Origin of the sequence: Barrientosiimonas humi, from assembly GCF_006716095.1 — a bacterium.
GTDB lineage: Bacteria > Actinomycetota > Actinomycetes > Actinomycetales > Dermatophilaceae > Barrientosiimonas > Barrientosiimonas humi.
Map to the genome: position 1 here is coordinate 2,889,759 of NZ_VFOK01000001.1, position 55,697 is coordinate 2,945,455.

General features: G+C 73.2%; 52 protein-coding genes (2 of these 52 cut by a window edge). 26 read left to right on the forward strand and 26 right to left on the reverse strand.

All coding sequences use genetic code 11. From position 1 onward, the window contains the following. Positions 1-672: the 3' portion of an aldehyde dehydrogenase family protein gene (locus FB554_RS13510; RefSeq protein ID WP_142006882.1), read on the forward strand. Its footprint begins 762 nt before the window's first position; 672 of the gene's 1,434 nt are visible here — the last part of the coding sequence; its start codon lies off the left edge, out of view; it ends in the stop codon at positions 670-672. 3 nt (positions 673-675) lie between these two features. On the opposite strand, the gene FB554_RS13515 is transcribed toward FB554_RS13510, so the two are convergent. Next, positions 676-993, reverse strand: coding sequence for an EthD family reductase (locus tag FB554_RS13515; protein WP_142006884.1), 318 nt, complete (start codon positions 991-993; stop codon positions 676-678). 180 nt (positions 994-1,173) lie between these two features. Here FB554_RS13515 and FB554_RS13520 point away from each other — a divergent pair, with 180 nt between their 5' ends. Beyond that, the gene (locus FB554_RS13520; protein WP_142006886.1) at positions 1,174-2,013 is read left to right on the forward strand and encodes a thioesterase family protein; all 840 of its coding nucleotides are present in this window, start codon (positions 1,174-1,176) and stop codon (positions 2,011-2,013) included. A 66-nt stretch (positions 2,014-2,079) separates the two neighbouring features. Here FB554_RS13520 and FB554_RS13525 read toward each other — a convergent pair whose 3' ends face one another. Further along, a complete protein-coding gene (locus tag FB554_RS13525; RefSeq protein WP_236022404.1) occupies positions 2,080-4,233 on the reverse strand; it encodes a bifunctional metallophosphatase/5'-nucleotidase in 2,154 nt (717 codons plus the stop codon). A 207-nt stretch (positions 4,234-4,440) separates the two neighbouring features. Here FB554_RS13525 and FB554_RS13530 point away from each other — a divergent pair, with 207 nt between their 5' ends. The 3 genes from FB554_RS13530 (at position 4,441) to FB554_RS13540 (ending at position 9,427) form a co-directional block, all read left to right on the forward strand. Further along, positions 4,441-5,220, forward strand: coding sequence for a glycerophosphodiester phosphodiesterase family protein (locus tag FB554_RS13530; RefSeq protein ID WP_170206886.1), 780 nt, complete (start codon positions 4,441-4,443; stop codon positions 5,218-5,220). A gap of 208 nt (positions 5,221-5,428) precedes the next feature. Next, complete coding sequence (locus tag FB554_RS13535; protein WP_142006893.1) at positions 5,429-7,090, forward strand: substrate-binding domain-containing protein; 1,662 nt, start codon at positions 5,429-5,431, stop codon at positions 7,088-7,090. A gap of 288 nt (positions 7,091-7,378) precedes the next feature. Next, positions 7,379-9,427, forward strand: coding sequence for an acyltransferase family protein (locus FB554_RS13540; protein ID WP_142006895.1), 2,049 nt, complete (start codon positions 7,379-7,381; stop codon positions 9,425-9,427). A gap of 6 nt (positions 9,428-9,433) precedes the next feature. Here the strand turns inward: FB554_RS13540 and FB554_RS13545 are convergent, their stop codons facing one another. The 3 genes from FB554_RS13545 to FB554_RS13555 are packed head-to-tail and all read right to left on the reverse strand — an operon-like array spanning position 9,434 to position 13,249. Further along, the gene (locus FB554_RS13545) at positions 9,434-10,450 is read right to left on the reverse strand and encodes an ABC transporter ATP-binding protein (RefSeq protein ID WP_142006897.1); all 1,017 of its coding nucleotides are present in this window, start codon (positions 10,448-10,450) and stop codon (positions 9,434-9,436) included. After that, positions 10,450-12,102, reverse strand: coding sequence for an ABC transporter permease (locus FB554_RS13550; RefSeq protein WP_236022405.1), 1,653 nt, complete (start codon positions 12,100-12,102; stop codon positions 10,450-10,452). Before FB554_RS13550 ends, FB554_RS13545 begins: the two co-directional genes overlap by 1 nt. Positions 12,103-12,121: 19 nt before the next feature. Beyond that, positions 12,122-13,249, reverse strand: coding sequence for a thiamine ABC transporter substrate-binding protein (locus FB554_RS13555; protein ID WP_142006899.1), 1,128 nt, complete (start codon positions 13,247-13,249; stop codon positions 12,122-12,124). 238 nt (positions 13,250-13,487) lie between these two features. On the opposite strand from FB554_RS13555, the gene FB554_RS13560 reads away from it, so the two are divergent. Then, on the forward strand, positions 13,488-13,787 hold the full coding sequence (locus tag FB554_RS13560; RefSeq protein WP_142006901.1) for a DUF4235 domain-containing protein: 300 nt from the start codon (positions 13,488-13,490) through the stop codon (positions 13,785-13,787). A 78-nt stretch (positions 13,788-13,865) separates the two neighbouring features. Here the strand turns inward: FB554_RS13560 and FB554_RS13565 are convergent, their stop codons facing one another. Both FB554_RS13565 and FB554_RS13570 read right to left on the reverse strand, forming a co-directional pair. Beyond that, positions 13,866-14,252: an ankyrin repeat domain-containing protein gene (locus tag FB554_RS13565; RefSeq protein WP_142006903.1), complete on the reverse strand. Its 387-nt coding sequence runs from the start codon at positions 14,250-14,252 to the stop codon at positions 13,866-13,868. A 25-nt stretch (positions 14,253-14,277) separates the two neighbouring features. Then, positions 14,278-14,820, reverse strand: coding sequence for an Lrp/AsnC family transcriptional regulator (locus FB554_RS13570; protein ID WP_142006905.1), 543 nt, complete (start codon positions 14,818-14,820; stop codon positions 14,278-14,280). Positions 14,821-14,889: 69 nt separating this feature from the next. Here FB554_RS13570 and pdhA point away from each other — a divergent pair, with 69 nt between their 5' ends. The 4 genes from pdhA to FB554_RS13590 are packed head-to-tail and all read left to right on the forward strand — an operon-like array spanning position 14,890 to position 18,999. Next, positions 14,890-16,026, forward strand: a complete 1,137-nt coding sequence (gene pdhA / locus FB554_RS13575) for a pyruvate dehydrogenase (acetyl-transferring) E1 component subunit alpha (RefSeq protein ID WP_142006907.1) — start codon at positions 14,890-14,892, stop codon at positions 16,024-16,026. Continuing rightward, positions 16,026-17,039, forward strand: coding sequence for an alpha-ketoacid dehydrogenase subunit beta (locus tag FB554_RS13580; RefSeq protein ID WP_142006909.1), 1,014 nt, complete (start codon positions 16,026-16,028; stop codon positions 17,037-17,039). The genes pdhA and FB554_RS13580 overlap by 1 nt, the downstream gene beginning before the upstream one ends. Beyond that, positions 17,036-18,652, forward strand: coding sequence for a dihydrolipoamide acetyltransferase family protein (locus FB554_RS13585; protein WP_142006911.1), 1,617 nt, complete (start codon positions 17,036-17,038; stop codon positions 18,650-18,652). Before FB554_RS13580 ends, FB554_RS13585 begins: the two co-directional genes overlap by 4 nt. Positions 18,653-18,699: 47 nt before the next feature. After that, positions 18,700-18,999, forward strand: a complete 300-nt coding sequence (locus tag FB554_RS13590; RefSeq protein ID WP_170206887.1) for a DUF4333 domain-containing protein — start codon at positions 18,700-18,702, stop codon at positions 18,997-18,999. A gap of 191 nt (positions 19,000-19,190) precedes the next feature. Here the strand turns inward: FB554_RS13590 and hutI are convergent, their stop codons facing one another. Genes hutI through FB554_RS13610 form a run of 4 tightly spaced genes read right to left on the reverse strand, consistent with a single transcriptional unit; the run spans position 19,191 to position 23,347 of the window. Beyond that, the gene (hutI, locus tag FB554_RS13595; RefSeq protein WP_142006915.1) at positions 19,191-20,378 is read right to left on the reverse strand and encodes an imidazolonepropionase; all 1,188 of its coding nucleotides are present in this window, start codon (positions 20,376-20,378) and stop codon (positions 19,191-19,193) included. Further along, positions 20,375-21,694: a formimidoylglutamate deiminase gene (locus FB554_RS13600; RefSeq protein WP_142006917.1), complete on the reverse strand. Its 1,320-nt coding sequence runs from the start codon at positions 21,692-21,694 to the stop codon at positions 20,375-20,377. Before FB554_RS13600 ends, hutI begins: the two co-directional genes overlap by 4 nt. Beyond that, positions 21,691-22,119, reverse strand: a complete 429-nt coding sequence (locus FB554_RS13605) for a pyrimidine dimer DNA glycosylase/endonuclease V (protein ID WP_142006920.1) — start codon at positions 22,117-22,119, stop codon at positions 21,691-21,693. Before FB554_RS13605 ends, FB554_RS13600 begins: the two co-directional genes overlap by 4 nt. A gap of 1 nt (position 22,120) precedes the next feature. Further along, on the reverse strand, positions 22,121-23,347 hold the full coding sequence (locus FB554_RS13610; protein WP_142006923.1) for an allantoate amidohydrolase: 1,227 nt from the start codon (positions 23,345-23,347) through the stop codon (positions 22,121-22,123). A 49-nt stretch (positions 23,348-23,396) separates the two neighbouring features. Here FB554_RS13610 and FB554_RS13615 point away from each other — a divergent pair, with 49 nt between their 5' ends. After that, positions 23,397-23,855, forward strand: a complete 459-nt coding sequence (locus tag FB554_RS13615) for a VOC family protein (protein ID WP_142006926.1) — start codon at positions 23,397-23,399, stop codon at positions 23,853-23,855. A gap of 43 nt (positions 23,856-23,898) precedes the next feature. Here the strand turns inward: FB554_RS13615 and hutU are convergent, their stop codons facing one another. Next, positions 23,899-25,554 carry a urocanate hydratase gene (gene hutU, locus FB554_RS13620; RefSeq protein ID WP_142007616.1) on the reverse strand — a complete coding sequence of 552 codons (1,656 nt, stop codon included), beginning with the start codon at positions 25,552-25,554 and terminating at the stop codon, positions 23,899-23,901. 118 nt (positions 25,555-25,672) lie between these two features. Next, positions 25,673-27,232 (reverse strand): histidine ammonia-lyase, encoded by a 1,560-nt coding sequence (gene hutH / locus FB554_RS13625; protein WP_142006928.1) that lies wholly within the window; start codon positions 27,230-27,232, stop codon positions 25,673-25,675. A gap of 83 nt (positions 27,233-27,315) precedes the next feature. Here hutH and FB554_RS13630 point away from each other — a divergent pair, with 83 nt between their 5' ends. Then, on the forward strand, positions 27,316-28,086 hold the full coding sequence (locus FB554_RS13630; protein ID WP_142006930.1) for an IclR family transcriptional regulator: 771 nt from the start codon (positions 27,316-27,318) through the stop codon (positions 28,084-28,086). Positions 28,087-28,092: 6 nt separating this feature from the next. On the opposite strand, the gene FB554_RS13635 is transcribed toward FB554_RS13630, so the two are convergent. Continuing rightward, positions 28,093-29,070 (reverse strand): NAD(P)H-quinone oxidoreductase, encoded by a 978-nt coding sequence (locus FB554_RS13635; protein ID WP_142006932.1) that lies wholly within the window; start codon positions 29,068-29,070, stop codon positions 28,093-28,095. A gap of 198 nt (positions 29,071-29,268) precedes the next feature. Here FB554_RS13635 and FB554_RS13640 point away from each other — a divergent pair, with 198 nt between their 5' ends. The 10 genes from FB554_RS13640 to FB554_RS13685 all read left to right on the forward strand — a co-directional run bounded on the left by FB554_RS13640 (position 29,269) and on the right by FB554_RS13685 (position 40,931). Then, complete coding sequence (locus FB554_RS13640) at positions 29,269-29,856, forward strand: PadR family transcriptional regulator (RefSeq protein ID WP_142006934.1); 588 nt, start codon at positions 29,269-29,271, stop codon at positions 29,854-29,856. Further along, on the forward strand, positions 29,853-30,575 hold the full coding sequence (locus FB554_RS13645; protein ID WP_142006936.1) for an ABC transporter ATP-binding protein: 723 nt from the start codon (positions 29,853-29,855) through the stop codon (positions 30,573-30,575). Before FB554_RS13640 ends, FB554_RS13645 begins: the two co-directional genes overlap by 4 nt. A gap of 1 nt (position 30,576) precedes the next feature. Beyond that, on the forward strand, positions 30,577-33,297 hold the full coding sequence (locus FB554_RS13650) for an ABC transporter permease (RefSeq protein ID WP_142006938.1): 2,721 nt from the start codon (positions 30,577-30,579) through the stop codon (positions 33,295-33,297). A gap of 94 nt (positions 33,298-33,391) precedes the next feature. Beyond that, positions 33,392-35,086, forward strand: coding sequence for a nitrite/sulfite reductase (locus FB554_RS13655; RefSeq protein WP_142006940.1), 1,695 nt, complete (start codon positions 33,392-33,394; stop codon positions 35,084-35,086). Continuing rightward, complete coding sequence (locus FB554_RS13660) at positions 35,083-35,799, forward strand: phosphoadenylyl-sulfate reductase (protein WP_142006944.1); 717 nt, start codon at positions 35,083-35,085, stop codon at positions 35,797-35,799. The genes FB554_RS13655 and FB554_RS13660 overlap by 4 nt, the downstream gene beginning before the upstream one ends. Then, positions 35,796-36,722, forward strand: a complete 927-nt coding sequence (gene cysD, locus FB554_RS13665) for a sulfate adenylyltransferase subunit CysD (RefSeq protein WP_142006946.1) — start codon at positions 35,796-35,798, stop codon at positions 36,720-36,722. Before FB554_RS13660 ends, cysD begins: the two co-directional genes overlap by 4 nt. Beyond that, complete coding sequence (locus FB554_RS13670; RefSeq protein ID WP_142006948.1) at positions 36,722-38,077, forward strand: sulfate adenylyltransferase subunit 1; 1,356 nt, start codon at positions 36,722-36,724, stop codon at positions 38,075-38,077. Before cysD ends, FB554_RS13670 begins: the two co-directional genes overlap by 1 nt. Next, positions 38,074-39,282: a uroporphyrinogen-III C-methyltransferase gene (gene cobA / locus FB554_RS13675; RefSeq protein WP_142006950.1), complete on the forward strand. Its 1,209-nt coding sequence runs from the start codon at positions 38,074-38,076 to the stop codon at positions 39,280-39,282. The genes FB554_RS13670 and cobA overlap by 4 nt, the downstream gene beginning before the upstream one ends. 69 nt (positions 39,283-39,351) lie before the next feature. Continuing rightward, positions 39,352-40,269 (forward strand): sulfite exporter TauE/SafE family protein, encoded by a 918-nt coding sequence (locus FB554_RS13680; protein ID WP_142006951.1) that lies wholly within the window; start codon positions 39,352-39,354, stop codon positions 40,267-40,269. Between the two features lie 74 nt (positions 40,270-40,343). Further along, the gene (locus FB554_RS13685) at positions 40,344-40,931 is read left to right on the forward strand and encodes a bacterial proteasome activator family protein (RefSeq protein WP_142006952.1); all 588 of its coding nucleotides are present in this window, start codon (positions 40,344-40,346) and stop codon (positions 40,929-40,931) included. A 150-nt stretch (positions 40,932-41,081) separates the two neighbouring features. On the opposite strand, the gene FB554_RS13690 is transcribed toward FB554_RS13685, so the two are convergent. The 5 genes from FB554_RS13690 to FB554_RS13710 all read right to left on the reverse strand — a co-directional run bounded on the left by FB554_RS13690 (position 41,082) and on the right by FB554_RS13710 (position 46,531). After that, positions 41,082-41,873: a S1 family peptidase gene (locus FB554_RS13690; protein ID WP_142006953.1), complete on the reverse strand. Its 792-nt coding sequence runs from the start codon at positions 41,871-41,873 to the stop codon at positions 41,082-41,084. A gap of 185 nt (positions 41,874-42,058) precedes the next feature. Continuing rightward, positions 42,059-42,982 (reverse strand): hypothetical protein, encoded by a 924-nt coding sequence (locus FB554_RS13695; protein WP_211344609.1) that lies wholly within the window; start codon positions 42,980-42,982, stop codon positions 42,059-42,061. A gap of 177 nt (positions 42,983-43,159) precedes the next feature. Next, positions 43,160-43,663 carry an NUDIX hydrolase gene (locus FB554_RS13700; RefSeq protein WP_142006954.1) on the reverse strand — a complete coding sequence of 168 codons (504 nt, stop codon included), beginning with the start codon at positions 43,661-43,663 and terminating at the stop codon, positions 43,160-43,162. Next, a complete protein-coding gene (locus tag FB554_RS13705; RefSeq protein ID WP_142006955.1) occupies positions 43,660-44,808 on the reverse strand; it encodes an AI-2E family transporter in 1,149 nt (382 codons plus the stop codon). The genes FB554_RS13700 and FB554_RS13705 overlap by 4 nt, the downstream gene beginning before the upstream one ends. A 55-nt stretch (positions 44,809-44,863) precedes the next feature. Then, on the reverse strand, positions 44,864-46,531 hold the full coding sequence (locus tag FB554_RS13710) for an FAD-binding dehydrogenase (RefSeq protein ID WP_142006956.1): 1,668 nt from the start codon (positions 46,529-46,531) through the stop codon (positions 44,864-44,866). Between the two features lie 222 nt (positions 46,532-46,753). Between FB554_RS13710 and FB554_RS13715 the strand changes: the two genes are divergently transcribed. Together FB554_RS13715 and FB554_RS13720 are read left to right on the forward strand one after the other, a co-directional pair. Beyond that, complete coding sequence (locus FB554_RS13715; protein WP_142006957.1) at positions 46,754-47,650, forward strand: hypothetical protein; 897 nt, start codon at positions 46,754-46,756, stop codon at positions 47,648-47,650. 69 nt (positions 47,651-47,719) lie between these two features. Next, on the forward strand, positions 47,720-48,727 hold the full coding sequence (locus tag FB554_RS13720; protein WP_142006958.1) for an NPCBM/NEW2 domain-containing protein: 1,008 nt from the start codon (positions 47,720-47,722) through the stop codon (positions 48,725-48,727). Positions 48,728-48,803: 76 nt separating this feature from the next. On the opposite strand, the gene FB554_RS13725 is transcribed toward FB554_RS13720, so the two are convergent. Next, complete coding sequence (locus FB554_RS13725; protein ID WP_142006959.1) at positions 48,804-49,079, reverse strand: hypothetical protein; 276 nt, start codon at positions 49,077-49,079, stop codon at positions 48,804-48,806. A gap of 16 nt (positions 49,080-49,095) precedes the next feature. Here FB554_RS13725 and FB554_RS13730 point away from each other — a divergent pair, with 16 nt between their 5' ends. Next, positions 49,096-49,506 carry a hypothetical protein gene (locus tag FB554_RS13730; protein ID WP_142006960.1) on the forward strand — a complete coding sequence of 137 codons (411 nt, stop codon included), beginning with the start codon at positions 49,096-49,098 and terminating at the stop codon, positions 49,504-49,506. Between the two features lie 108 nt (positions 49,507-49,614). On the opposite strand, the gene FB554_RS13735 is transcribed toward FB554_RS13730, so the two are convergent. The 3 genes from FB554_RS13735 to FB554_RS13745 form a co-directional block, all read right to left on the reverse strand. Next, positions 49,615-50,580 (reverse strand): alpha/beta fold hydrolase, encoded by a 966-nt coding sequence (locus tag FB554_RS13735; RefSeq protein ID WP_142006961.1) that lies wholly within the window; start codon positions 50,578-50,580, stop codon positions 49,615-49,617. Beyond that, positions 50,573-50,863, reverse strand: a complete 291-nt coding sequence (locus FB554_RS13740) for a YciI family protein (RefSeq protein ID WP_142006962.1) — start codon at positions 50,861-50,863, stop codon at positions 50,573-50,575. Before FB554_RS13740 ends, FB554_RS13735 begins: the two co-directional genes overlap by 8 nt. Positions 50,864-50,965: 102 nt before the next feature. Continuing rightward, positions 50,966-52,180 (reverse strand): MFS transporter, encoded by a 1,215-nt coding sequence (locus tag FB554_RS13745; RefSeq protein WP_142006963.1) that lies wholly within the window; start codon positions 52,178-52,180, stop codon positions 50,966-50,968. A 117-nt stretch (positions 52,181-52,297) separates the two neighbouring features. On the opposite strand from FB554_RS13745, the gene FB554_RS13750 reads away from it, so the two are divergent. After that, positions 52,298-52,744 carry a MarR family winged helix-turn-helix transcriptional regulator gene (locus tag FB554_RS13750; protein WP_142006964.1) on the forward strand — a complete coding sequence of 149 codons (447 nt, stop codon included), beginning with the start codon at positions 52,298-52,300 and terminating at the stop codon, positions 52,742-52,744. A gap of 115 nt (positions 52,745-52,859) precedes the next feature. Here FB554_RS13750 and FB554_RS13755 read toward each other — a convergent pair whose 3' ends face one another. The 3 genes in view from FB554_RS13755 to FB554_RS13765 are tightly spaced (at most 16 nt apart) and all read right to left on the reverse strand, a layout consistent with a single transcriptional unit that may run on beyond the window. Then, positions 52,860-54,146 carry an MFS transporter gene (locus FB554_RS13755; RefSeq protein WP_142006965.1) on the reverse strand — a complete coding sequence of 429 codons (1,287 nt, stop codon included), beginning with the start codon at positions 54,144-54,146 and terminating at the stop codon, positions 52,860-52,862. Positions 54,147-54,155: 9 nt separating this feature from the next. Further along, positions 54,156-55,295: a hypothetical protein gene (locus tag FB554_RS17220; protein WP_170206888.1), complete on the reverse strand. Its 1,140-nt coding sequence runs from the start codon at positions 55,293-55,295 to the stop codon at positions 54,156-54,158. A gap of 16 nt (positions 55,296-55,311) precedes the next feature. After that, on the reverse strand, positions 55,312-55,697 hold the 3' portion of the coding sequence (locus FB554_RS13765; RefSeq protein ID WP_142006966.1) for a histidine phosphatase family protein. Its footprint extends 280 nt past the window's final position; only the last 386 of its 666 coding nucleotides appear in the window; the start codon falls outside the window, past its right edge; the stop codon is at positions 55,312-55,314.

The following is a 55,697-nucleotide window of genomic DNA, read 5'->3' on the forward strand; positions in this document are numbered from 1 at the left end:
CTCGACGACGACGCCTTCGAGAAGGGCGTGAAGATCGGCGTCGCCAGCGTCATGCACAACAGCGGGCAGTCGTGCAACGCGCCCACCCGCATGCTCGTGCCGGCCGCGCGCATGGAGGAGGCCAAGAAGATCGCCCAGGCCGCGGCCGAGAAGACCACGGTCGGCGCGCCCGACAGCGAGGCGCGCATGGGGCCGGTCGTGTCCGAGGCGCAGTGGAACAAGATCCAGGACCTGATCCAGAAGGGCATCGACGAGGGCGCCACGCTGGTGTCCGGCGGCACCGGCCGCCCCGACGGGTTGGACGCCGGATATTACGTGAAGCCAACGGTTTTCGCCGACGTGAGCAACGACATGACCATCGCGCGCGAGGAGATCTTCGGGCCGGTGCTGTCGATCCTGCCGTACGACGACGTCGACGACGCCGTGCGCATCGGCAACGACACCGACTACGGGCTGGCGGCGTACGTCTCCGGTTCCGACACCGAGCAGGTGCGCTCGGTCGCGTCGCGCCTGCGCGCCGGGCAGGTCAACCTGAACAGCGCCCAGGTCGACCTGAGCGCGCCGTTCGGGGGCTACAAGCAGAGCGGCAACGGCCGCGAGTGGGGCGACACCGCGTTCGACGACTTCCTGGAGACCAAGGCGGTCATCGGCTACACGCCGGCCGAGAGCTGACGCTCAGCCGGTCGCGGTGACCTCGCTGACCTGCATCACCGGCGTGATGTCGGTGTAGTTGGCGATGTCGCCGAGGATCTGGTCGGCGTTGGGACCGAAGCCCGCCGCCCAGGCCTCCTCGGTCTCGACCTCGAACCAGCACGCCGCCTCATAGACCGCGGGGGCGTTCGGCGCACCGCCGTTGAGGCCGCGCTCGACGCCCCACGCGGTGACAGCGGAGCCCACCAGCTCGGCCACCATCGGCACGTGCCGGGAGCGGTAGTACTCGTGGTCGAACCGGGCTCCCTCGGTGCGCGGGTAGAGGACGCTGACCTTGATCACGGGGGCTCCTTGGGTGCGACGGGCGCGCCGGGCGGCGGCAGGACCCCGCCCAGGCTAGCGGGGCCGCCGCCGCGTGCAGATGGACAGGACAAAGGATTCGGGGCCCGCGCGACTCCGCGGCTCGGCGCGGGCGGCCGCCCGTTGTTCCTGTCCAGATGTACGCCCTCGTACCCTCGTGACATGTGCGTCGACGATGCCGGGCGAGCGAGCCCGCGAGCACGCCCGGAGGAGGAGACGCGCTCAACGGACGCAGCGCCCTCGTACTTCGTCCCGGTCGCGGACCACACCTATCGCCCGACGTCGCTGACGCAGGGGGCGTGGCGGGAGGACGAGCAGCACGTGTCGGTGCTGGCGGGGCTGGCGGCGCACGAGATCGAGCAGCACGAGCCGCGCGCGGACCTGCTGGCCTGCCGGTTCAGCTTCGAGATCCTCGGTCAGATCGCGCGCGAGGAGATCAGCTTCGAGGTGCGCACCGCTCGCCCCGGCCGGACCATCGAGCTGGTCGAGGCGGTCGGCACGATCGGCCCGCGCCCGGTGCTGCTGACGCGCGCCTGGCGGCTGCTGACCTCCGACACCACCTCGGTCGAGGGCATCGAGCTGCCGGCCATGCCCAAGCCGCAGGACTGCGAGCCGTTCGACGGCGCGGCGCAGTGGCAGGGCGAGTTCCTGGCGTCGCTGGAGTGGCTGGCCGCGCCGGGCGGGCGCGACGGCCGCCGGCAGGTGTGGACCCGCACGCCGGTCGACCTGGTCGAGGGCGTCGAGGTGGGCGACCTCGCGCGGTTCGTGTCGCTGGTCGACCTGGCCAACGGCGTCGCGACGCGGCGGCACCCGAAGACGATGGGTTATCCGAACGTCGAGCTGTCTATCCACCTGCTGCGCCGCCCCGACCCGGAGTGGGTGGGGCTGGACACGTCGGTGTCGTTCGGCCCGGACGGCGTCGGTCTGACCTCGACGGTGCTGAACGACGTGCACGGCCCCGTCGGCACTGCCGCCCAGAGCCTCACGCTGCGCCTGCCGTAGCACACAAGCCGGTCGAGCAGCGCGGAGCTACTCGACCGGCTTGTTGCTCGTCCGGCGTGGGTGCGGTTACTCGGTGATCCGGCGGCGCAGCACCAGGTAGGCGCCACCCAGCAGCGACACCAGGGCCGCGCCGGCGCCGGCGGTGCCGGCGTTGCCGAGGCCCGCGGCGCCCGTGCGCCCGGTCTCGACCGGCGGGCCGGTCACCGTCGGCTCGCCAGGCTGACCAGGATCGGTCGGCTCACCCGGGTCGGTGGGCGTCGGCTCGGCGCCGCCACCGGTCACCTCGACCGGGATCTGCACCGTGGTGCCCGACGGCGCCGCGGTGAGCGTGAGCATCGCGGGACCCGACGGCGTGCCGGCCGGGATCGTGACCGTGACGTCGGCCGAGCCGTCGCGCGTGGGGTACGGCGGTGCGGTGCTCTTGCCCGCGGTGATCGGGAACTCGCCGAGCGACGCGTCGCCCAGCTTCGCGGTGAGCGTGGTGTTGGTCGGCGACCCCACGCTGGTCAGGTCGGTGCCGGAGACGGTGAAGCTGACCTCCTCGCCGGCCGCGACCTGCGTCGGCTGGTCCTGCACCGCGACCGCGCCCTTCTTGAACGACGGCGACAGCGGGCTGTTCTCGCGGATCCACTCCACGAACAGCGACTGGTCGATCAGGCCGGAGTCGCGGGTGTTGGTGCCCTCGCCGAACGCGGTGAAGTTGTCGCCGCCGCCGAGCAGGAACGAGTTCGACGCGACGGTGTACGTCTTCGCCGGGTCGAGCTCCTCGCCGTCGACCATCACCGTGGTCACCCGCGAGCCCTCCGCGGCCGTCGGGTCGTAGGTGTAGGTGACGTTCTCGGACAGCCCCAGCTTCAGGAACGGCCGCGACGAGCCGGCCGGCTGCCACTGCTGCTCGAGCACCTTCAGGAACTGGGCCCCGGTGAGCTCCTTGGTGACCACGGTGTTGTTGAACGGCATGATCGAGGCGGCGTCGGCGTACGTGATCTTGCCGTCGTCGTTGATCAGGTCCGAGCGCACCCCGCCGGGGTTCATGACGCCGATGTCGACGCCGCCGGGACGGCCCGGCTTGTTGATCGACTCGAGGTAGCTCTGGGCGATCATGTTGCTCAGCGTCGACTCGCGCATGCGGTCGTCGCGCTGCCCGTCGGGGCTGAACGCGGTGGTGATGTCGCCGGTCTGCTCGCCGATCTGGCGCGCCCCGATCTCGGCGGCCTTCTTGTTGGCGGAGTCGACGATCTGCGCGCTCGCGCGGTAGCGCGGGTCGGCCTCGCACGCGGCGGTCGGCTCGGTCACCGGGCGCAGCCCCATCTGGTACTGCGTGACCTTCTTGGTCTCCGGGTCGTAGCCGAGCGTCAGCTCGCCGAGGTTGTTCGCGTAGTAGCCGGTCTGGATCACCGGGCGGGTGCCGTCGCCGGGCACCGGGCCGTCCCAGGTGTAGTCCATGTGGGTGTGGCCGGTGATGATCGCGGCGACCTTCGGCGAGGTGTTGTTGACGATCTTGCCGAACTCGTCGCTGCCGGCGACGCCCTCCTGCAGGGTCGCGCCCTCGCCGCCGACCGGGGAGCCTTCGTGGTAGGCCGCGACGACGACGTCGGCCTCGCCGTTGCCGGCGTTGCCGTCGGTCAGCTGGTCGGCCACCCGGTTGACCGCGGTGGACGGGTCGCCGAAGTCGAGGCCGCTGATGCCGTCGGCCGCGACGAGCGACGGGACGTCCTTGGTGACCGCGCCGACGACGCCGATCTTCACGCCGTTCTGCTCGACGATCGTGTACTCCGGGAGCGCGGGCGTCTGCGTGCCCTTGCGATAGACGTTCGCGCCGAGGTACGTCCAGCTCGCCCGGTCCGCGACGCGGCCGGTGAGGTCGGAGAAGCCCTTGTCGAACTCGTGGTTGCCCACCGAAGACGCTTGCAGGTCAAGGGAGTTCAGGAAGTCGATCGCCGGTTCGTCGTTCTGCGAGGCCGACTCGAACGGCGTGCCGCCGATGTTGTCGCCGGCCGCGACGAACGTCGCCCCGGGGTTCTCCCGCTGCGCCGTGGTGACGGTGCAGGCGAAGTCCTTGGTGAAGTGACCGTGGTAGTCGTTGATGTTGAGCAGGGTCAGTTTCGTCAGCGACGGGTCGATCGACCCACCGCCCACGTTGGTCGCGGCCTGCGCGGGGGTGGTGGTCGCCATGGCGAGCGCCAGGACTCCTCCGACCGCGGCGATCCGACCAGGCATCGCTCGCCTCATGGGGCTGTCTCCTTCGTCAGCTGCGGGTCCCAGGGGGTGCCGGGCGTGCGGAAGCAGACGGCGCGGACCCGCAGGAGCCAATATGCCCGCGCCCGCGGGGGCTTGGGGCGCAGCGAGGCAAAAGTCATGCACGCGCCATGGAGCGTTCACGGCGATGCGGGGCGCAGGGCGTTCGCGGCCCTCACCGTGGCAGGTGTGGAACTCGGGACCGCACGACCGGGTGACGTCAGCGTCGTCGCGCATCGCGGCGGCGCAGGGCTCGGCCCGGAGAACCAGCTGGCGACCTTCGCGACCTCGCACGCCCTCGGGGTGCGGGTCCTGGAGACCGACGCGCGCGCGACCGCCGACGGCGTCGCCGTCGCGCATCACGACGCGACCCTCGACCGCACGACCACGCTGCGCGGGGCGGTGCGCGACCGCAGCTTCGCCGACCTCGGCGGTCAGGTGCTGCGCATGGACGAGCTGCTGAGGGCGCATGACGACGTCGAGCTGCTCGTCGACGTCAAGGAGGCCCGGGTGGTCGGGCCGCTCGTCGCGGCGATCCAGGCGACGCGCAGCGCCGACCGGGTGTGGGTGGCCGGGGGCTGGGACCACTGGCTGTCCGCGGTGGTCGAGCGCTGCCCGGGCGTACGTCCGGCGCTGGGCTGGCGGGGCCTGTCGACACTCATGTGGTCGGCCCGTCGCGGGGTGCGCCCGCGGCGGCTGGCGGGGCGGGCGTACGCCGCGCACGTGCCGTGGCGGCTGAACGGCGTGCGCTGGCTCGCCGACGAGCGGGTCGCGGTGCGGCTGGTGGAGCAGTGCGCCGACCTCGGGCTGGTGCTGCGCGCCTGGACGATCGACCGGCCCGACCTGCAGCGGCGCCTGGTGCGTCAGGGGGTGCCGTCGATCATCACCGACCGCCCCGACCTGGCCCGCGAGGTGCTGATCGGCGAGAACCGCTGGTCCCCCATGGGCACCCCCAAGCTGGTCGAGTAGTCCCCCACGCTGGTCGAGTAGCCGGCGAGGAACGAGCCGGCGTATCGAGACCACTCACGCTGGTCGAGTAGCCCCCAAGCTGGTCGAGTAGCCGGCGAGGAACGAGCCGGCGTATCGAGACCTACCCGAAGACGACGCCGTCTCGCACTTCGCCAAGCCTTCCGCGTTCGAGAACGCCGTTCTGCGATCTCGCCTAGCATCCCGGCTCGTGGGTCGACACTCAGCTCCCGAGCCGCGCCGCGGCCGCCACGCGCTGCCCGGGCAGGGCCGCTTCCTGTCGTGGGCGGTGGCGCTGGCGCTGGTCACCGCGCTGGTCGGCGGCGGGGTCTGGGCGTGGCGCGCGGCCGACGGCGACGAGCAGCCGGTCGCGGGCGAGCAGTCCGAGGACTGCCCGGAGAGCCCGCTGCGCATCGCGACCACCAACGAGATGCGGGTGCCCCTCGGGGCGCTGGTCAGTCAGGGCAACTCGACCGACTGCGTACGGTTCGTCGTCGACACCGCCACCCCGCTCGCCGTGGCCAACGCCGTGCACGGCAACGACCCGCTGCGGCCGGCGGTGTGGGTGCCCGACAGTCCGCTGTGGGCGCGCGAGTCGGGTCTGTCGGGGCTGCAGCAAGGGCCGACGATCGCGACCAGCCCGACCGTGGTCGCCGTGCCGCAGTCGCTGCGCGGGGCGAACGTCTCCGGCACCCAGCCGTGGAAGACGATCCTGGAACGCACCGGCGGCCGGTTCGGCATGGACAACCCGGCCGACGACACGCCTGCCCTGATGTCGTTGAAGGGGGTGGCGGAGTCGTACGGCGGGAGCGCGGCCGGGCGCCAGCAGCTCACCGGCCTCGTGGTCAAGATGAGTCACTCCGACAACGCGAGCAGCACGATGCTCACCGATGCGGACGACCCGAAGAAGGCGCGGGCGTTCCCGACGAGCGAGCAGGCGGTGGCGGCGTACAACACCGAGCACACGGGGTCGAAGCTGTCGGTCGTGGTGCCGAAGGAGGGGGTGGCGCAGCTGCGCTACCCGGTGCTGCGCATCCCTGGGAGCCCGGGTGGCGACGACGCGGCGTACGAGCGGTTCACGAAGCTGGTGACGAGCCCGCTCGCGCGAACCATCATGCGCAACAGCGGTTTTCGGGTGCAGGGTGAGACGACGCCGACCGTGCAGGGTGCGCCGGTGAGCCTGCCGTCGAGCACTCCCGATCCGTCGGCGCAGGACCTGTCGGCGCTGCTCACGGCGTGGAACAAGGCGGCCCGGGAGAGCCGGATGCTGGTCGTGCTCGACGTGAGCGGGTCGATGCTGCGCAAGGCGCCCAAGGGCGACAGCCGGATCAACCTCGCGCGCAAGGCCGGCGCGGTGGGTCTGCAGACGCTGCCGCAGTCGACCGAGATGGGGCTGTGGGTGTTCTCCACCGCGCAGCAGGGCAAGCGTGACTATCGCGAGGTGCTGCCGATGCGGCGGCTCGACTCCACCATCGGCGGCAGCAGCCAGGCCTCGATGCTGGGCGCCGCGCTGGACACGATGCCGAGCGAGGTGCGCGGGGACACGGGCCTGTACGACACCGTGCTCGCGGCCTATCGCGAGGCGCAGCGCAACTACAACCCCGGCCGGGAGAACTCGGTGGTCGTGGTCACCGACGGCGCCAACGAGGACACCACCGGCGGCATCTCGCTGGACGGGCTGCTCGGCGAGCTGCGCCGGCTGCAGGGCAACGGCAAGCCGGTGTCCGTCGTGCTCGTCGGCGTGGGTCCGAGCACCAACCTCGACGCGATGCGCAAGATCGCCCAGGCCACCGGTGGCTCGGCTCAGGTCGCCGAGAACCCCGACGACATGGTGGGGATCTTCTTGAAGGCGGTGGAGAGCAGGGAGGGGTAGGTGAGGCGGCGATCACTCGAAGCTGCACCCATTCCTACCGCGCCGACGGCCGAACCGGCCGTGAGTGTGCGCAACACGCCCACGCGGCGGCGCTGGAAGGGGCCACTTGCGCACACTCACGGGCAGCGGGTCTCGATACGGCCCGCTCGCCCCTCGCGGCCTACTCGACCACCTTGGGTGACCGGGCCTCGATACGGCCGCTCGTCCCTCGCGGCCTGCTCGGCCAGCTTGGGCGGCGCGGGAGCCACCCTCCCCGGCCCGCCCAACTTGGGCATCTACCCTCTCCGGGTGTCCACACCCACCCTCCAGCGCCTCGACCGCAATCCTCCCGACAAGCGGGCGGGTGCTTCAGGGATGCGCACCGACATCCAGGCGCTGCGTGCGCTGGCCGTCATGCTGGTCGTGGTCTACCACCTGTGGCCGGGTGAGCTGACCGGCGGATTCGTCGGCGTCGACGTCTTCTTCGTCATCTCCGGGTTCCTCATCACCGGGCACCTGCTGCGCGACGCCGAGCGCAAGGGTGGCGTCTCGCTCCTGCAGTTCTGGACCCGCCGCGCTTTCCGGCTGCTCCCCGCGTCGCTGCTCGTCATCGTGGTCACGATGGCCGGCGTGCTCGCGTTCGTCGGCGAGGACCAGTGGCGCCGCCACGCCCAGCAGGCCCTCGCCTCCGGGTTCTACGTGCAGAACTGGGTGCTGTCGGCGAGCTCGACCGACTACCTCGCCTCCAGCGACAGCCCGACCGCCTTCCAGCACTTCTGGTCGCTGTCGATCGAGGAGCAGTTCTACCTCGTCCTGCCGGTCGTGTTCGTGGCCGTGCTCGCCCTCGCGAAGACGCGCTGGCGCACGGCCTTCTTCGCCGCGCTCGTCGCGATCACCGGCGCCTCGCTGTGGTGGTCGATCCAGCTCACCGCCACCAACTCCGCCGCGGCCTACTTCGTCACCACCACCCGCGCGTGGGAGTTCGGCATCGGGGCCCTGGCCTCGTTCGTACGCCCTCGCCACCTCGCGCGCATCAGCCCGGCCGTCGCCTGGGTCGGCATCGGCGCGATCGTCGTCTCGGCCATGACGTTCAGCGGACAGACCGCCTTCCCCGGTTACGCGGCGCTGCTCCCCACCGTGGGCGCCGTGCTCGCGCTGATCACCCTGCGCCACGACCGAGTCTTCGACACCGTCACGAACACCCGGCCGGTCCAGCTGATCGGCGACGCGTCGTACTCCATCTACCTGTGGCACTGGCCGCTGTTCGTCATCGCGCCCTACGCGCTCGGGCGCGAGCTCGGCTTCCTGCCCCGCCTCGGCATCCTCGTGCTGTCGATCGCCGTCGGCTGGCTGAGCATGCGGTTCGTGGAGACGCCCTTCCGCGCGCGCGGCTTCGCCCGGTGGCGCACCCGCAGCGGTGCAGCGGTCGCCGCCGGGATCGCCGGGGTGCTCGTCGTCTCCATGGGCAGCTTCGGCGTCCTGCAGATGCGCGAGCGGCAGTCGGCCGACCAGGTCCAGCAGGCGATGACCGGCTCCGATCCCTGCCTCGGCGCCCCCGCGCTCGGCCGGACCGACTGCCCCAGCTCCGGTCGCCTCACCCCGAGCCTGGCGCTGCTGCCCGACGACGACGGCAACCGTGACGAGTGCTGGGCCCGTGCGGGTGAGGTCGCCGTGCGCCGGTGCACCCTCAACGACCCCGCGCGGCCGGCCAAGCGGGCGATCGCGATCGGCGACTCGCACAACAACTCCTTGATCCCGGCGTACGCACGCGCTGCCAAGTCGCTCGGCTGGAAGTTCGACGTGGCCGGCAAGGAGGGCTGCTACGTCTCGACGAGCAACCTGCCCCTCGGCCGCGACCCGAGCGAATGCCGCACCTGGCGCACCACGGTGGTCGACCAGGTCGCCTCCGACCCCGACATCGACGTCGTCGTGGTGACCCGCAACGAGTCCGACAAGTTCGGCTCGACCCACGAGGAACGACAGCAGGTCGAGCAGGGCCTGCGCGACGCCTGGTCGCGGTTCACGCGGGAGGGCAAGCAGGTCATCGTGCTGCAGGACGTCCCCCAGCTCGAGAACAAGCCTGCCGAGTGCCTCGCGCAGGCCGGGCTCGAAGACCCCCGCAGCTGCACCTGGAGCACCCGCACGGCCTATCCCGAGTACCAGTCGCTGCGCGCAGCGTCCGAGGGTCAGCAGGGCGTCACGTTCGTCCCCGTGCAGGACGACTTCTGCACCGACGGGCAGTGCCCCGCCGTCATCGGCAACGTCCCCGTCTACTTCAACCGGGCTCACGTGAGCAAGACGTTCGCCGCCTCCTGGGGTCCGCAGCTGGCCAGCAAGCTCCGCGACGCGGCGCAGTAGCCCGGGTCACCCGGGGAGCGGTGCGGCGGCGGCCGGAACCAGCCGCAGACGTACGCTCTCGCCGGGCTCCGGCAGCGGCTCGCCGAGCTCGGCGACGGCGTCGGCCTCGACCCCGTCGGCCAGCCGGACCCGCAGCCGCACGACGTCTGCCCCCAGCGCGGCGCCCAGCACGGTGGCCCGGTGCTCGCCGTCGTCGGCGCGGCGCAACGCCTGCGGCCGCAGCGCCAGCCGGGCCACGCCCGGGACCAGCCTCGCCGCAGCCTCGCCCTCGAGCACCGTCGAGAACCCGAGGAACTCGGCGATCTGCTCGTCGGCCGGTGCGCGCCAGACGTCCGCCGTCGGGCCCTCCTGGACGATCCGGCCGTCGCTCATCACCGCCATCCGGTCGGCCAGGGTGAAGGCCTCGTCGTGGTCGTGCGTCACGAGCATCGCGGTCGTGCCCGAGGTGGTGAGGATCTGCCGCAGGTCGGCGCCGAGCCGGTCGCGCAGCGCGCGATCGAGCGCCGACAGCGGCTCGTCGAGCAGCAGCAGCCGCGGCCTCGCCGCGAGCGCCCGGGCCAGCGCGACCCGCTGCTGCTGGCCGCCGGACAGCGTGCCGGGGCGGCGCCGCTCCATCCCCGGCAGCCCGACCAGCTCCAGCAGCTCCCCCACCCGGCCGGCGGCCTCGGCGCGCGAAAGGCCTTGGCGCCGAAGGGCGTACGCGACGTTGCCGGCGACGTCCTGGTGCGGGAAGAGCTGCCCGTCCTGGAACATCAGCGCCACGCGGCGACGGTGGGTCGGCACGTCGGTGACGTCGTCGCCGCCGATGATCACCCGGCCGGAGTCGGGCCGTTGCAGCCCGGCCACCACCCGCAGCAGGGTCGACTTGCCGCTGCCCGACGGGCCGAGCACGGCGAGCACCCGCCCCGGCTCCAGCTGCAGCGACACGTCGTCGACGGCCGCGGTGCGCTCGAAGCGCACGGTCACGCCGTCGACCTGCAGCGAGGCCCCCGGCCGCGCCGACGACCCGTCCACGTCGCTCATCAGAAGCTCCCCAACGAGCCCACGCGCAGCCGCTCCACGACGCCCATGATGACCACCGTCACGAGCGCGAGCAGCACCGACGCGGCCAGCGCCATGCCGAAGTTGTCGCCGCCGGGGCGCCCGATCAGTGTGTAGATCACCACCGGGAGCGTCGGCCGCTCCGGCCGCGCGAGGAAGCTCGTCGCGCCGAACTCCCCCAGCGACACCGCCATCGCGAACCCGGTCGCCGCGAGCAGCGGGCGCCACACGACCGGCAGGTCGACGCTCAGCCACGCGCGCACCGGGCCGGCACCGAGCGAGGCCGCCGCCTCGCGCTGGCGCGGGTCGAGCGAGCGCAGCACCGGCGCGAGCGTGCGCACCACCAGCGGCAGCGCCACCATCGCCTGCGCGATCGGCACCAGCACCGGCGAGCTGCGCAGGTCGAGCGGCGGCCGGTCGAGGGTGATGAGGAAGCCGAATCCGACGGTGACCGCGGAGATCCCGAGCGGCAGCATGAACGTCGCGTCGAGCGCCCCCAGCGCCCGTCGACCGCGCGGCGTCGCCGGCCGCCGCGAGACGACGACCGCCACGAGCACCCCGAGCAGCATCGCGAGCAGCGTGGCGTCGATGGCCGTGCGCCACGAGTTCGCCATCGCCTGGGTGACCGGCACGAGCAGCGCGTCGGTCGCCTCGGGCGCCGCGAGCTGGCGGTAGTTGTGCAGCGACCACGCCCCGTCGATGCGCAGCGAGCGCACCACCAGGGTGAGGATCGGGGTGAGCAGGAAGGCGACCGCCGCCACCGTGAGAGCGACCGGCAGCGCGTCCGCCCGCGCCGGGCGACGAGGCGAGCCGGTGCGCGCGACCCGCGAGAGCACGCGCTCGCGGCGGGTGCGGGCGGCCTCGGTCAGGCCGAGCAGGGCCAGCACCGCCACCAGCTGCAGCAGGCTGAGCACGGCCGCCGCCTGCAGGTCGAGGAAGTTCGCGGTGAGCAGGTAGATCTCGGTCTCGATCGTGCTGTAGCGCAGCCCGCCCAGCACCAGCACGACGCCGAAAGCCGTTGAGCAGAAAAGGAACACGACGCTCGTGGCGCTCAGGATCGACGGCAGCAGCGCCGGCAGGGTGACCGTGCGGAAGACCTGCGCCGGGCTGGCGCCGAGCGCCGCCGCGGCTTCCTCGGCGCGCGGGTCGAGGCTCTCCCACATGCCGCCGACGGTGCGCACCACCACCGCGAGGTTGAAGAAGATCAGGGCCAGCAGGATCGCCACCCACGACCCGTCGAGACCGAGGAACCCCAGCGGCCCCGACGGCGCGAGCAGCGTGCGGAACGCGACACCCACCACCACGGTCGGCAGCACGAACGGCATCACCACGAGCGCGCGGAGCACCCGCTGGCCGCGGAAGGACAACCGGTGCAAGACGTACGCCATCGGCACCCCGAGCAGCACCGTCACCGCCGTGCCGAGCCCCGCCAGCCACACCGTGAACCACAGGACGCGCTGGGTGCGGCCCCGCCCCAGCACCTCCAGCGCCGAGCCGAGCGCCCACTGCCCCTCGGGCCGCAGCCCGCGCAGCGCCATGCCGCTGACCGGCACCACGAAGAAGATCGCGAGGAAGGCCAGCGGCACCAGGGCGGCCACGACGAGCGCCGCGCGCCCGACCCGGCGGGAGGTCACGGGGTCGCTTCCGGGCGGGTCACTGCGAGGTGACGTCCTGCCAGGTCCGCAGCCAGCCCTGCCGCTTCGCCGCGATCTGCTTCGGGTCGACCTCGATCGGGTCGGTGGGCTGCTTGGCGAACGTGGCCCAGTCGGCGGGCAGCTCGACGCTGGAGTCGACCGGGAAGACGTACATCGCCTCGGGCAGCGCCGCCTGGAACTGCTTGCCGACCATCCAGTCGACCAGCGCCCTGGCGCCGGCCGGGTTCTTCGCGCCCTTGAGCACGCCGGCGTACTCGACCTGCCGGAAGCAGGTGTTCAGCAGCGCCTTCGTCGTCGACCTCCCGCCGCTCACGGTGAACGCGGGCGAGGTGTCGTAGGACCACACGATCGGCCGGTCGCCCTTGCCCTCGCCCTGGGTGAAGTCGACGTTGTAGGCGTCCTCCCAGCCGCTGGTGATCTTGGCGCCGTTGGCCACGAGCTTCTTCCAGTAGTCCTGCCAGCCGGGGTCGCCGTACTTCCCGACCGTCGCGAGCAGCATCGCGAGGCCCGGCGAGCTGGTGGGCGCACCCGGCGTGACGAACAGGTTCTTGTACTCCGGCTTCAGCAGGTCATCGAAGCTGTTCGGCGGCGCGACGTTGCGCTTGTCGAACCAGGTGGTGTCGACGTTGACGCAGGTGCTCGCGTTGTCGACCGGCGTGAGCTGGCGCGCGCCGGCCGCGTCGGGGAGGGCGTACGTCTTCGCGCTGGCCGGCAGGGCCTGCGGGCTGTAGTCCTCGAGGACTCCGGCCGACGTCACGCGCGAGGCGAAGGTGTTGTCGACGCCGAAGACGACGTCGCCGAGGGGCGAGCCCTTGGTCAGCACGAGCTTGTTCGCGAGCTCGCCGGCGTCGCCGCTCTGGCTGATCTTCACGGTGTAGCCGGTGTCCTTGGTGAAGGCCGCCTGCAGCTCCTTCGACATCGCGAACGAGCCGTGCGTGACCAGCGTGACCGTCTTGTTCGCCGGGCTGGCCGCGGCGCCGGACGAGCCGGAGGCCGCACCGGACGAGCCCGCCGCGCTCGGGGAGTCGGCGCTGCCGGAGCCGCCGGACTCGCCGCCGCCGAGGGAGCAGCCCGCGAGGGCGATGGTGCTGAGTGCGGCCGTGGCCGCGAGGGTCCTGCGTCGCATGACGTCCTCTCCTTGTTGCGAAGAGGGGTCTCGTCCACCGTGGCGGGTGGACGGGAGAACTCGACTTCCTCCACCGGTGCTAACCGGGTCAGGTTCGAGGGTCTGCGGCTGGGCCGCACTCTCAGCGCTCGGGTGCGCTCCCCTGTCGTCCCCTCGACGGTACACGTCGGCTCGTGAAAGGCTCGACCCAGTCGATTCCCCGGCCGCCGTGCGCGGCCACGAGCGAAGGCAGGTGCCCATGGGCAACGCGGTGTGGAAGGTGCTGGCGATCGTCTCCGGAGTCGTCGGCGCGCGAGTGGCGAAGGCAGCGAGCGACGGCACCTGGAAGGCCGCCACCGGCGGCAAGCCCCCGGCCAACCCGGCCGACCCCGACGTGTCGTGGAAGGAGGCCGCCGTCTTCGCGATCGTCTCCGGCGCGATCATGGGCGTCGCGCGCATGGTCGCCCAGAAGCAGGCCGCGCACTTCTACACCAAGTCCGCCGGCCACCCGCCGGAGGCGCTCAAGGCCGACCTGCAGGGCAAGGCGAAGGCGAAGTAGCAAGCGGCTACCTCACCAATGATCGAGGCGTACAGGCATGCCTGTACGCCTCGATCATTTTTTGCGGTGCGAGCAGAGTCAGGGGATGAGGTCGCCCCGGCCGAACATCTGCGCCGTCTCGCGCGCCGAGGGCGACCCGAGCTCGACGTCGGCGCCGGCGTCGAGCAGCAGCCACACGATGGTGTCCTCGCCCTTGAACACCGCGCCGGCGAGCGGCGACTGACCGCGGTCGTTCAGCCGGTTCACGTCGGCGCCGCGCTCGAGCAGCGCGGTCACCACCGCGGCCTGCCCGTGGTAGGCGGCCAGCATGAGCAGGGTGTTGCCCGAGGAGTCGGTGAGGTTCACCGGCACGCCCTGGTCGACGTACGCCCCGAGCCGGACGGCGTCGCCGTCGCGGGCGAAGTCGAAGCAGGCGTGGGCGACCTCGACGAGTCGAGGGTCCATCGCGCCGCTGGCGGAAGTCATGCGGCGATCGTAGATGAGGTCTGCCTTACTTCCCAGTCGGGAGGGCTGCCCAGTCCGGTCCGGGGCCGCGGATCTCCTCGAACGCCAGCCAGGTGCGCGTCGCCGTGACGCCCTTGATCGCCTGGATGCGGTCGAGCACGAGCGTGCGCAGCGTCGTGTTGTCGGGCGCGTGCACCAGCACCAGCGCGTCGAACTCCGAGGCCAGCAGCGCGACCGAGTCGACGAACGGCAGCTGCTGCAGCTCCGCCGACACCGCGCGCCAGGTGTTCTGCTCCATGTTGATCGAGACGTACGCCGTCGTGCCCAGCCCCACCCGCACCGGGTCGATGCGCGCGCTGAACCCGGTGATCGCGCCCTGCTCGAGGAGCCGGTCGAGGCGTGCGTACGCGTTCGCCCGGCTGATGTGCAGCCGCTCGGCGAGCGTGCGCACCGACGTGCGGGCGTCGTCCACGAGCGCGGCGATGATCGCCCGGTCGGTGTCGTCGAGCGGGCGCGGCGGGGCCGACCGTCCAGCCTGCCGGTCAGGTTCGCGCCTCGCATTGGACGTCTTGCGCTGCTTGGTCGCCATGCTGAGCAGTATGTCTCGCAAACCTCGGTGGGTTTGAGCCATTCGCCGCGCGCGAGGGACGATGGTGTGATGGAGACCACAGTGGCCGGAGCGCCTCCGACAGACCTCCCGACCGACGTCGCGGCGCTGCTGCCCTCCCCCGTGCCGGTGCAGCTGCTCGACGCCCACGGCGCGGCCGGCCGAGAGAGCCACGGTGACTACGCGATGCCGTCCGACGAGCGACTGCTCGAGGTCTGGCGGCGCATGGTGCTCGGCCGCCGGCTCGACATCCAGTGCACCGCGCTGACCAAGCAGGGGCGCCTCGCGGTCTATCCCAGCTCGCGCGGCCAGGAGGCCTGCCAGGTCGGTGCGGTGCTCGGCATCACCGAGCGCGACTGGATGTTCCCGACCTATCGCGAGTCGGTGGCGCTGTTCACCCGCGGCATCGACCCGGTCGAGGCGCTGTCGCTGCTGCGCGGCGACGCGCACTGCGGCTACGACCCGACGGCGCACAAGACCGCGCCGCAGTGCACGCCGCTGTCGACCCAGCTGGTGCACGCGGCGGGCGCGGCCTACGGCGAGCGGCGGCGGGGCAGCGACGCGGTCGCCATGGCGTTCATCGGCGACGGCGCCACCAGCGAGGGCGACTTCCACGAGGCGCTCAACTTCGCGGCGGTCTTCCGGGCGCCGGTGATCTTCTTCGTGCAGAACAACAAGTACGCCATCTCCGTGCCGCTGGCGAAGCAGAGCAAGGCGCCGTCGCTGGCGTACAAGGGGATCGGGTACGGCATCCGCAGCGAGCAGGTCGACGGCAACGACCCGGCCGCGGTGCTCGCGGTGGTCGACGCGGCCGTCGAGCACGCGCGCGCCGGGCACGGGCCGTTCCTCGTCGAGGCGCACACCTACCGGCTCGACGCCCACACCAACGCCGACGACGCCACCCGATACCGCCAGGCCGACGAGGTGACCGAGTGGCTGGCGAAGGACCCGATCGCCCGGCTGCAGGCGTACCTCGAGGGCCGGGGCGTGGTCGACCAGGCGCTGGTGGAGGAGACCGACGCCGAGGGCGAGCGGCTCGCGACCGACCTGCGCGACCGGATGAACGTCGACCCGGTCGTCGACCCGGCGACGCTCTTCGACCACGTCTACGCCGAGCCGACGCCCCAGCTGCGCGAGCAGCGCGCGATGGTGCTCGACGAGCTCGCCGCCGAGGGAGGCGACCACTGATGGCCGACGTCACGATGAGCAAGGCGCTCAACCAGGCGCTGCGCGACGCGATGGCCGCCGACGACGACGTGCTGATGTTCGGCGAGGACGTCGGCACGCTCGGCGGCGTCTTCCGGATCACCGACGGGCTCGCCAGCGACCTCGGCGACGACCGCTGCTTCGACACCCCGCTCGCCGAGTCGGGCATCGTCGGGTTCGCGATCGGCATGTGCCTCACCGGTTTTCGGCCGGTGGTGGAGATGCAGTTCGACGCGTTCGCCTACCCCGCGTTCGAGCAGATCACCTCGCACGTCGCCAAGCTGCGCAACCGCACGCAGGGCCGCGTCGGGCTTCCGATGGTCATCCGGGTGCCGTACGCCGGGGGCATCGGCGGCGTGGAGCACCACTGCGACTCCAGCGAGGGCTACTACGCCCACACGCCGGGGCTGAAGGTCGTCACCCCGTCGACGCCGGCCGACGCCTACAGCCTCCTGCGCGCGTCGATCGCCGACCCCGACCCGGTCGTGTTCATGGAGCCGAAGGTGCTCTATTGGTCCAAGCAGGACGTCGAGCTGCCGGTGGAGACCGAGCCGATCGGGCGAGCAGCGGTGCGCCGCAACGGAACTGACGTGACGATCGTGACGTACGGCCCGTCCGTGCCGACCGCGATGAAGGCCGCCGAGGCCGCTGCCGAGGAGGGCTGGGACGTCGAGGTGGTCGACCTGCGCACGATCGTGCCGTTCGACGACGAGACCGTGGTCGAGTCGGTGCGCCGCACCGGCCGCTGCGTGGTCGTGTCGGAGGCACAAGGCTTCGCCGGCGTCGCCGGCGAGGTCGCCGCGCGGGTGACCGAGCGCTGCTTCCACTCCCTCGCGGCTCCCGTCCTGCGGGTGAGTGGGCTCGACATCCCTTATCCCGCACCGAAGCTCGAGCACACCTACCTGCCGGGCGTCGACCGCATCCTCGACGCGATCGCGCGGCTGCAGTGGGACGACGAGCCGGACCGTACGTTCGAGCCGGCGGCGTCCGCATGAGCGCCTCAAGCCGGTCGAGCAGCGGCCAGGCGCCCACCCCACGCCGGTCGAGCAGCGGCGAGGCGCTGGCCGAGCCGCGTATCGAGACCCCTGACGCCAAGGTCTTCGCCCTCCCCGACCTGGGCGAAGGACTGACCGAGGCCGAGATCGTCGAGTGGCTGGTCGAGGAGGGCGACGAGATCACCGTCGACCAGCCGGTCGTGGTGGTCGAGACCGCCAAGGCGACGGTCGACGTGCCGTGCCCGTTCGCCGGCCGGCTCACCACCCGGCACGGCGCCGCCGGCGAGGTCGTGCAGGTGGGTGCTCCGCTGGTCACCGTCGGCGCGGCCGACGCCGAGCCCGCGATGGCCGGCGCCAGGCAGTACCGCGAGGAGGAGCGCGCCGGCGTCGACCCCGCGCAGGCGCCGCGCGAGGCGGCCACCGAGCCGAACGGCGCTGACGCGCAAGAGGGTTCGGGCGCGGTGCTGATCGGTTACGGCACCGGGTCGGGCCACGGCGCCGGGTCGGCGTCCCGCCGCGCCCGCCGCGCCAGCACCCGACGCGCGTCGAGTGGCCCCCGCTCGTCGAGTGCCGGCGAGGCGCTAGCCGAGCCGGTGTATCGAGACGACGCGGGTCTCGATACGGCCTCCGCTAGCGCTCCGGCCTACTCGACCAGCATGGGTGACTCGGCCAGCGTGGACGACCCGACCAGCGTGGACGAGCCGACCGCCGTGCGGGTCATCTCCCCCATCGTGCGGCGGCTGGCCCACGAGCACGGGGTCGACCTGGCGGCGCTGTCGCAGGCGCACGGTCACGGGGTGCTGCGGCGCGCCGACGTCGAGGCCGCGGCGCAGAGCAGCGCCGCCGCCCCTGGCTCCGTGGGCGCCGTCGCGGCTCCCGCTCCGGCGCCGACCCGCGCCACCGGGGCACGGTCCGGCGCGGGCGAGGAGCGCGTACCCCTCACCGGGGTGCGCCGCGCCATCGCCGAGAAGCTGAGCACCAGCCGGCGCGAGATCCCCGACGCGACGACCTGGGTCGACGCCGACGCCACCGGACTGCTGGCGGCGAAGGACGAGCTGCGAAAGGCGTACCCCGACAGCGGGATCGGCGTCCTCGCCCTGCTCGCCCGGATCTGCGTCTCGGCGCTGCGGCGCTTCCCCGAGCTGAACGCGAGCGTCGACGTCGAGGCGCAGGAGATCGTGCGGCACGGCGCGATCAACCTGGGCTTCGCCGCGCAGTCGCCGCGCGGTCTCGTGGTGCCCGTGGTGCACGACGCGCACGAGCTGACGACGCGCGAGCTGGCCGCGGCGCTGCGCGACCTGACCGCCGGCGCGCGCGAGGGCAGCCTGTCGCCCGCGCAGCTGACGGGCGGCACGTTCACGCTGAACAACTACGGCGTGTTCGGGGTCGACGGGTCGACGCCGATCATCAACCACCCGGAGGCCGCGATGATCGGCGTCGGGCGGATCATCGAGCGCCCCTGGGTGGTCGACCACGAGCTGGCGGTGCGGTCGGTGACGCAGATCGGGCTGACGTTCGACCACCGCGTGTGCGACGGCGGGTCGGCCGGGGGCTTCCTGCGCGCCATAGCCGATGGGGTGGAGCGACCGGTCGCGCTACTGGCCGACCTGTAGCCCTTCCTGGCACGATGCGGTCGGTAGTTCCCCGAACGGAGGAAGACATGACGACGAAGCGACGCACGTTCGCCGCGGCCGCGGCGGCGCTCGCCCTGACGGCCGGCCTCACCGGCTGCTCCAAAGAGGTCGACAACGGCAAGGTGGAGGAGCAGCTGACCGCCGCCCTCAAGCGCTCGGCCCCCGACCGCGACTACGGCAAGGCCGACTGCAACGACGACCTCAAGGCCGAGGTCGGCGAGACCGCCGACTGCGAGATCGAGGTCGACGGCGCCAACATCAAGTACAAGGCCACCGTGAAGTCCGTCGAGGGCGACACGGTGAACTTCGAGTTCACCCCGGGCTGAGCCGCACCTCACCCCGGAGCTCTTCAGAAGGCCGCCTCCTCGGAGGCGGCCTTCTGCTGTGTGGGGGCGGGGGGCCCGGTCGTACAGCGCATGAAACCGGGTTAGGTGCGTTTGACCCTGATGCATCAGGGTCAAACGCACCTAACCCGGTTTCATGCCGGGGAGGGGAGGGGTCGCCTCGGGGTGGGGGGTCAGCTCGGGGTGGGGGTGGGGGTGAGGCCGAGGTCGAGGGCGCGGGCGAGGGGGACGCCGACCCGGTAGGGGATGTGCAGGTAGGACGGGGCGTCCAGCACGGTGAGGTCGGCGCGCGCGCCCACGGCGAGGTGTCCGACGTCGTCGCGGCGCAGCGCCCTCGCCGACCCGAGCGTGGCCGCCTGCAGCGCCTCGGCCGGCGTCATGCCCATCTCGCGCACGGCGAGCGAGATCGCCAGCGGGATCGAGCTGGAGTAGCACGTGCCGGGGTTGCAGTCGCTCGCGATCGCGACGGCCACTCCGGCGTCGAGGAGCCGGCGGGCGTCGGGGTAGGGCGAGCGCGTGGAGAACTCCACCCCGGGCAGCAGCGTGGCGACCGTGTCGCTGCCGGCCAGCGCCTCGACGTCGGCGTCGTCGAGATAGGTGCAGTGGTCGACCGACGCCGCGCCGAGCTCGACCGCCAGCCGCACCCCCGGGCCGGGGCCGAGCTGGTTGCCGTGCACGCGCAGCAGCAGCCCCGCGTCACGACCCGCGGTCAGGATGCGCCGCGACTCCTCCTCGGTGAACGCGTGCGGGCTGTGCGGCTCGCAGAACACGTCGATCCACCGCGCGTGCGGCACCGCCGCGCCGAGCATGTCGCCGCACACGAGATCGACGTAGGCAGAACGGTCCTCGCGCATCTCGGGCGGGACCACGTGGGCCCCGAGGAACGTCGTCTCGGGCGTGACCTCGGCCGCGAGCCGCAGCGCCCGGGTCTCGTCCTCGACCGTCAGGCCGTACCCGCTCTTCACCTCGACGGTCGTGGTGCCCTGGGCTCGCATCTCGGCGACGCGGCGGGCGAGCAGCGCGCGCAGCTCCTCGTCCGACGCGGCCCGGGTGGCGGCGACGGACACGGCGATGCCGCCACCGTCGTACGGCTCGCCGGTCATGCGCGCGGCGAACTCGGCGGAACGGTCTCCCGCGAACACCAGGTGCGAGTGGCTGTCGACGAATCCTGGTACGACAGCGCGGCCCTCGACGTCGACGCGGGCGTCGGCGTCGGGCGCCTGCACGGCCGGACCGACCCAGGCGACGCGGCCGGCGTCGACCACGAGCGCGGCGTCGGTGACGATGCCGAGCGGGTCGTCGCCGAGCGACGGGTCGTGGGTGACGAGCTCGGCGATGCCGGTGACGAGCGTGCTGGTCATGCGTCCCTCCAGAGCGGGTCGATGGCGTCGGTGAGCAGTCGGCCGGCGTCGCCGAGGCGGTGCCGGCCGCCGGTGACGACCTCTTCGCCGTCGCGGATCACGGTGTCGACGTCGGAAGCGGTTGCAGCCAGAAGGATCTGGGCCGGGTCGGCGCCCGCGGTGCGGGGCGTGTCGAGGCGGATCGCGACGAGGTCGGCGCGCGCGCCCACGCTGAGCGAGCCCGCGTCTGGCCACTGGATCGTGCCGTGCGCGGTGACCGCGGCGAGCAGGTCTGCGGGGGTGAGTCGCCCGCGCTGCAGGGTGGCGAGGCGCTCGTGCATCTCGAGCGCGCGCGCCTCCTCGACCATGTCGATGACGGCGTGCTGGTCGGAGCCCAGGGTCAACCGAGATCCGTTGTCGCGCAGCGCCGTTGCCGGGCCGATGCCGTCAGCGAGGTCGCGCTCGGTGGTCGGGCAGAAGCAGGCGCTGCTGCCGCTGCGACCGAGCGAGGCGATGTCGCCGTCGGTGAGGTGGGTCGCGTGCACGGCGGTGAAGCGGGCGTCGAGCAGGCCTGCGGCGTCGAGCTGTTCGACGGGGGTGCGGCCGTAGTGCGCGAGGCAGGCGTCGTTCTCGGCCGGCTGCTCCGACACGTGGGCGTGCACCGCGACGTCGGGGCCGACCAGGCCGGCGACCCGCTGCAGCTGGTCGAACGGCACGGCGCGCACCGAGTGCACGGCCGCGCCGACCCGGAAGCCGTCGTCGTCGGCAAGGCCCGCGCGGCGCTCCGCCCAGGACTGCACGTCGCCGTCGCCGAACCGGCGCTGCTCGGGGCCGAGCGGCGTGTGTCCGTCGGCCGTGAGCCCGCCGGCGAGGTAGCAAGTGTCGAGGAGCGTGAGCCGCACCCCTGCGTCTCGGGCGGCCTGCCGCAGCGCGTGGCCCATCGCGTTGGGGTCGGCGTAGGGCGTGCCGTCGGGCTGGTGGTGGACGTAGTGGAACTCGCCGACGCTGGTCACCCCGGCCAGCGCCATCTCGACGTACGTCGCCCTCGCCAGCGCGAGGTAGGTGTCGGGATCGAGTCGGCCGGCGACGGCATACATCCGGTTGCGCCAGGTCCAGAACGTGCCGCCGCGGTCGTGCGTGCGCCCGCGCAGCGCCCGGTGGAAGGCGTGGCTGTGGCAGTTGGCGAACCCGGGCAGGACGACACCGGGCAGGCGCTGGGCGTCGGCCTGCGGCTGGCCGGCCTGCACGGCTGCGAAGCGACCGTCGTCGACCTCGAAGCGCACGTCGCGCGCGAGTCCCGTTGGCAGCAGAGCGAACTCGGCCCAATAGACCGTCATCGCACCTCCCACTCCTCGACGTCGCCGGGCACGACGCGCAGGACGGGGTGCGGGTCGGGTGCGTCGACCTCGCCGAGGCCCGTCAGCCACGCGGGGCTGCGCTGGGTGAGCTTGGCGACCAGGTGGCGCCACTCGTACGCCAGCTGCCCGTCCGTCACCGGGACGACGATCTCGGCGGGCGCGGCCGAGATGCGTTGCCGGTCATAGCGATAGCCGCGCCGGTCGGCCTCGTCGGCGACGCCGTGCAGGTAGGCCGCGACGGCACCCTGCGGGTCGCCCGTCGCGCGCCAGCGGCGCAGCTGCGGATGGTTGGTGTAGCCCTTGGTGCGCCCGGCCAGGACGGCCTGCGCGAGCAGCGTCTCGCGCCAGCAGGCGGTGAGGCCCTGCCGGTCGAGGTATCGCGGGTGCAGCGACCAGACGCGCACGTCACACCTCCCCGGCGAGGTCGGCGACGACGGCGGTGAGCGCCCGCACGCCGACGTGGCAGTCGGCCGACTCGGCGAACTCCGTTGGCGCGTGGGAGATTCCGGTCGGGTTGCGCACGAAGATCATCGCGGTGGGCACGCCGGCGTTGGCGAGGATGCCGGCGTCGTGCCCCGCGCCGGTGCCGAGCGTCGGCACCCCGCCCAGCACCCGGCGTACGCGCTCGGACAGGTCGGCGTCGAACGGCGTCGACGGGGTCCACGACTCCTCGTGCATCGCGCCCGCGAGCGATCCCACGACCTCGCGCACGTCGGCCACGGCGGACCGCACCGCGTCGGCGTCGGAGCCGCGCGCGTCGAGGAAGGTCGTGACGTGGGCGGGGACGGCGTTGATCCCGTTGGGCTGCACCGACATCCGGCCGACGGTGGCGACGCAGCCGTGCCGCTCGGCCTGCTGCCGGGCGGCGAGCACGACCTGGGCGGCCTTGAGCAGGGCGTCGTCGCGGTCCTCGATGCGGGTGGTGCCGGCGTGGTTGGCAGCACCCGGCAGCTCGATCCGCCAGCGCCCGTGCGGCCAGATGTCGGTGCCGACGGCGACCGCGGAGGTGGCCGGGTCGAGGTCGGCGAGCGCACGCCCCTGCTCGACGTGCAGCTCGACGAAAGCGCCCACGCGAGAGAGGGTCTCGCGGTCCGGCCCAAGATCGGTCGAGCGGCCGGCGCGCTGCAGGGCCTCGCCCATCGACACCCCGTCGGCGTCGGTGAGACCGAGCGCCCGGTCGGCCGTCAGCGCTCCGGTGATGACGCGCGACCCGGCGCAGGCAACGCCGAACCGCGCACCCTCCTCGTCGCCGAAGTTCACGACGGCGATGGGTCGCGTCGGTCGAAAACCGTTGCGCTGCAACGACTCCACGGTCGCGAGCGAGGAGACGACACCGAGCGGCCCGTCGAACGCGCCACCGTCGGGCACCGAGTCCAGGTGCGACCCGACGACCACCCCGCGCCCGGGCTCCCGGTCCGGGTCGCCCCACCACGCCCACTGGTTGCCGAAGCGGTCCTCGGTGAGGTCCAGCCCGAGCCGGGCGCACTCCCCCGCGAACCACTCGCGCAGCGTGTGGTCCTCGCGCGTCCACGCGAAGCGGTGGTATCCGCCGGTGCGGCCGTCGCGCCCCACCGGCGCCAGGTCGGCCCACATCCGGTCGAAGTCGCGCGCCTCGTCGCTCACGTCGCTCATCTCATCGCATCCCGGGTCGGTTGTCGGTGCGCCCTGCTTGGCTGCCGTCATGGAGCCTCGCATCAGTTTCGTCACTCTCGCCGTCGCTGACCTGGAGCCGGTCCGGGCGTTCTACCTGGCGGGGTTGGGCTGGCCGGCCGTGTTCGACGACGGGGACGAGGTGGTGATGATCCAGGCCGGGCCGCAGCTGGTGCTCTCGCTGTGGCGGCGCGACGCGTTCGAGGCCGAGGTGGGCTACGCACCGAGCCAGGGCAGGGCGCCCCTCACCCTGGCCCACAACGTGGCCACCCGCGCCGAGGTCTCCGAGGTGCTCGACGCCGCGCGCGCAGCCGGCGCCCCCGAGGTCTCGACACCGCAGGAGCGCGCCTGGGGCGGGTTCACCGGATACTTCTCCGACCCCGACGGTTTCCGCTGGGAGGTCGCGTGGAACCCCGGCCCCGTCGGGCAGCTGGTGCTGCACGACACGGGTGAGATCGAGCGCGGTGACGGTGATGCCCCGCGAACATGACGCGCCGCGCCCGCGACGCGGCGGCAGGCTGGTGGCGATCGGCTCAGCCCTCGGCCATCGGGATCCGCACGCCCCGCTCGCGCGCGACCTCCTCGGCCCGGTCGTAGCCCGCGTCGACGTGCCGGATGACCCCCATCCCCGGGTCGTTGGTGAGCACCCGCGCGAGCTTCTCCGCGGCCAGCGGGGTCCCGTCGGCGAGCGACACCTGCCCGGCGTGCATCGAGCGTCCGATGCCCACGCCGCCGCCGTGGTGCAGCGAGACCCAGTCGGCGCCCGAAGAGGTCGCGAGCATCGCGTTGAGCAGCGGCCAGTCGGCGATGGCGTCGGAGCCGTCGGCCATCGCCTCGGTCTCGCGGTAGGGCGAGGCCACCGAGCCGCAGTCGAGGTGGTCGCGGCCGATGACGATCGGTGCGCTGACCTCGCCGGACGCGACGAGGTCGTTGAACGCCAGCCCCGCCTTGTCACGCTCGCCGTAGCCCAGCCAGCAGATGCGTGCGGGCAGCCCCTGGAAGGCGATCTTCTCCTGGGCGCCGCGCATCCACTTCTGCAGCCGGTCGTTGTCGGGGAACAGGTCCATCACGGCCCGGTCGGTGGCGGCGATGTCCTTGGGGTCGCCCGAGAGCGCGGCCCACCGGAACGGCCCCTTCCCCTCGCAGAACAACGGCCGGATGTACGCCGGCACGAACCCGGGGAACTCGAACGCCCGGTCGTACCCGCCCTGGCGAGCCTCGTCGCGGATCGAGTTGCCGTAGTCGAACACCTCGGCGCCGGCGTCCTGGAACTCCACCATCGCCTGCACGTGCTTGGCCATCGACTCGCGCGCCCGGTCGGTGAACTCCTCGGGCTTCTTCTCGGCGTACTCCGCCCACTCGTCGGTGCCGATGCCCTCGGGGAGGTAGGACAGCGGGTCGTGCGCGCTGGTCTGGTCGGTGACGATGTCGATCGGCACCCCACGGCGCAGCAGCTCGGGGAAGACCTCGGCCGCGTTGCCGACCACGCCGACCGACCACGCGCGGCCCTCGTTCTTGGCACGCACGGCGATGTCGACCGCGGCGTCCAGGCCGCCCGCGACCTCGTCGAGATAGCGGTGCTCCACGCGCCGCTCGAGCCGCTGCCGGTCGACGTCGACGACGAGGCAGACGCCCTCGTTGAGGGTCACGGCCAGCGGTTGCGCCCCGCCCATGCCGCCGCAGCCGCCGGTGAGGGTCAGGGTGCCCTTGAGCGTGCCGCCGAACCGCTTCTCCGCGACCGCCGCGAACGTCTCGTACGTCCCCTGCACGATCCCCTGCGTGCCGATGTAGATCCACGACCCGGCCGTCATCTGCCCGTACATTGTCAGGCCGAGGTGCTCCAGCCGACGGAACTCCGGCCAGCTCGCCCAGTCGGGGACGAGGTTGGAGTTCGCGATGAGCACGCGCGGCGCCCACTCGTGCGTGGTGAACACACCGACCGGGCGCCCGCTCTGCACGAGCATCGTCTCGTCGGGGCGCAGCGTCGTGAGCGTGCGCACCATCGCGTCGAAGCTGCGCCAGTCACGTGCCGCCCGCCCGGTGCCGCCGTAGACGACCAGGTCGTCCGGCCGCTCTGCCACCTCGGGGTCGAGGTTATTCATCAGCATCCGCAGCGGCGCCTCGGTCGACCACGACTGGGTCGTCAGCTGCGTTCCGCGAGTCGCCCGTACGGGCCGCGCGCCTTCCATGGTCATCTCCTGTTCTCGTGGGCCGGCCGGGCCGGCCGCTGAAACGCGGTTGTAGCGCTACGACTCCGCTGCAGCACGGTCAGAGCGCTGAAACCGCGTTTCAGCACGGGCGTGGGGGTCACGCGAGGCTCCCGGTCACCGACTCGGCGGCGGCCAGGGCGCGGCCGTCGGCGACCAGCTGCACCACGGCCTCGATCTCGGGCGCCAGGTGACGGTCGGGCCCGGGGCCGCGCACGTCCTCGCGCAGGGCGGCCACGACCGCGGCGGTCGCGGGGGCCGGGGCGTGCGGGGCGCGCAGGTCGAGCGCCCGCGCCGCCGTCAGCAGCTCGATGGCGAGCACCCGGGTCAGCCCGTCGATGCTGCGCCGCAGCTTGCGCGCGGCCGACCAGCCCATCGAGACGTGGTCCTCCTGCATCGCGCTGGAGGGGATCGAGTCGACGCTCGCCGGGGCGGCCAGTCGCTTGAGCTCGCTGACGATCGCGGCCTGGGTGTACTGCGCGATCATGTGGCCGCTGTCGACACCGGGGTCATCGGCGAGGAACGGGCGCAGCCCGTGGTTGCGCGCGGCGTCGAGGAACCGGTCGGTGCGCCGCTCGCTGATGCTCGCCAGGTCGGCGACGGCGATCGCGAGGAAGTCGAGGACGTACGCCACCGGCGCGCCGTGGAAGTTGCCGTTGCTCTCCACCCGCCCGTCGAGCGTCACCACCGGGTTGTCGACGGCGGCCGCGAGCTCCCGCTCGGCGACGGTCGTCGCGTGGGCGACCGTGTCACGCACCGCTCCCGCGACCTGGGGCGAGCAGCGCAGGCTGTACGCGTCCTGCACCCGGGTGCATGCGTGCGGGTCGCGGTGGCTCTCGCGAATCTGACTGTCCCGCATGATCTTTCGCAGGTTCGACGCGCTCTGCTGCTGGCCCGGGTGCGGGCGCAGCTGCTGGAGGTCGGCGGCGAACACGTCGTCGGTGCCGAGCTGGCCCTCGACGCTCATCGCGGCGGTGATGTCGGCGGTGGGCAGCAGTCGCTGCAGGTCGGCCAGCGCCAGCACGAGCATGCCGAGCATCCCGTCGGTGCCGTTGATGAGCGCCAGGCCCTCCTTCTCGGCGAGCTGCACCGGCTGGATCCCGTTGTTCTGCAACGCTTTCTCAGCGTCGACCAGCTCACCGTCGCGAGTGCGCACCTCGCCCTCGCCCATGACCGCGAGCGCGCAGTGCGCGAGCGGCGCGAGGTCGCCGGAGCAGCCGAGCGAGCCGTACTCGTGGACCACCGGGGTCAGCCCCGCGTTGAGCAGGTCGGCATAGGCCTGGGCGGTCTCGAGCCGCACGCCGGTGCGGCCGGTCGCGAGCGTCGACAGCCGCAGCAGCATGGTCGCGCGCACCACCTCGCGCTCGACCTCCGGGCCGGAGCCGGCCGCGTGCGAGCGCACGAGGCTGCGCTGCAGCTGGGCGCGCAGGTCGTGCGGGATGTGCCGGTTGGCCAGCGCCCCGAACCCGGTCGAGACGCCGTAGTGCGGCACGGTGTCGCCGGCCAGCCCCGCGATGACCTCGCGGCTGCGCCGGATCTCGGCGACGGCCTCGGGCGAGAGCTCGACGCGGGCGTCGTCGCGCGCGACGGCCACGACGTCGGCCGGCGAGAGCGCGCCGGTGCCGACCGTGACCGTGGCGGCGGTGGTGGTGCTCGTCATGCCTTCATTGCAGCCGACCCGGAGCGCACTCGACCGCCGTCGCGCGGGAGTTGTGTCTCGGATCCGAGACGTATCGTGAGGACATGCCCAACGCCCCGGCCGCCGCGCACGCCCTCGCCGTGCTGCAGCTGCTGGCCCGGCACGCCGAGCCGGTGCCGGCAGCCACCATCGCCCGCGAGCTCGACCTGCCCCGCTCGTCGACCTATCACCTGCTCGCCGTGCTGCGCGACGCCGGCTTCGTGAGCCACCTGGGCGAGCGCCGACGCTGGGGTCTCGGGGTCGCTGCGTTCGAGCTGGGTTCGGCCTACAGCCGGCAGGGCCCGCTGCAACGGGTCGCCCGGCCCGCGCTCGCCCGGCTCGTCGACGAGACGACGCACAACGCGCACCTGGTCGTGCTGCACGGCCGCGACGTGCTGTACGTCATCGAGGAGCGGGCGCCGCGCCGCCCGTCGCTCGTGACCGACGTCGGGGTCCGTCTGCCCGCCACGATCACCGCCTCAGGCCTGGCGATCCTCGCGGCGCTGCCGGCGGCGCAGGTGCGCGCGCTGTTCCCCTCGCGCGCCGACTTCGTGCAGCGCGACGGCCACGGCCCCACGTCACTGACCGCCCTCCGGTCAGAGCTGGCGCAGGTCCGCGGACGCGGCTATGCGCTCGAACAGGGCTCTGTCACCTCAGGATTCGCCTCGGTGGCGGCGGCGGTGCTCGACCACAACGGCCACCCGCTCGCAGGCCTGGCCGTCACCTACCCGCACACCGCCGAGTCGCCGCTCGGCGGTGACGAGCAGGCGCGACTGGTGACGGACGTACGGCGGGCGGCGGGTGAGCTGTCCCGTCGCCTCGGCCACCGCGGCTGAGCTCGCTCAGAGCGTCAGCAGCACCTTGCCGACGTGCTGGCTCTCGCCGAGCACGCGGTGCGCGTCGCCGGCCCGCTCGAGCGGCATGCGCTCCTGCACGATCGGACGGATCTGCCCGGACTCGACCAGGGGCCAGACGTTCTCGCGCACCGACGCGACGATGCTGGCCTTCTCGGCGCGCGGCCGCGCGCGGAGCGACGTGGCGATCACGGCGCCGCGCTTGCCGAGCAGCGTCCCGATGTTGAGCTCGCCCTTGACGCCGCCCTGCAGGCCGATGATCACCAGGCGCCCGTTGTCGGCGAGCGCCTGCACGTTGCGGTCGAGATACTTCGCGCCGACCACGTCGAGGATCACGTCGGCGCCGTGGCCCTCGGTGGCCTGCTGGAGCCGCTCGACGAAGTCGTCCTCGCGGTAGTTGATCAGGATGTCGGCGCCGAGCTCGCGGCAGGCCTCCAGCTTCGCGGCCGACCCGGCGGTCACGGCGACCCGCGCGCCCACGGCCTTGCCGAGCTGGATCGCCATCGTGCCGATGCCGCTGGAGCCGCCGTGCACGAGCAGCACCTCACCAGGCTGCAGGTTGGCGGTCATGAACACGTTGGACCACACCGTGCAGACCACCTCGGGCAGCGCGGCGGCGTCGACCAGGTCGATGCCCTGCGGCACGGGCAGCAGCTGACCGGCGGGCACGACGACCTGCTCGGCGTAACCGCCGCCGGCCAGCAGCGCGCACACCTGCTCGCCGACCTGCCAGCCGTCGACGCCGTCGCCGAGCGCGCTGATCGTGCCGCTCACCTCGAGGCCCGGCAGCTCCGACTCGCCCTTCGGCGGCGGATAGTGCCCCTGGCGCTGCATCAGGTCGGCGCGGTTGACGCCGGCGGCGGCCACCTCGACCAGCACCTCGCCCTCGCCGGGCTGCGGGGCCGGCACGTCGGCCGGCACCAGCGCGTCCTCGTCGCCGAACTCGGGAATCGTGATCGCACGCATGCCCCGAACTTACGACGCCGCCCCCGGCGGGCCCCGCACAGCCCTCGACAACCGCAAGAACGATCGAGGCGGACAGGCATGCCTGTCCGCCTCGATCTTTTTTGGGTGCCTCGACGGTCTCCCCAGAAACCCTTGACCCCCTGGCTACATACTCGGTATACCTCTACCTACATACTCGGTATGCACTCGGGGGTCACGATGTCGATCAAGCACTCACTGCTCGCGCTGCTGTGGAGCGAGCCGATGTACGGCGCGCAGCTGCGCAGCGAGTTCGAGCGCCGCACGGGCGGCACCTGGCCGCTGAACGTCGGGCAGGTCTACACCACGCTCGCGCGCCTCGAGCGCGACGGGTTCGTCGAGGGGGCGGGGGCCGCCGACGAGGACGGCCGGATCCCCTATCGCCTCACCGACGCAGGGCGCGCCGAGGTCGACCGGTGGTGGGCCGACCCCGTCGACCGCGAGCAGACGCCGCGCAACGAGCTGGCGATCAAGCTCGCCCTCGCCGTGACGATGCCGGGGGTCGACGTGCCGCGCGTGGTGCAGACCCAGCGCACCGCAACGATGCGCCACCTGCGCGACCTCACCCGACTCAAGGGCAGCGCCGACGACGACCTCGCCTGGGAGCTGGTCGTCGAGAGCCTGGTCTTCCAGGCCGAGGCCGAGATCCGCTGGCTCGACCACGTCGAGGCCAGCGTGCTGCGAACCGCGAGAACCGTTGGCGCGCAAGGACGTACGCCATCGGCGACTCAGCCCGCCGCGCGCGACCGGCAGGGGGCCCGGCGATGAGCGCGCCGGTGCTGGAGCTGCTCCACCTGTCGCGCCACCACGGCGCCGGCGCTGCGCAGGTGATGGCGCTCGACGACGTCAGCCTTGCCGTCGCGCCCGGCGAGCTCGTGGCCGTGATGGGGCCGAGCGGGTCGGGCAAGTCGACCCTGCTCAACCTCGCCGGCGGTCTCGACCGGCCGACGAGCGGCGAGGTCGTCGTGGCGGGGGCGCCGCTCAGCCGGCTGACCGCCCGACAGCTGGCCGAGATCCGCCGCCGCACAGTGGGATTCGTCTTCCAGGACCTCAACCTCATCCCCTCGCTCACGGCCGGTGAGAACGTCGCCCTGCCGCTCGAGCTGGACGGCCTGTCGGTGCGGGAGGCGCGACGCGAGGCGCGGGCGGCGATGCTCGCCGTCGGCATCCAGGACCTCGCCGACCGCTTCCCCGAGGAGATGTCGGGCGGCCAGCAGCAGCGCGCCGCGATCGCCCGCGCGCTGGTGGGTGATCGGCGCCTGGTGCTCGCCGACGAACCCACCGGGGCGCTCGACTCCACCACCGGCGAGGCGGTGCTGCGGGTGCTGCGCGAGCGCTGCGACGCCGGCGCCGCGGGGCTGCTCGTGACGCACGAGGCGCGGCACGCGGGCTGGGCCGACCGGGTCGTCTTCCTGCGCGACGGACGCGTGGTCGACTCCACCGGCGGCCCGTCCGAACCGGAGTCACTGCTGCGGACGGCCGGCTGAGATGGCCACCTCGGGGGAGACCATCTCGACCGGCCACCGCAGCAGCTTCGTCGGGTCGTGGCGGCTCATGCTGCGCCTCGCGCGGCGCGACCTCAGCCGCCACTGGGGGCGCGCGATCCTCACCGCCCTCATGGTCGCGCTGCCGGTCATGCTGGTCAGCGCCGGCGGCACCCTGCTCGCCACCCGCAGCGTCAGCAGCGCCGAGGCTATCCCGCGGGTGATGGGCACGACCCAGGCGCGGCTCGACGTCGGCACGCAGCGCGTGAACCAGAACTACGACGGCCGCGAGGTGCAGACCTTCTCCCCGACCACCGGCACGCAGCTGCCGCCCGTCCAGGTCCTGCCGGGCGGGTCGGCCGGGGAGGCACCCTCCGCCGCGGCGGTCCAGCGCGCCACCGGCGGCCAGCTGCTGCCGGTCTCCGACGGCGAGGCGCGAGCGGTCATCGGCCAGCGCCGAGTTCGCTTCTCACTGCTGGGGATCGACGGTCGCAACGATGCGTATGCCGGCATGGGCGAGTTGGTGTCCGGCCGCTGGCCGTCCGCGCCCGGCGAGGCTCTGGTCACCGAACGCGCCCGCGAGCGCGGGTTCCCCACCTCGGGCCGCCTGACCCTGGAAGAGGGGCAGCCGATGACCGTGGTGGGCGTCGCCGACACCGCCGCGCCCGTCGAGGTGGTGACGCTCCCGTCGTCGTCGGCGACGGCGTACCTCCTGAGGCGGGACACACCGGTGCGGTGGGAGGAGGTGCAGCGGCTCAACGCGCACGGCATCACCGTGCTGAGCCGCTCGCTGACGACCGACCCCGGCTCCGCCCCGCGCACGATCTATCCGCCGGGGACCACGAGCGGCGACCCGCAGCTCGTCGCACTCGTCACGGTCGGGGTCGCGCTGCTGACCGTCTTCTTCGCCGGCCCGGCGTTCACGACCTCCGGACTGCGGCACCGGCGCGCGCTCGGCCAGATCGCGAGCAACGGCGGCACGGCGGCGATGCCGCGGCGGTACGTCCTCGCCCAGGCAGTCCTGCTCGGCGTGCTGGCCGCCGTGGTCGGGGTGGCGCTGGGGGCCATCATCGGCCTCGGCGCCGCACCGCTCGCGCAGCGACTCAAGCCCGAGATCGCCTGGGGTCCGCCGGACCTGCGGTGGCGCTGGGGGCTCGCCCTCGCGGCGCTGGCCGCGGTCAGCGCGCTGGTCGCCGCACTGATCCCCGCGGTGATCGCCGGGACCACCAGCGTGCTGCAGACGTTGCGCGGTCAGGTGTCGGCGCGGCACGTGCGCGCGGGATGGCCGGTGCTCGGCGCCGTCGTCGTCGGGATCGGCGGGCTGCTGACGTTCTCGGGGCTGCGAGCCCCCGCCGGCGGCGAGATCCGGATCGCCCTCGGCGCGATCATGCTGTTCGCCGGGGCGATGGTCGCGCTGCCCTGGCTGCTGGCCCAGGTCGCCCGGTTCGCCCGGCACCTCCCGCTCGCCATGCGCATCGCGGCGCGCGACGTCGGACGCCAGCGCGGCCGGGCGCTGTCCGGCGTCGGAGCGATCATGGCGTCGGTCACGCTGCTCGTCGCGCTGTCGATCGGCGCCGCGAGCGACGACGAGGAGGCGCGCGCGGTCTACCTGCCGCAGGCCACCGCCGGCGAGGGCCGGATCGACCTGCAGCAGGGGCCCGCCGACCCGACGCAGGACCCCGACCTGCGGGTGATCGAGCGACAGCTGCAGGCCGTCGCGCCGCAGGTGCGGATCGACCGCTACAGCAACCTCAGCGCACCGTTGAACGACGACACCGTGCCGCTTGCCGGGACCCGACTCGTCGCGATCCCCTCCGCCTCGTGCCGCGACGTCTCCGAGACGTCCTGCTGGTACGCCGCCAACGCCCTCAGCCCTCCGATCCTCGCGCTGACACCCAGCCAGCTGGCGGCGCTCGACCTCCCCGCGGCGTCGCGCGCCGCCCTTCGCGACGGCGGGATCGTGTGCGCGCAGCCGCCCGAGACGTACGGCCTGACCTGCCCTGTTCGCGACGGGCGAGCGACGCTCGTCGAGGGCGTCTCCAACGGGCGGTCGGACGCGTCCCCGATGAGTCGACCGAGCAGGAGCGAGGTGCCCGGTGAGGTCGTGCCGGCGAGGCGACTGTCCGTGCTGGGGATGGAGACGAGCCCCTCGGTCATCGTGAGCACCGAGACGGCGCAGCGCCGGGGCTGGCCCACGCGCACCGCGTGGCTGCGCCTGCACCAGCCCGGCGGCACCGACGCCGCGACCGAGCAGCGGATCACCGAGGCCCTTCCCTCGAGCGTGTGGCTGTACGTCGAGCGCGGCTACACCAGCCCCTCTCGGGCGGTGATCTGGACCATGACAGCCGTGCTCGGGCTGATCGTGCTCGTCGCCACGCTGATCGGGACGGCGCTCACCCAGACCGAGTCGCGCACCGACCAGGCCACGCTGGCCGCGGTCGGGGCCGGTCGCGGCCTGCGCCGCCGGATCGCGGGGTGGCAGGCGGCGTCGATCGCGCTGGTCGGCGGGCTGACCGGGCTGGCGCTCGGCCTGATCCCCGGGATCGCGGTGGCCAAGCCGTTGACGTCGTCGAGCATGGGGCCCTCCGGCGAACCGGCCGGCCCGTTCCTGGTGATCCCCTGGCCGAGCATCGCCCTCGTCGTGCTCGGGGTGCCGCTGCTGGCCGCGCTCATGGCCGCCGCGGTGACGCGCACCCGCCCATCCCTCACCCGACGTACGGACTGAGCCGCCGGTCTCACCGAACGGACACCCTGCGTCTCACGTCGGAACGCCTCGTTATCGTTCACATCATGCGTGGTGATGTTTGGAGTGAGCGCTCGTGACGGCCCAGGCGACCCGGGTCCGTCAGTCGCGCACCGGCCGGTCGAACGGCCAGTGGGCTGTCGACGGCCGTGAGCCACTGAACCACAACGAGGAGTTCAAGGCCGAGGACAACGGCCTGAACGTGCGCGAGCGGATCGAGAAGGTCTATGCGCGTGAGGGGTTCGACGCGATCCCCGCCGACGACCTGCACGGCCGCTTCCGCTGGTGGGGGCTCTACACCCAGCGCAAGCCGGGCATCGACGGCGGCCGCACCGCCCAGCTCGAGCCGCACGAGCTCGAGGACCGCTTCTTCATGCTGCGGGTGCGCTCCGACGGCGAGCTGCTCTCCCCCGCCGCGCTCGCCGTGCTCGGCAGCATCTCCACCGACTTCGCCCGCGGCACCGCCGACATCACCGACCGGCAGAACATCCAGTACCACTGGATCTCCGTCGAGGACATGCCCGAGATCTGGCGCCGCCTCGAGACCGTCGGCCTGGAGACCACCGAGGCGTGCGGCGACACCCCGCGCGGCTTCCTCGGCTCCCCCGTCGCCGGCGTCGCGGCCGACGAGATCATCGACCCCACGCCGGTCATCGCCGAGATCAAGCGCCGATACCTCGGCGACCCCGAGCTCGCCAACCTCCCGCGCAAGTTCAAGTCGGCCATCACCGGCCACCCCAGCCTCGACGTCGCCCACGAGATCAACGACGTGTCGCTCGTCGGCGTCGTGCACCCCGAGCTCGGCCCAGGCTACGACCTGTGGGTCGGCGGCGCCCTGTCCACCACCCCCCGCCTCGCGGAGCGGCTCGGCACCTTCGTCACCGCCGAGCAGGCGCCCGACGTGTGGCACGGCGTGATCCGCATCTTCCGCGACTACGGCTACCGCCGGCTGCGCACCAAGGCACGGCTGAAGTTCCTGCTCGCCGAGTGGGGGACCGAGAAGTTCCGCGAGGTGCTCGAGAACGAGTACCTCGGATACCGCCTCGCCGACGGCCCCGCCCCCGCGCGCGCCACCTCGCCCGGTGATCACGTGGGCGTGCACGAGCAGAAGGACGGGCGGTCGTACGTCGGCGCAGCCCCGGTCGTGGGCCGTGTCAGCGGGTCGACGCTCACCGACGTCGGCACGCTGGTCGAGCGGGTAGGCGCCAGCGGGGTGCGCCTCACCGCCCACCAGAAGCTGGTCGTGCTCGACGTGCCGAGCGACCGGGTCGAGGAGCTGGTCGAGGGGCTGGAGGCGATCGGCCTGAGCACACGACCGAGCCCGTTCCGCCGGAACACGGTGGCCTGCACCGGGATCGAGTTCTGCAAGCTCGCGATCGTCGACACCAAGGACACCGCCGCGGCGACCATCGCCGAGCTCGAGCAGCGCCTGGCCGGCGTCGAGCTGGACACGCCGATCTCGTTGCACGTCAACGGATGCCCCAACTCGTGCGCGCGCATCCAGACCGCCGACATCGGCCTCAAGGGGCAGATCATCACGACCGACGACGGCGAGCAGGTGCCTGGCTTCCAGGTGCACCTCGGCGGCGGTCTCGCGTCCGACGACCGCGAGGAGGGCGGCCTCGGCCGCACCGTGCGTGGGCTCAAGGTCGCCGCGGCCGACCTGCCGGACTACGTCGAGCGAGTCGTACGCCGGTTCCTGGCCGAGCGCGACGGCACCGAGACCTTCGCGACCTGGGCCCACCGAGCCGACGAGGAGGCGCTGCAGTGACCGCGACGACGACCCGCCGACCGGTCGACGAGCTGAGAGCCCTTGCGGCACAAGGGGCTTCGGACCTCGCCGGCCGCGACGACGACGCGCCGGCCATCGCGGCCTGGGCGGCCGAGCACTTCCCGGGCCGGCTCGCCGTGGCCTGCTCGATGGCCGATGCCGTGCTCCCCTATCTCGTCGCTGAGCACGCCCCCGGGGTCGACGTGCTCTTCCTCGACACCGGCTACCACTTCTCCGACACGCTCGTGACCCGCGACCTGGTCGCCGAGCAGCTCGACATCAACGTCGTCGACGTGAAGCCGCGGCTGACCGTCGCCGAGCAGGACGCCGAGCACGGCGCCGACCTGTTCGCCCGCGACCCCGCCGCCTGCTGCCGCATGCGCAAGGTGGAGCCGCTACGCGACTCGCTCGGGGCGTACGACGCCTGGGTCACCGGCGTCCGCCGCGACGAGGGGCCCACCCGCGCCGACGCACCGGTCGTCTCCTTCGACGAGACGTTCGGCCTGGTCAAGATCAACCCGCTCGTGACCTGGAGCCTGGAGGACCTCTTGCGATTCTCGAACGAGCACCGGCTCCCGGTGAATCTGCTTGTCACCAATGGCTATCCGTCGATCGGGTGCGAGCCGTGCACCCGACCCGTCGAGGACGGCGCCGACGCGCGGGCCGGCCGCTGGTCGGGCTTCGCCAAGACCGAGTGCGGGCTGCACGCATGAGCGCGCTGGCGAGCACCGAGGTCGAGCCGCTGCTGCTCTCCCAGCTGGAGACGCTGGAGAGCGAGGCCATCCTGGTCATCCGCGAGATCGCGGCCGAGCTGGAGCGGCCGGTGCTGCTGTTCAGCGGCGGCAAGGACTCCGTCGTGATGCTCCACCTGGCGCGAAAAGCGTTCTGGCCCAGCCCGATCCCGTTCCCGGTGCTGCACGTCGACACCGGCCACAACTTCCCCGAGGTGCTGCAGTTCCGCGACGAGACCGTCGCGCGCATGGGGGTGCGGCTCGTCGTCGCCTCCGTGCAGGACTACCTCGACGACGGCCGCCTCGCCGAGCGGGCCGACGGGACCCGCAACCCGCTGCAGACCCAGCCGCTGCTCGACGCCATCGTCGACAACCGGTTCGACGGCGTCTTCGGCGGCGGCCGGCGCGACGAGGAGAAGGCGCGCGCCAAGGAGCGGGTGGTCTCGCTGCGCGACGAGTTCGGCCAGTGGGACCCCAAGAACCAGCGGCCCGAGCTGTGGTCGCTGTTCAACCCGCGGCACCGGCCAGGCGAGCACGTGCGCGTGTTCCCGCTGTCGAACTGGACCGAGCTGGACGTGTGGCGCTACATCGAGCGCGAGCAGATCGAGCTGCCGCCGCTGTACTACGCCCACGAGCGCGAGGTCTTCCAGCGCGACGGCATGTGGCTCGCGGTCGGCCCGTGGAGCACCCCGCGCGACGGCGAGCAGGTCGAGGTGCGCACCGTGCGATACCGCACCGTCGGAGACATGTCGTGCACCGGTGCGGTCGAGTCGCCCGCGCGCAGCGTGAGCGACGTGGTGGCCGAGGTCGCCGCCTCCACCCTCACCGAGCGCGGCGCCACGCGCGCCGACGACCGGATCTCCGAGGCCGCCATGGAGGACCGCAAGAAGGAGGGCTACTTCTGATGAGCACCCTCACGAACCCCCCGACCGGCTCGCAGGCCCCGACCCTGCTCCGGCTCGCCACCGCCGGCTCCGTCGACGACGGCAAGTCCACCCTGGTGGGCCGGCTGCTGCACGACACCAAGTCGGTGCTGGCCGACCAGTTCGCCGCCGTCGAGCGCATCTCGCGCGACCGCGGCCTGTCCTCCGCCGACCTCGCGCTGCTCACCGACGGCCTGCGCGCCGAGCGCGAGCAGGGCATCACCATCGACGTGGCCTACCGCTACTTCGCCACGCCCCGGCGCTCGTTCGTGCTCGCCGACTGCCCCGGCCACGTGCAGTACACCCGCAACACCGTCACCGGCTCCAGCACCGCCGACGTCGTCGTGCTGCTGGTCGACGCCCGGCACGGCGTGGTCGAGCAGACCCGGCGCCACCTGGCGGTCGTCGCGCTGCTGCGCGTCCCGCACGTGGTCATCGCGGTGAACAAGATCGACCTGGTCGACTTCTCCGCCGACGTCTTCGCCGACGTCGACGCGCAGGTGCAGCAGGTGGCCCGCGAGCTCGGCATCCCCGACGCCGTCACCGTGCCGGTCAGCGCCCTCGACGGCGACAACGTCGTCGAGCGGTCCACCCGCACCCCGTGGTACGCCGGCCCCGCCCTGCTCGAGCTGCTCGAGGACCTGCCCACGGCCGAGGAACCCGACGCCGAGCCGTTCCGGATGCCGGTGCAGCTCGTGCTGCGCCCGCAGGCCGCCGCGCCCGTCCCCGCCCTGCGCGACTACCGCGGCTACGCCGGTCAGATCGGGTCGGGCGTCGTCGCCGTCGGCGACGAGGTCGTCGTCCTGCCCTCCGGGCGCCGCACCCGCGTGTCCGGGATCGACCTCGGACCCGACGAGCTGACCCGGGCATACGCGCCGCAGTCGGTGGCCGTCCGACTCGCCGACGACGTCGACGTCTCCCGCGGTGACGTGATCGTCGCCGCCTCGAGCGTCCCCGAGCTCACCCGCGAGTCCGACGCGCTCCTCGCGTGGCTCGACGAGCGTCCGCTGCAGCCGGGCGCGCGCGTGCTGGTCAAGCACGGCGCCCGCACCGTGAAGGCCATCGTCGACCGCGTCGACAGCCGCCTCGACCTCGAGGCGCTGGCGCTGCAGCCCGCAGAGTCGTTGGGGCTCAACGACATCGGGCGGGTGTCGCTCCGGCTGGCCGGCCCGCTCCCGCTGGAGCCCTACGTCGACTCGCGCCGGCACGGTTCGTTCCTCGTGATCGACCCGAGCAGCGGCGGCACCCTCGCCGCCGGCATGGTCGGCGTGCCCGGCATCTGGGCGAGCGACGTGCTGCCCGACGCCGACGCGGCCGAGGACTGGCTGGCGTCATGACCCTGCCCCTCGTGCTCGACCTGCGTGACCGCCGCGTGCTGCTGGTGGGCGGCGGACCCGTGTCGGCACGACGGGCCGCGACCTTCGTCGACGAGGGCGCGCGGGTGCGCGTCGTCGCGCCGTGGCTGTGCGAGGAGCTCGTCGAGCTGTGGCGCGCCGAGCGGGTCGAGTGGGTCGAGCGCGACTACGCCGGACCGACCGACCTCGACGGCGCCTGGCTCGCGCACACCGCGACCGGAGACCCGCAGACCGACCGCGCCGTCGCCGACGACGCGCACGCCGCGCGCGTCTGGTGCATCGACGCCACCTCGGCCGAGCGCACCGCGGCCGCCGTGCCCGCCCGGGCGCAGGTCGACTCGCCCGACGGCACGATCACGGTCGCGACCCACGTGGGGGGCGACCCGCGTACGGCCAGGGCGGCGACCCAGCAGGTCGCCCAGCTCGTCGACGAGGCGATCGGCGACGGCCGGATCGCGTTGCAGCGCAACCGGACTCGCGAGACCGGCTGGGTCGCGCTGATCGGCGGCGGACCCGGCTCCGACGGGCTGCTCACCCGGCGCGCGCACGAGCTGCTCGCCGCCGCCGACGTCGTCGTGATCGACCGGCTCGCGCCGACCGGCGTCGTGTCGCGGCTGCCCGAGGGCGTGCGCGTGATCGACGTCGGCAAGACCGCCGGCCACCACCCCGTCCCGCAGGACCGGATCAACCAGATCCTGGTCGAGGAGGCCCAGCGCGGCCTCGGCGTGGTCCGGCTCAAGGGCGGCGACCCCTACGTCCTCGGCCGCGGCGGCGAGGAGCGGCAGTTCTGCGAGGAGCACGGGCTTCCGGTCGAGGTCGTCCCCGGGGTGACCTCGGCGATCGCCGTGCCCGCGGCGGCCGGCATCCCGGTCACGCACCGCGGGGTGGCCCGCGGCTTCACCGTCGTGACCGGCCACGAAGACGTCCCGGCGCTGCCCACCGGCGGCGACCACACGCTCGTGCTCCTGATGGGCGTGGCCGGGCTGCGCCGCACGGCCGATCTGCTGATCGCGCACGGCCGCGACCCGGAGTGTCCCGTCGCCATCGTGGAGCGCGGGTTCCTGCCGGACCAGCGCACCACCGTCGGCACGCTCCGCACGATCGCCGACCGCGCCAGCGAGGTGGGGGTCGAAGCCCCCGCCGTGATCGTCGTCGGCGACGTCGTGCGCCTCACCACGCAGCACTGACCCGCACCCACCCTCTCTGCTGCATCGCACCGCACTGCTGAATCGCACCAGACCCCAAGGACTTTCATCATGAACAAGCTCATCGTGCTTGCGCTCGTCGGCTTCGGCGCGCAGCTCGTGGACGGCGCCCTCGGCATGGGCTACGGCGTCACCTCCACGTCGCTGCTGCTCGTGGCCGGCCTGTCGCCCGCCGCCGCCAGCGCGTCGGTCCACTTCTCCGAGCTCGGCACCACGCTGGTGTCGGGCGCCTCCCACTGGAAGCTCGGCAACGTCGACTGGAACCTCGTCTGGCGCCTCGGCGTGCCGGGCGCGGTCGGCGCGTTCGTCGGCGCCACCGTGCTGTCGCGGCTGTCGACCGAGGCCGCCGCGCCGATCATGGCCGGGCTGCTGCTCGCCCTCGGCGTCTACATCCTCACCCGCTTCGCCGTACGCCCGCCCAAGGCGGTCGTGCACGCCGCCCGGTCCCCGCACGGGTCGAAGTTCCTCGCCCCGCTCGGCGTCGTCGGCGGCTTCGTCGACGCGACCGGTGGCGGCGGCTGGGGGCCGGTCTCGACGACCGCGCTGCTGTCGGCGGGCCGCACCAAGCCGCGCCAGGTCATCGGCTCGGTCGACACCTCCGAGTTCCTCGTCACCCTGTCGGCCAGCATCGCGTTCCTCATCGGCCTCGGCAGCGCCGGCATCGACTGGGCGTTCGTCGGGGTGCTGCTGCTCGGCGGCCTGTTCGCCGCGCCGGTCGCGGCCTGGCTGGTGAGCCGGCTCCCCGCGGCGGTGCTCGGCACGGCCGTCGGCGGCCTGATCATCATCACCAACCTGCGCACCCTGGCCAAGGAGTACGACATCCTCGGCGACCACCGCGGCCTGCTCTACCTGGTCGTGGTCGCGCTGTGGCTCGGGTTCGTCGGGCTCGCGGTCGCCCGCTACCGGCGTACGGCGGGCGCGGAGGCGACCACCGACGAGCGGGACCCGGACGCGCTCACCCGCGCCTGACGTACGGGCCCCTGCGCCTCCCCTGCACACGCGGGGGTGGCGCGGGGCCGGGTCGGGTGAGCCAAGATGGGCGCATGACCGACCAGCCTGAGCAGGACAAGGACGAGGCCCCCGAGTCGCAGCGCGTGGTGGTCGTGACGCCCGAGGGCATGGGTGTCGCGCAGCCGGGCGACGGTGACGAGGAGGGCTCGCAGAACCCGGCCGACCAGGTCGAGCAGCCCGCCAAGGTCATGCGCATCGGCTCGATGATCAAGCAGCTGCTCGAGGAGGTGCGGGGCGCGCCGCTCGACGACGCCGGCCGCAAGCGCCTCGCCGAGATCCACCAGCGCTCGATCGGCGAGCTGAAGGAGGGGCTCTCCGACGACCTGGTCGAGGAGCTCGAGCGGCTCGCGCTGCCGTTCACCGAGGGCACCCCGAGCGACGCCGAGCTGCGCATCGCCCAGGCGCAGCTGGTGGGGTGGCTCGAGGGGCTGTTCCACGGCATCCAGACCGCGTTCGTCGCGCAGCAGATGGCCGCGCAGGCGCAGCTGCAGGCGATGCAGCGCGGGCTGCCGATGGGCCGCGGCGGCCAGGGCGGCCCCGCCGGCCAGCCCGGGATGCCGGGGATGCCCACCGGCCGCCCCGCCGACGACACCTCCGGCCCCACCGGCCAGTACCTGTAGGCCCCGCCCGCGGAGGCGTGCCCGCGGAGGGTCCCCGGGGGAGGGGCGGCCCGCTTACGGCAGGTGAGGCCCCCTTAATAGCTATGCCTCACCTCGATTGTCTGGGCCGCCCCTCCGTCCCGGGAGGTGCGCCGGAGGGGGCAGCTTCGGCTACAGCTGGGCCTTGATGTCGTCGACGTAGGTGGAGACCTCGGCGTAGACGCCGGGATAGCCCGGATCGGCGCAGCCGCGGCCCCACGAGACGACGCCGATGAGCCGGCCGCCGGCGACCAGCGGGCCACCGCTGTCGCCCTGGCAGGAGTCCTTGCCACCCTCGGGGTAGCCCGCGCAGATCTCGCCGCCGGGGTTGTAGCTGTTGCCGTAGACGCTGCTGCAGGTCGCGTCGCCGCGCACCGGGACGTCGACCTTCTGGAAGGTGTTGGCGGGGCCGGTGCCCTCGGTGTTGCCCCAGCCGTAGACCGTCGCGGTGACGTTGCTCTCGCCGACGCCGGGGTCCTCGTTGAGCGGCAGCGTCGGCACCCCGTCGAACGGCGTGGCAAGCGTCATCACCGCGACGTCACCGCCGCCGCGCCCGTAGCTCGGGTCGGACCAGATGCTCGCGATCTTCGACTCCCGGCCGACGCTGGTGTCGGTCAGCCTGTCGCGACCCTGGATCGCGGTCCACTCGCCGGTGCTCGTGCCCTCGACGCAGTGCGCGGCGGTCACGACCTTGGTGGGCGTGACGAGGGTGCCGCCGCAGTACTCCCCCGTCGGGTCGGGCGAGTTCACGTTGGACAGCTGGATGGCCCAGGGCGTGTCGGCGGTCTGGGCGAGGTCGCCGCCCACGATGTCGCCGGTGCCGCCGCCCGGGTCCTCGACGGCGTGGGCGCTGCTGACCGGGAGCGCGATGGCGGCGGCGCAGCTCAGGCCCAGGAGCCCGGCGCGAAAACGGTTGATCTGCATGGGTGTTCCCCGATTCCGTTCGAAGGTTGGACGCGCTCGACGTTAGGAGCGAGCGGTTCTGAACGGGACCAACGGAACGTCAGGACTGGGCAAAGAGAGGGGTGCGGGATGGTCTCGATACGCCCGCTCGTTCCTCGCGGGCTACTCGACCGGCTTGGCGGCTCGACCGGCTCGGGGGCCGGGCCTCACTCGTACAGGACGTACTCCGGCTGCGGGGAGAGGGCCAGCACCTGCTCGGCGGTCATGAGCGGTCCGGACCGCGCGTCCTCCTCGAAGAAGAGCTTGAACCCCTTGCGGACGTACGACGGCGTCTGGGCGACGATCATGTCGTACGCCTTCTTCTTGTCCGCGGGGCTGCCGATGCCGTCGATGCTCTTGACCAGCGCGATGCCCGGGTGCTGCTTGAGGTCGGTCTCCTGCGAGACGATCGACAGGTGCAGCTGGTGGTAGAGCATGACCTTCTCGGGGAGGTCGTGCTTGGTCACGAGACCGGAGAGGTAGCGGGCGACCTCGTCGAGCGCCGCGCCCGTCGTGCTGCCGAACACGCGCCCGGGAACCTGCCCCTCCTTGACCGACCACTCCGGGTCGAGCGCGACCCCCACGTCGGGCTGGGTCAGGTAGCTCTCCCAGTACCGCACCTCGTCGATGAACTCGGCGCGGCCGGGCTGGATGTTGAGCAGCAGGATGCCCTTCGCGCGGCGCGCGGCCGCGAGGTAGGTGTCGACGACCGACCGCTCGACGCGGGAGCGGTACATCCCGTCGGCGCCGGGCTTCGGGTGGACGAGCGTCGCGATCAGCTCGACGACGGGCAGGATCTTGCGCCCGGCGGCGAAATCCGTTGACTGGCGCAGCATCTCGTCGACACGCGCGTTGAGGTCGTTGCCGACCCCGAGCCGTCCGAGCGCCGGCGACGCGGGCGAGCCGCAGTATCCGAACAGCCGGTGCGCGGGGAAGATCGTGCGCCCGCCGGTCGGCAGCGTCGGGCGCGGCTTCGGCGTGGCGGTCGAGCTCGACGCGCTCGGTGCACCGCTGCCGCGCGACGTGGACGCGCCGTTGCTCCCGCTCTCCGTCGTGCAGCCCGCCAGACCGGCAGCGGCGATCGAACCCATCAGCATCGTGCGTCGCGAAGGCGACTTCCCCCAAGAAGACATTGACTCCAGGCTACGTGGCCTGCTCGCCCTCCTCACCGGGGGAGATCCCTCACCCGGGCCCGCCCACCCCTGCGGGCGAGAGTTGCTCGGGCGAGCTGCGCGCGGACCGGGCCGATGGCGTACGACGTCGGCCGGTCAGTCGAGGACGACCCGGCCCGCCTGGGGCACGGTGTGCGCGGCGCGCACCGCCTCGAGGATCCGCTGCGTCGGCTGGTCGGGCTCGGGCACCTCGTCGGGGCGGAACCAGGCGGCGCCGGTGGCCTCGCTCGCGACGACCACCTGCGGCTCGCGGTCGGCCTGCACCCGGTAGATCACGTCGACGTGGCGGTACTCGGTGTCGACGACCGTCGCGAACACGTCGCCCGGCTCGATGCGCAGGCCGGTCTCCTCGCGCAGCTCGCGCACGACCGCCTCGTGCGGCTGCTCGCCGCGGTCGACGAGGCCGCCCGGGAGGGTCCAGCCGCCGCGGTGCAGCTGGCGCAGGGTGAGGATGCGGCCGTCGTGCTCGACCAGCGCCACCGCGCCGATGCTGAACGTCGGCGCCGCGAGGTGGACGATCCCCCAGCTCAGCCGGGCCGGCAGCACGCGGAAGACGGTCATGCCCAGCCGGCGCACGGCACCCGGGCGGCCGGCGCTCACGACGCACCCCCGTCGGGCCGTAGCAGCTCGGGCAGCGTGCGGTGGTGCGCGCGCACCGCGAGCGAGGCGTTCTTGACGACGGCCACGAGCGGCACCGCGACGAACGCCCCGAAGACGCCCGCGAGGATCGTGCCGGCCGTGACGCTCACCAGGATCGCGAGCGGGTGGATGTCGACCGCCTTGCCCAGGATGATCGGGTTCAGCAGGTTGCCGAACAGCTGCACGATGAGGATCAGCGCGACGGTGACCAGGATCGCGGTGGCGACGCCCTCGCTGACCAGCGCGATGAGCGCCACGACCGCGCCCGCGACGAGCACGCCGATGAGCGGCACCAGCGACCCGAGGAACAGCAGGATCGCGAGCGGGACGACCATCGGGAGCCCGGCGATCATCATGACCGGCACCATCGCGAGCGCGTTGATCGCGGCGAGCAGCACGAGCGACTGCATGTAGCGGGTGAGGGTGCGCCACGCGGCGACCCCGCCCTCGGTCGCGTGCAGCCGGGTGTGCGGCGGGAAGATGCCGACTAACCAGCGCCAGATCTTGCCGTCGTCGAGCAGCAGGAACAGCACGGCGAACAGGGTGAAGACCGCGCCCGAGATCACGCCGAGCGCGCTGGTCGCGGTCTGCAGGAAGCCCGAGGTGATCGACGACCGGTTCTGCGAGAGCGTGTCGCCGAGCTCGGTGGTGTAGCGGCCGGCCTCGACCTCGCTGAGGCCGAACGGGCCGTCGACCAACCAGTCGCGGATCGTCCCGGCCGCCAGCTGCAGCTGGTCGCGCATGTCGCCCGCGGAGTGCGCCACCTGGGTGCCGACGAACCACATGAGCGCGGCGATGCCGCCGGTGCCGAGCAGGAAGACCAGCACCGCCGCGAGCCCGCGGGGGATGCCGCGGCGCACCAGCCAGCCGACGGGCGGCTGCAGCAGCGCGGCGATCATCACCGCGACCGACACGGTGATCGTGACCAGGCTGACGCTGTTGAGCAGCCGGACGAGGACGTACAGCCCCGCGACGATCGCGACGAAGCAGACCGACCACCAGGCGGCGACCCGCACGCCGAAGGCGACCTCGAGCCGCGGGTCGCGCGGGTCTCGCCGCAGGTCCTCCCGCGGCGCGCCGGGCGAGCCCGGCGGGGTTTCGGTCATGGCCCGAGCCTGCCAGGTGACCCGTCGCGGGCGGGAGGCGGCGCCACGATGTGGCTCACCCGGCGGCGACCATCGCGCGGCCCGCCGCGCGGCCGCTGAACAGGCAGCCGCCGAGGAAGGTGCCCTCGAGCGCGTTGTAGCCGTGCACCCCGCCGCCGCCGAACCCGGCGACCTCGCCGGCGGCGTACAGACCCGGCACGGGCGACCCGTCGGCCGCGAGCGCCCGGCTCGACAGGTCGGTCTGCACGCCGCCGAGCGTCTTGCGGGTCAGCACGTGCAGCTTGATGCCGATGAGCGGGCCGGCCGCGGGGTCGAGCACCCGGTGCGGGGTGGCGACGCGGCTGAGCCGGTCGCCGCGGTAGCGCCGCGCGTTGTGGATGCCCATGACCTGCGCGTCCTTGGTGAAGGGGTTGGCGATCTCGCGGTCGCGCGCCTCGATCTGCTGCTGCACGACGTCGAGGTCGAGCAGCGGGGTGTCGGTGAGGGCGTTCATCCGCGCGACCAGCTCGGGCAGCGCGTCGGCGACGACGAAGTCCGGGCCGCGCTGCTTGAACGCCTCGACCGGCCCCGGCGCGCCCTTGCCGACGCGGGTGCGCAGCAGCAGCTTCAGGTCGCGGTTCGTGATGTCGGGGTTCTGCTCCGAGCCGGACAGCGCGAACTCCTTCTCGATCATCTTCTGCGTCACGACGAACCACGAGTGGTCGTGCTCGGCGAGGCCGGGAGCGGTGCGCAGGTGGCGCAGCGTGCCGAGCGTGTCGTAGCCCGGCAGGCACGGCGCGGGCAGCAGCCGCCCCAGCGCGTCGAACCACAGCGGCGAGGGCCCCGGCAGGATGCGGATCGCGTGCTGCGGCCAGACCGGGTCCCAGTTGCGGATCCCCTCGGTGTAGTGCCACATGCGGTCGCGGTTGACCAGCCGCGCGCCGGCCTGCTCGGTGATCGCGAGCATCCGCCCGTCGACGTACGCCGGCACACCCGTGATCATCCGCGCCGGCGGCGTGCCGAGCCGGTCGGGCCAGAGCTGGCGCACCAGGTCGTGGTTCGCGCCGATGCCGCCGCTGCTGACCAGCACCGCCGGGGCGCTGAGCTCGAACTCGCCGACGGCGTCGTCGTTGCTCGGCGCGCCGCGCGGGGCGTCGTCGGGCGCGAGCACGGTGCCGCGCACGCCGGTGACGGCCCCGTCGGTCGTGACCAGCTCGTCGACGCGGTGCCGGTGGAAGAAGGTGACCCGGCCGTCGCGCGCCGCCTCGAGCGCCCCCTCGACGAACGGCTTCACCACGCCGGTGCCGGTGCCCCAGGCGATGTGGAAGCGCGGCACGCTGTTGCCGTGCCCGGTCGCCCGACCGTCGCCACGCTCGGCCCAGCCGACCATCGGGGTGAAGCGAATCCCCTTGCCGCGCAACCAGTCTCGCTTCTCTCCCGCGGCGAACTCGACGTACGCCCTCGCCCAGCGACGCCCCCACGTGTCCTCGTCGTCGAGCCGGTCCCAGCCCGCGGAGCCCTGCCAGTCCTGCCAGGCGAGCTCGAAGGAGTCCTTGATGCCGAGCCGCCGCTGCTCCGGCGTGTCGACGACGAACAGGCCGCCGAACGACCACCACGCCTGCCCGCCGAGGTTGGCCGCCGACTCCTGCTCGACCACCGCCACCCGCTTGCCGGCGGCGACCAGCTCTCCGACGGCCACCAGCCCGGCGAGCCCTGCCCCGACGACGATCGCGTCCGCATCCATACCTCGCGAACCTACTCGGACGTATGCTGCCGCGCCCGCGTCTCCTGCGCAGCCTGCCCCGTTCGTGCATGAAACCGGGTTTCGCGTCTTTGACCCTGATGCATCGGGGTCACATCCACGCAACCCGGTTTCATGCGGTTGTGGGGGGCGCCGCGCGGGCGGGGTGCGGGCCCGGCGCACTAGCGTGAGGCCGACCGCGTCCGGACCAGGGAAGGGGGATGCGTGGCCGAGCCGCCCGCCGACGCCCTCGCCGACGAGGCCGCCGCGCTGTACGCCCTCCTCCCCGCCGAGTTCGTCAAGGCGCGCGACGCGCGGGCCAAGCAGCTGCGCGCCGACGACAAGGACCTCGCGGCGCAGGTGAAGGCGCTGCGCCGGCCCACCGTGGCGGCCTGGCTGGTCAACCTGCTGGCGCACGAGGCCGGCGCGCTCGACCCGTTGCTCGAGCTGGGAGCGGCGCTGCGCGAGGCGCAGTCGCGTCTCGACACCGCGACGATGAAGCAGCTGTCGGCGCAGCGCCCCGGCATCGTCGGCGACCTCGCCGACCGGGCCGCCGGGCTCGCGGCCGACCGCGACCCCTCGTTCGGCGACACGGCGACGACGCGCGAGCAGGTGATCGCGACCCTCACCGCGGCCCTCGCCGACCCGATGGCCGAGCAGGCCGTGGCGAGCGGACGGCTGGTGTCTCCGCTGTCGTACGCCGGGTTCGGGGAGGTCGAGATCGGCGACGCGATCGCCACTCCCCTTCGCGCCGTGCCCGACCCCGCAGACCGCACGGTCGCGAAGCCGAGATCCGTTGCCCCCCAAGCCCGTACGCCCTCCAAGCCGCCACGACGCACGGCACCGCCGGCCGAGCCCGGCAGCGCCGCCCAGCCCGGCAGCACCACCCAGCCCGGCAGCGCCACCGACCCCGACGTCACCGACACCGACGACGCGCCCGAGCCCGAGCCCACCGGCCCCTCCCCCGCCGAGATCGCCGCCGCGGAGCAGAAGGTCGCCGAGGCCGAGCGCCGGCTCGAGGTGGCCGAGGCGTCGCTGGCGCAGGCCCGGGCACGCCGCGCGGAGGCCCGCCGCGCGCTGGAGGCGGCGACGGCCGCGCTGGAGGACCTGCAGGACGCGTGACCCCCGCGGCGGTGATCCGACGCACCGGGTCCGCCCCCGAACCCGCACGGTTCGGCAAACTGGCCCGCGATGCGCACTCGACCCCTGCCGTTCCGTGGCACCACGCTCCGTGGCGCCGCCACTCTCCGTGGCGCCCCGCTCCGTGGCGCCGCCGTGCTGGCCACCGCGGCGGTCACCGTCGGCTCCCTCGCGGGCTGCGGGGGCGAGCCGTTCCGCCCCGAGCGCGACCTCGGCGTCGCCTCGCCGACCATCGCGTCGCCGCCGCCCACGCAGAGCGCGCGACCCACGTCGGGCCCGAGCGCGACCCCGACCACCGGCTCGCCGACCGTCACGACGAGCACCGGGCCGAGCCTGCCCTCGCTGCCGACCGCGCAGGAGCGTCCGGGCGCGAGCACGAGCACCGCCAGCCCAGCCAACCCCACCCCCGGCAGCACGGCCACGGCCCCCGCACCAGCCCCCGGTCCCACGAGCACCAGCCCGCGCCCGGGCACCGCCGCGCCCACGGCCACCCCCGCGCCCACCTCGACGCCACGACCGACGGCGACGCGCACCACCCGGCCCACCGGCGAGCCGAGCCGGCCGAGCAGCCCCACCCGCACCCAGCGTCCGCCGTCGCCCACCAGCACGACCGCCCGGCCGACCACCCCGCCGCCGACCACGTCGTCGCCGACGAGCAGCACGCCGCCGGCCGCACCGGCGTACCTCGACGAGCTGGGCGGACCCGGCTCGGGCCCGGTGACGATGGGCGGGACCACCTACGGCCACTCGATCAGCGCCAGCGCCTGCACGATCTTCTCCAAGCAGCCGACGTACGCCTGGAGCCTCGACGGCCGCTACTCCCGCCTGACCGGCGTGGTCGGGCAGGACGACGGGTCAGAGTCGCGCGAGGCGGTGCTGCGCCTGGTGGTGCGCGGCGACGGACGCACGCTCGCGTCGCGGACCGTGCGCTACGGCCAGACCTCGAGCCTCGGCGTGAGCGTGGCGGGCGTGCAGCGGCTCACGGTGAGCTTCACCGAGGTCGAGTGCGCGCCGGGCGAGGGCGCCGCCCTGGTGCTCGGCTCAGGGAAGGTCGGCTGAGCGCCGACCGGCGACACCTGGAGCGGCGACCGGCGACACCTGGAGCGGCGACCGAGACGTCACCCCGCGACAGACGTCAGTTGGCGACGCCGAGCCGCTCCTGGCAGTAGTTGCGCAGGCCGCGCGCCGCGGAGTTGAAGTCACCGGTACGCACGCTCCGGCGGTTGTCGCGGGCCTGCTTCATCTTGTCCAGCTCGGACGCGGTCCCGCGCGCGCGGGAGGCGAAGCCGTTGTCGTTGGTGTCGTCGGCGAGGTCGCGCAGGTCGTCGGCGGTCGAGCCCATCGTGCGCGCGGCCGAGTCGAGCTCGCCGGAGTCGCCCGACTTCACCGCCGAGTTCCACTGCCGCGTCACGGCGCTGAGCTTGCCGGTGGCCGAGATGCAGTCGCCCGCGAGCGACACGTTGAAGCTGCTGCTCGGGCTGGTGGAGCGCGAGCTGGTGCGCGAGGAGCTGGACGAGGTCGACGTGCTCGACGGGCGGGTCGAGGTCGACGACGGCCGCTCGCTGGTGGAGGTCGTGGTCGAGGTGGACGAGCTCGTGCTGCTCGACGTGGACGTACTGCTCGTCGTGGTGCTCGACGTGCTGCTGCTCGACGTGGTCGTCGTCGGCGTCGCCGAGGTCGACGTCGGAGCGGCCGACGTGGAGGTCGGCAGCGAGGTGTTGGTGGTCACCTCGGGCTCGTCGGAGCAGCCGGCGAGGACCAGCGGGATGGAGAGGGCTGCGGCGATCGCGACCGAGCCGCGCGAGGTGACCTTCATGGTTCCTTCCAGGATCTGCTGACGGTCCCGGACAGGCCCGGACCGCCCTCCACGATGCCCCGGCGCGACACGCCGTGACAAATCCGTGACCTGGTCACCGATGGCGTACGCCCTCGGCCGGGTCGGCCGGTCAGCCCGCCCGGCGCGCCCGCTCGGCCTCGTCCGGCAGCAGGCCCTGCGCCCCGAGCCAGCCCACGATCTGGTCGCGCACCCACTCGGGGTCCTCGAACATCGGGCAGTGCCCGAGGTCCTGCCCCTCGGCATAGGTCCACGACGGGTGCCGCTGCACCGCGGCCCGGGCGGCCTTGACGCTGACCAGCTTGTCCTTGTCGCCGTGCAGCAGCAGCACCGGCTGGGTGAGCCCGCCGAGCAGCCGCTGATAGCTCGGCGCGCGCAGCCCGGTGAGCACCACCGACCGCGCCGCCGCGAGGAAGCTCGGGGTGGCGGTGCCGGTGTCGTCGGTCATCCGGTCGCGCGCCAGCTCGACGTGCCGGTCGATGAGCCAGCGCGGCACCTTGCTGAGGTGGGCGACCACCAGGGCGAACGTCTGCTTGGTCAGCTCCTCGGGCGTGAGCCGCTTGGCGCGGCCGTCGATGAGCCGGCGCCCGATCGGCGGCACGAGGTAGAGCCCGAACACCGCGAGCACCATCGGGTGCGGCCGCTGCCGAGGGTGCTGCGGCAGCACCGGGTCGACCAGCACGACCGCGCGCACGCTGTCGGGCTCGGCCGCGGCCTCCATCGCGGTGAGCAGCCCGCCCATCGAGTTGCCGACGAGCACGACCTGGCGCAGGTCGAGCGCGCGCAGGAACCCCGACAGCAGCCGCTGGTTGTGCGCGACCGACGCCTTCTTCGGGTCGACCTTGGTCAGGCCGAAGCCGCCGAGGTCGAGGGCCAGGACCCGGCCGTACGTCGCGAGCAGCGGCGCGAGCGAGTCCCAGTTGGTCAGCGCTCCCCCGAGGCCGTGCACGAGCACGAACGTCGGGCCGCCCTGCGGGCCGGTGTGCTCGGTGTACCGCACGCGGGTGCCGGCGACGTCGACCCACTGGTCGGGGACGGCGGGCGGCGCGGCCTCGTCGCGGTCGCGCGCCTCACTCACCGGGGAACCCTGCGGCCTGGCTGCCGAGGACGGGGTTGTACTCCCGGATGCGGCGCTCGGCGATCAGCCCCTCGCGCTGGAACGGGTCGCCGTCCATCATCGCGGTGACCGAGTCCTCGTCCTCGCCGCTGACGATGATCAGGGCGCCCGCGGGGAAGTCCAGGTACGGCCCGGACAGCAGCACCGACTCCTGCCCGCCGAGGTAGGCGCGGTGCTCGTCGCGGTGCTTGTCGCGCCCCTGGTCGTCGTCGGTGTAGGTGTACTCCACGGTGAAGATCGCCATTGCTGGATCGTAGGCCGGGCACCGACGACGGACCGGCACAACGTGCGCCTGACCCCTCTGTGCGGGGCGATGGAGCGGGTTGTGCCGGTCCGTCCTCAGGCCTCAGGCGGTGGCGCAGGCCTGGGCCGGGGAGTCCGCGGTCGCCGGCTTGTCGGCCGCCGACTCCGCGGGCGCGGCGCCCCGAGCGCGCACGGCGACCAGCAGCAGCGCCAGCCCCAGCGCGGCGAACCCGCTGCCGACCCACAGCGGCGACACCCAGCCGAGGCCGGCCGAGATGGTCAGCCCCGACACCCAGACGCCGAGGAAGTTGCCGACGTTGAACGCGGCGATGTTGGCCGAGGAGGCCATGGTCGGCGCGTGGGCGGCGTGCTGCAGCACCCGCATCTGCAGGCCGGGCACCGTGCCGAAACCGAGGAAGCCCATCGCGGCGAGCAGCGCGGCCGCGGCCAGCCGGTTGTCGCTGAGCAGCGCGAACGCCACGAGCACGACGACCAGCCCGGCGGTGAACGTCACGAGCGTGCGGGTCAGGGCGCGGTCGGCGAGACGACCGCCGAGCAGGTTGCCGGCGAACAGGCCGAGGCCGAACAGCACCAGCAACCACGGCACCGCCGACTCCCCGAACCCGGTGACGCGGGTGAGCAGCGGCTCGATGTACATGAACGCCCCGAACATCCCGCCGAACACCAGCACGGTCATGCCGAGGGAGAACCAGACCTGGCCGTTGCGGAAGGCGGCGAGCTCGGTGCGCAGCTGCGGCCGCGGCTCGTCCGAGGCGACCGCCGGCACGAGCGCGGCGATGCCGGCGAACGCGACGACGCCGACCACGGTGATCACCGCGAACGTGGCGCGCCAGCCCCAGGCCTGCCCGACGGCGGTGCCGAGCGGCACGCCCGCGACGTTGGCCAGGGTCAGGCCGCCGAACATGATCGAGATGGCGCCGGCCTTCTTCTCCGGCGCGACCAGCGACGCCGCGAGCACCGACCCGATGCCGAAGAACGCGCCGTGCGCGAGAGCCGCGAGCACGCGACCACCCAGCAGCAGGCCGTACGTCGGCGCCAGGGCGCTGACCGCGTTGCCGGCGGTGAACAGCACCATGAGCACGAGCAGCGCCCGCTTCGGCTCCCAGCGGTTGACGACCGGGGTGAGGGCGAGGGCGCCGACGACGACCGCCAGCGCGTAGCCCGAGACGAGGTATCCGGCGGCGGGGACGGTGACGCCGAGGTCGCCGGCGACGCGGGAGAGCAGCCCCGCGATGACGAACTCGGTGAGACCGATGCCGAAGCCGCCGAGAGCGAGGGCGACGAGGCCGACAGGCATGAGGACGAACCTTCCGTGGAGAGTGTCTTCGCCGTTATAGCGCGTGTGCAACTACCGGCGTGAGCAGCAAGTTAGTTGCACGCGCGGGTTATTGCAAGTCGCCTGTATGCTGGGCTCATGGGAATCGCCGACGACGCCGTGGAGGTGCGCTCCTCGGGCTGGCGCACGCTCGCGGCGCTGCACGGGCGCATCGAGGCCTCTCTCGAGCGCGAGCTGGTGCGCGAGCACGGGCTGTCGGTCGTGGAGTTCACCGTGCTCGACGCGCTGTCCCGTCAGGACGGCTGGCACATGCGCATCTCCCAGCTGGCCCGCGCGGCGGCCCTGTCGCCGAGCGCCACGACGCGCCTGGTCAACCGCCTCGAGGACCGCGGCCTGCTCACCCGGGTGCTGTGCGCCGACGACCGCCGCGGCATCTACACCGAGCTGACCGCTGCCGGGAAGAAGGCCTACCGGGCCGCCCGCCCCACCCACGACCGGGTGCTCGGCGAGGCCCTCGACGAGGCCGCCGACGTCCCCGAGCTCGCCGAGCTGGTCGGCTTCCTGCACCAGCGCGCCCCGGTCTGACCGTCGTACACCCCACCACACCCCACCCGCGCTGAAACGCGGTTTCAGCCCGCTGACCGTGCTGCAGCAGAGTCAGAGCGCTAGAACCGCGTTTCAGCCACCTCGGGTTCTCGGCTCAGGGCGTCGGGTGATGGGCGTCGTAGCGCACGAAGCCGCGCTGCCACGCCGCCAGCGCGAGCACCGCGACCACGCACAGCACGCCTCCGACGATGGCCGCCCAGGCCTCGGTGGAGACGGTGGCCAGCGAGCCGGCGACCACGTCGCCCAGCCGCGGACCGCCGGCGACCACCACGACGAAGACGCCCTGCAGCCGGCCGCGCAGGTGGTCGGGCGTCGCGGCCTGCAGGATCGTGGTGCGAAAGACCGCGCTGACCGAGTCGGCCGCGCCGGCGCCGGCCAGCGCGAGCGCGCCCAGCCACAGCGCCCACCCGCGCGGCAGCGCCCCGTTCGCCGCGGCGACCGCCAGCCCGAAGCCCACGATCGAGACGCCCCACAGGGCGACCGAGACGATGACGGCGAGCCCCTGACGGCGTACGCGACCGAGCGGGCCGGAGACCAGCATCGCCACCACGGCACCCACCGCGACGGCCGCCGACAGCACCCCCACGGTCTTGGCGCCGCCGCCGAAGCTGAGCACCGCGACCGCGGGGAACAGGGCCCGCGGCTGGGCCAGGATCATCGCGCAGAAGTCGGCGAGGAAGGTCATTCGCACGTTGGGGCGGGTGCCGAGGAAGCGAAGCCCGTCGAGCACCGAGGCGAAGCCCGGACGACGCCGCACGGCGGCGGGGTCGGCCTCCGGATCCGCTTCTGGCGGAATGGGTTCCAGCCGCAGGATGCCCCAGACGGCGAAGGTGAACAGGGCGGCGTCGACGGCGTAGGCGGTGACGTAGCCACCCCAGTCGACGAGCAGCCCGGCGAGCAGCGGCCCCACCGTCATCGAGATGTTCATCGCCGTCACGCTGAGCGCGTTGGCGGCCGGCAGCAGCGACCGGTCCAGCAGCCGCGGATAGATCGCCGAGCGCGCCGGGCTCACCACCCCGAAACCGGCGTTGTAGAGCCCGACCAGCGCATAGAGCACGCCGACGTGAGTGTTGCCGAGCGCGGCCTGCACGGTGTTGAGGATCGAGACCACCCACAGCAGCAGGCCGGCGGCGAGCGCGACCTTGCGCCGGTCGTAGTGGTCGACGATCGCGCCGCCGTAGAGCCCCATGACGACCAGCGGCACGAGCGCGCACAGCCCGACGATGCCGACGGCGAACGTGGACCGGGTGATGTCGTAGACCTGCAGCCCGATCGCCACCGTGGCCAGCTGCGCACCGACCCCGCTCAGCGTGAAGCCGCTCCACAGCCGGCGGTAGGAGGGGCTGACCCGCAACGGGGTCAGGTCGAGCAGCAGGGGCACGTCGGAAGGCTATGCGCCGGTGCCCGACCCCCGACGGCGGTACGCCTGCCGCACCCGCAGCCCCTCGCGCACGTCCTCCAGGGCCGGGTCGACGAACGCGCTGCGGTAGGCCCGGTCGGCGCTGCTGCCGGCCGCGAAGTTGAGCGCCGAGAACGCCGCGAGGAACAGCGAGACCTGCACCAGGGTGCGGCTCACCGGCAGCCGCCCCAGCCAGCCGTCGAACCCCGCCGGCGGGCGGCCGACCCACTGCTGCACGGTGGCGTCGGGGATCGCGAGGGAGCCGAACGCGACGAGGAAGCAGAACACGAGCACGCTGAAGATCACGACCTGCATGAGCGTGACGAGGATCGAGACCGCGAGCACGTTGAGCCGCTCCGCGCGCCCGAGCGGCACCGGGCCGTCGACCGCTCGCTCGTGCTCCCGCACCACCGTGCGCACCTCGTCGCGCGCGTTGACCGCGACGAGCACCACGCACAGCGCGGCCAGCACGGCGACCGCGGCCCAGGTGCGCGGCATCGACAGCCGGTCGGCGATCTGCCACATCTCGGCGTTGAAGAAGACGAACAGCACCGCGAGCATCAGGACCGGCAGCACCCGCGACACCATCGGGCCGAGCCGCCCCAGCTCACGCACCGCGCGGCGGCCGGCCCAGGCGAGCATCGTCCCGAGCCCGGCGTACGTCGCCGCCAGCACCGCGATCGGGATCAGCACCCGCACGGGCCAGGGCGGACTCGGGTCGGTCACGAGAACCGTTGGGGCCAGGAGGATCCCGGCGATGCCGACCACGGAGACGGCGGGGCGTGCGCGGCGCGGCAGCCGGCGTACGACCAGCACGGCCAGCCACACGACGAGCGGCGCCGCGAGCAGCACGACCAGACTGACCGCGAGCCCCGGCAGGCGAGGGTCGTCGACGTCGATGGCGGCCTCGTCGGCCAGCTCGGCCGCGGTGAAGCGCGAGGTCGCCTGGACGCTCAGGGCATAGCCGACGCACGCGACGGCGAGGCCGACGAGCAGGGCGGCGGTGCGGTCGAGCAGGGCCCGCGCACGCACGCTGGGCTCGAGCAGCAGCGGCAGCCCGAGGGAGCGCGGCCGGTCCTGGGCGGCGCGCGCCGGCGAGGCGACCAGCCGGCTCGGCGTGCTGCCGGTCATCCGACCCCTCCCCTCGTCAGGCGGTGAGCGGCTCCCCGGCCGGGCCGTCGAACGGGTCGGCGTCGTCGACGCCGGGGCCGCCGAGCGGAGCACCCATCCAGCTCGTCGCGATCCAACCAGAGTCGGGGTCGCCCTCGACGACGACCACGCCGGTGTTGCCGAGCGGGTTGTGCTCGGCGAACCGGGCGCCGAGGTTGCCGGCGCGCAGCGTGGTCCAGACGCGGATCGCCGCGCCGTGGCTCACGACCGCCGCGACGTCGGCGCCGCTGCCCGCGACCTGGCGCAGCGAGTCGTCCATCCGCGCGACGAACTCCTCGCCGGTCTCGCCGCCGGGCATCCGCACGTCGAGGTTGCCGTGGGCCCACTCGAAGAGCACCCCGAGGTACTGCTCGATGCTCTCCC

What these genes read in the sequence shown, in the direction of transcription:
- FB554_RS13520 (WP_142006886.1), top strand. Translation starts at nt 1,174, where the DNA reads ATGTGCGTCGACGATGCCGGGCGAGCGAGCCCGCGAGCACGCCCGGAG.
- FB554_RS13525 (WP_236022404.1), bottom strand. Translation starts at nt 4,233, where the DNA reads ATGCCTGGTCGGATCGCCGCGGTCGGAGGAGTCCTGGCGCTCGCCATG.
- FB554_RS13545 (WP_142006897.1), bottom strand. Translation starts at nt 10,450, where the DNA reads ATGAGCGACGTGGACGGGTCGTCGGCGCGGCCGGGGGCCTCGCTGCAG.
- FB554_RS13555 (WP_142006899.1), bottom strand. Translation starts at nt 13,249, where the DNA reads ATGCGACGCAGGACCCTCGCGGCCACGGCCGCACTCAGCACCATCGCC.
- FB554_RS13560 (WP_142006901.1), top strand. Translation starts at nt 13,488, where the DNA reads ATGGGCAACGCGGTGTGGAAGGTGCTGGCGATCGTCTCCGGAGTCGTC.
- FB554_RS13565 (WP_142006903.1), bottom strand. Translation starts at nt 14,252, where the DNA reads ATGACTTCCGCCAGCGGCGCGATGGACCCTCGACTCGTCGAGGTCGCC.
- FB554_RS13570 (WP_142006905.1), bottom strand. Translation starts at nt 14,820, where the DNA reads ATGGCGACCAAGCAGCGCAAGACGTCCAATGCGAGGCGCGAACCTGAC.
- pdhA (WP_142006907.1), top strand. Translation starts at nt 14,890, where the DNA reads ATGGAGACCACAGTGGCCGGAGCGCCTCCGACAGACCTCCCGACCGAC.
- FB554_RS13580 (WP_142006909.1), top strand. Translation starts at nt 16,026, where the DNA reads ATGGCCGACGTCACGATGAGCAAGGCGCTCAACCAGGCGCTGCGCGAC.
- FB554_RS13585 (WP_142006911.1), top strand. Translation starts at nt 17,036, where the DNA reads ATGAGCGCCTCAAGCCGGTCGAGCAGCGGCCAGGCGCCCACCCCACGC.
- FB554_RS13590 (WP_170206887.1), top strand. Translation starts at nt 18,700, where the DNA reads ATGACGACGAAGCGACGCACGTTCGCCGCGGCCGCGGCGGCGCTCGCC.
- hutI (WP_142006915.1), bottom strand. Translation starts at nt 20,378, where the DNA reads ATGACCAGCACGCTCGTCACCGGCATCGCCGAGCTCGTCACCCACGAC.
- FB554_RS13600 (WP_142006917.1), bottom strand. Translation starts at nt 21,694, where the DNA reads ATGACGGTCTATTGGGCCGAGTTCGCTCTGCTGCCAACGGGACTCGCG.
- FB554_RS13610 (WP_142006923.1), bottom strand. Translation starts at nt 23,347, where the DNA reads ATGAGCGACGTGAGCGACGAGGCGCGCGACTTCGACCGGATGTGGGCC.
- FB554_RS13615 (WP_142006926.1), top strand. Translation starts at nt 23,397, where the DNA reads ATGGAGCCTCGCATCAGTTTCGTCACTCTCGCCGTCGCTGACCTGGAG.
- hutU (WP_142007616.1), bottom strand. Translation starts at nt 25,554, where the DNA reads ATGGAAGGCGCGCGGCCCGTACGGGCGACTCGCGGAACGCAGCTGACG.
- hutH (WP_142006928.1), bottom strand. Translation starts at nt 27,232, where the DNA reads ATGACGAGCACCACCACCGCCGCCACGGTCACGGTCGGCACCGGCGCG.
- FB554_RS13630 (WP_142006930.1), top strand. Translation starts at nt 27,316, where the DNA reads ATGCCCAACGCCCCGGCCGCCGCGCACGCCCTCGCCGTGCTGCAGCTG.
- FB554_RS13635 (WP_142006932.1), bottom strand. Translation starts at nt 29,070, where the DNA reads ATGCGTGCGATCACGATTCCCGAGTTCGGCGACGAGGACGCGCTGGTG.
- FB554_RS13640 (WP_142006934.1), top strand. Translation starts at nt 29,269, where the DNA reads ATGTCGATCAAGCACTCACTGCTCGCGCTGCTGTGGAGCGAGCCGATG.
- FB554_RS13645 (WP_142006936.1), top strand. Translation starts at nt 29,853, where the DNA reads ATGAGCGCGCCGGTGCTGGAGCTGCTCCACCTGTCGCGCCACCACGGC.
- FB554_RS13650 (WP_142006938.1), top strand. Translation starts at nt 30,577, where the DNA reads ATGGCCACCTCGGGGGAGACCATCTCGACCGGCCACCGCAGCAGCTTC.
- cysD (WP_142006946.1), top strand. Translation starts at nt 35,796, where the DNA reads ATGAGCGCGCTGGCGAGCACCGAGGTCGAGCCGCTGCTGCTCTCCCAG.
- FB554_RS13670 (WP_142006948.1), top strand. Translation starts at nt 36,722, where the DNA reads ATGAGCACCCTCACGAACCCCCCGACCGGCTCGCAGGCCCCGACCCTG.
- cobA (WP_142006950.1), top strand. Translation starts at nt 38,074, where the DNA reads ATGACCCTGCCCCTCGTGCTCGACCTGCGTGACCGCCGCGTGCTGCTG.
- FB554_RS13680 (WP_142006951.1), top strand. Translation starts at nt 39,352, where the DNA reads ATGAACAAGCTCATCGTGCTTGCGCTCGTCGGCTTCGGCGCGCAGCTC.
- FB554_RS13685 (WP_142006952.1), top strand. Translation starts at nt 40,344, where the DNA reads ATGACCGACCAGCCTGAGCAGGACAAGGACGAGGCCCCCGAGTCGCAG.
- FB554_RS13690 (WP_142006953.1), bottom strand. Translation starts at nt 41,873, where the DNA reads ATGCAGATCAACCGTTTTCGCGCCGGGCTCCTGGGCCTGAGCTGCGCC.
- FB554_RS13695 (WP_211344609.1), bottom strand. Translation starts at nt 42,982, where the DNA reads ATGGGTTCGATCGCCGCTGCCGGTCTGGCGGGCTGCACGACGGAGAGC.
- FB554_RS13705 (WP_142006955.1), bottom strand. Translation starts at nt 44,808, where the DNA reads ATGACCGAAACCCCGCCGGGCTCGCCCGGCGCGCCGCGGGAGGACCTG.
- FB554_RS13710 (WP_142006956.1), bottom strand. Translation starts at nt 46,531, where the DNA reads ATGGATGCGGACGCGATCGTCGTCGGGGCAGGGCTCGCCGGGCTGGTG.
- FB554_RS13720 (WP_142006958.1), top strand. Translation starts at nt 47,720, where the DNA reads ATGCGCACTCGACCCCTGCCGTTCCGTGGCACCACGCTCCGTGGCGCC.
- FB554_RS13740 (WP_142006962.1), bottom strand. Translation starts at nt 50,863, where the DNA reads ATGGCGATCTTCACCGTGGAGTACACCTACACCGACGACGACCAGGGG.
- FB554_RS13745 (WP_142006963.1), bottom strand. Translation starts at nt 52,180, where the DNA reads ATGCCTGTCGGCCTCGTCGCCCTCGCTCTCGGCGGCTTCGGCATCGGT.
- FB554_RS13750 (WP_142006964.1), top strand. Translation starts at nt 52,298, where the DNA reads ATGGGAATCGCCGACGACGCCGTGGAGGTGCGCTCCTCGGGCTGGCGC.
- FB554_RS17220 (WP_170206888.1), bottom strand. Translation starts at nt 55,295, where the DNA reads ATGACCGGCAGCACGCCGAGCCGGCTGGTCGCCTCGCCGGCGCGCGCC.